General features: G+C 37.1%; 50 protein-coding genes and 1 riboswitch (1 of these 51 cut by a window edge). All 50 genes read right to left on the bottom strand.

What is annotated here, in order from left to right:
* Positions 1 to 64: 64 nt before the first annotated feature.
* A complete protein-coding gene (gene ymfI / locus VF726_RS11685; protein ID WP_429606808.1) occupies positions 65 to 778 on the bottom strand; it encodes an elongation factor P 5-aminopentanone reductase in 714 nt (237 codons plus the stop codon).
* Positions 779 to 881: 103 nt separating this feature from the next.
* Positions 882 to 2,168 (bottom strand): EF-P 5-aminopentanol modification-associated protein YfmH, encoded by a 1,287-nt coding sequence (gene yfmH, locus VF726_RS11680; RefSeq protein WP_087958632.1) that lies wholly within the window; start codon positions 2,166 to 2,168, stop codon positions 882 to 884.
* Complete coding sequence (gene yfmF, locus VF726_RS11675; RefSeq protein WP_440168141.1) at positions 2,169 to 3,443, bottom strand: EF-P 5-aminopentanol modification-associated protein YfmF; 1,275 nt, start codon at positions 3,441 to 3,443, stop codon at positions 2,169 to 2,171.
* A 198-nt stretch (positions 3,444 to 3,641) separates the two neighbouring features.
* Complete coding sequence (locus tag VF726_RS11670) at positions 3,642 to 4,601, bottom strand: ABC transporter permease (RefSeq protein WP_166702048.1); 960 nt, start codon at positions 4,599 to 4,601, stop codon at positions 3,642 to 3,644.
* Positions 4,602 to 5,660 carry an ABC transporter permease gene (locus VF726_RS11665; RefSeq protein ID WP_087958630.1) on the bottom strand — a complete coding sequence of 353 codons (1,059 nt, stop codon included), beginning with the start codon at positions 5,658 to 5,660 and terminating at the stop codon, positions 4,602 to 4,604.
* Positions 5,653 to 7,185, bottom strand: a complete 1,533-nt coding sequence (locus VF726_RS11660; protein ID WP_048530466.1) for an ABC transporter ATP-binding protein — start codon at positions 7,183 to 7,185, stop codon at positions 5,653 to 5,655. The genes VF726_RS11665 and VF726_RS11660 overlap by 8 nt, the downstream gene beginning before the upstream one ends.
* Positions 7,186 to 7,293: 108 nt before the next feature.
* Positions 7,294 to 8,361 carry a BMP family lipoprotein gene (locus VF726_RS11655; protein WP_440168138.1) on the bottom strand — a complete coding sequence of 356 codons (1,068 nt, stop codon included), beginning with the start codon at positions 8,359 to 8,361 and terminating at the stop codon, positions 7,294 to 7,296.
* 90 nt (positions 8,362 to 8,451) lie between these two features.
* A complete protein-coding gene (locus tag VF726_RS11650; RefSeq protein WP_000114176.1) occupies positions 8,452 to 9,177 on the bottom strand; it encodes a GntR family transcriptional regulator in 726 nt (241 codons plus the stop codon).
* Positions 9,178 to 9,410: 233 nt separating this feature from the next.
* Positions 9,411 to 9,512: riboswitch (purine riboswitch) on the bottom strand.
* Between the two features lie 203 nt (positions 9,513 to 9,715).
* Positions 9,716 to 12,097: a DNA translocase FtsK gene (locus VF726_RS11645; RefSeq protein WP_440168135.1), complete on the bottom strand. Its 2,382-nt coding sequence runs from the start codon at positions 12,095 to 12,097 to the stop codon at positions 9,716 to 9,718.
* Positions 12,098 to 12,307: 210 nt separating this feature from the next.
* The gene (locus VF726_RS11640) at positions 12,308 to 12,511 is read right to left on the bottom strand and encodes a YlzJ-like family protein (protein ID WP_087958626.1); all 204 of its coding nucleotides are present in this window, start codon (positions 12,509 to 12,511) and stop codon (positions 12,308 to 12,310) included.
* Positions 12,508 to 13,257 carry a translocation-enhancing protein TepA gene (gene tepA / locus VF726_RS11635; protein ID WP_440168132.1) on the bottom strand — a complete coding sequence of 250 codons (750 nt, stop codon included), beginning with the start codon at positions 13,255 to 13,257 and terminating at the stop codon, positions 12,508 to 12,510. Before tepA ends, VF726_RS11640 begins: the two co-directional genes overlap by 4 nt.
* 104 nt (positions 13,258 to 13,361) lie before the next feature.
* Positions 13,362 to 15,032, bottom strand: a complete 1,671-nt coding sequence (locus tag VF726_RS11630; RefSeq protein WP_440168130.1) for a ribonuclease J — start codon at positions 15,030 to 15,032, stop codon at positions 13,362 to 13,364.
* 761 nt (positions 15,033 to 15,793) lie between these two features.
* Positions 15,794 to 16,672, bottom strand: coding sequence for a 4-hydroxy-tetrahydrodipicolinate synthase (dapA, locus tag VF726_RS11625; RefSeq protein ID WP_440168128.1), 879 nt, complete (start codon positions 16,670 to 16,672; stop codon positions 15,794 to 15,796).
* A gap of 11 nt (positions 16,673 to 16,683) precedes the next feature.
* Complete coding sequence (dapG, locus tag VF726_RS11620) at positions 16,684 to 17,916, bottom strand: aspartate kinase (protein WP_440168126.1); 1,233 nt, start codon at positions 17,914 to 17,916, stop codon at positions 16,684 to 16,686.
* 23 nt (positions 17,917 to 17,939) lie between these two features.
* Entirely contained in the window at positions 17,940 to 18,986 is a 1,047-nt protein-coding gene (gene asd / locus VF726_RS11615; RefSeq protein WP_061678191.1) for an aspartate-semialdehyde dehydrogenase, read from the bottom strand.
* Between the two features lie 150 nt (positions 18,987 to 19,136).
* Complete coding sequence (dpaB, locus tag VF726_RS11610) at positions 19,137 to 19,736, bottom strand: dipicolinate synthase subunit B (protein WP_440168123.1); 600 nt, start codon at positions 19,734 to 19,736, stop codon at positions 19,137 to 19,139.
* Complete coding sequence (dpaA, locus tag VF726_RS11605; RefSeq protein ID WP_048530477.1) at positions 19,733 to 20,635, bottom strand: dipicolinic acid synthetase subunit A; 903 nt, start codon at positions 20,633 to 20,635, stop codon at positions 19,733 to 19,735. The genes dpaB and dpaA overlap by 4 nt, the downstream gene beginning before the upstream one ends.
* A 226-nt stretch (positions 20,636 to 20,861) precedes the next feature.
* Positions 20,862 to 21,113, bottom strand: a complete 252-nt coding sequence (locus VF726_RS11600) for a YlmC/YmxH family sporulation protein (protein ID WP_166702039.1) — start codon at positions 21,111 to 21,113, stop codon at positions 20,862 to 20,864.
* Between the two features lie 130 nt (positions 21,114 to 21,243).
* A complete protein-coding gene (locus VF726_RS11595) occupies positions 21,244 to 22,485 on the bottom strand; it encodes a M16 family metallopeptidase (protein ID WP_000592989.1) in 1,242 nt (413 codons plus the stop codon).
* A gap of 86 nt (positions 22,486 to 22,571) precedes the next feature.
* Positions 22,572 to 23,471 carry a polysaccharide deacetylase family protein gene (locus tag VF726_RS11590; RefSeq protein WP_440168120.1) on the bottom strand — a complete coding sequence of 300 codons (900 nt, stop codon included), beginning with the start codon at positions 23,469 to 23,471 and terminating at the stop codon, positions 22,572 to 22,574.
* A gap of 150 nt (positions 23,472 to 23,621) precedes the next feature.
* Positions 23,622 to 25,760, bottom strand: coding sequence for a polyribonucleotide nucleotidyltransferase (gene pnp, locus VF726_RS11585; RefSeq protein ID WP_048530482.1), 2,139 nt, complete (start codon positions 25,758 to 25,760; stop codon positions 23,622 to 23,624).
* A 160-nt stretch (positions 25,761 to 25,920) separates the two neighbouring features.
* A complete protein-coding gene (gene rpsO / locus VF726_RS11580; RefSeq protein ID WP_001229392.1) occupies positions 25,921 to 26,190 on the bottom strand; it encodes a 30S ribosomal protein S15 in 270 nt (89 codons plus the stop codon).
* Between the two features lie 100 nt (positions 26,191 to 26,290).
* The gene (gene ribF, locus VF726_RS11575; RefSeq protein WP_440168116.1) at positions 26,291 to 27,262 is read right to left on the bottom strand and encodes a bifunctional riboflavin kinase/FAD synthetase; all 972 of its coding nucleotides are present in this window, start codon (positions 27,260 to 27,262) and stop codon (positions 26,291 to 26,293) included.
* 43 nt (positions 27,263 to 27,305) lie between these two features.
* Complete coding sequence (gene truB, locus VF726_RS11570) at positions 27,306 to 28,229, bottom strand: tRNA pseudouridine(55) synthase TruB (protein ID WP_166702035.1); 924 nt, start codon at positions 28,227 to 28,229, stop codon at positions 27,306 to 27,308.
* 86 nt (positions 28,230 to 28,315) lie between these two features.
* Positions 28,316 to 28,672, bottom strand: coding sequence for a 30S ribosome-binding factor RbfA (gene rbfA, locus VF726_RS11565; protein WP_000776445.1), 357 nt, complete (start codon positions 28,670 to 28,672; stop codon positions 28,316 to 28,318).
* A gap of 15 nt (positions 28,673 to 28,687) precedes the next feature.
* On the bottom strand, positions 28,688 to 28,969 hold the full coding sequence (locus tag VF726_RS11560; RefSeq protein ID WP_071758788.1) for a DUF503 domain-containing protein: 282 nt from the start codon (positions 28,967 to 28,969) through the stop codon (positions 28,688 to 28,690).
* Positions 28,966 to 31,026 carry a translation initiation factor IF-2 gene (gene infB, locus VF726_RS11555; RefSeq protein ID WP_048530488.1) on the bottom strand — a complete coding sequence of 687 codons (2,061 nt, stop codon included), beginning with the start codon at positions 31,024 to 31,026 and terminating at the stop codon, positions 28,966 to 28,968. Before infB ends, VF726_RS11560 begins: the two co-directional genes overlap by 4 nt.
* A 4-nt stretch (positions 31,027 to 31,030) precedes the next feature.
* Positions 31,031 to 31,342, bottom strand: a complete 312-nt coding sequence (locus VF726_RS11550) for a YlxQ family RNA-binding protein (RefSeq protein ID WP_001286518.1) — start codon at positions 31,340 to 31,342, stop codon at positions 31,031 to 31,033.
* Positions 31,343 to 31,615 carry an RNase P modulator RnpM gene (rnpM, locus tag VF726_RS11545; protein ID WP_000071128.1) on the bottom strand — a complete coding sequence of 91 codons (273 nt, stop codon included), beginning with the start codon at positions 31,613 to 31,615 and terminating at the stop codon, positions 31,343 to 31,345.
* A gap of 11 nt (positions 31,616 to 31,626) precedes the next feature.
* Entirely contained in the window at positions 31,627 to 32,733 is a 1,107-nt protein-coding gene (gene nusA / locus VF726_RS11540; RefSeq protein ID WP_000102596.1) for a transcription termination factor NusA, read from the bottom strand.
* A gap of 17 nt (positions 32,734 to 32,750) precedes the next feature.
* Positions 32,751 to 33,221 carry a ribosome maturation factor RimP gene (rimP, locus tag VF726_RS11535; protein WP_000359097.1) on the bottom strand — a complete coding sequence of 157 codons (471 nt, stop codon included), beginning with the start codon at positions 33,219 to 33,221 and terminating at the stop codon, positions 32,751 to 32,753.
* A 332-nt stretch (positions 33,222 to 33,553) separates the two neighbouring features.
* On the bottom strand, positions 33,554 to 37,855 hold the full coding sequence (locus VF726_RS11530; RefSeq protein WP_440168111.1) for a PolC-type DNA polymerase III: 4,302 nt from the start codon (positions 37,853 to 37,855) through the stop codon (positions 33,554 to 33,556).
* 124 nt (positions 37,856 to 37,979) lie between these two features.
* Positions 37,980 to 39,680: a proline--tRNA ligase gene (locus VF726_RS11525; protein WP_440168109.1), complete on the bottom strand. Its 1,701-nt coding sequence runs from the start codon at positions 39,678 to 39,680 to the stop codon at positions 37,980 to 37,982.
* A 109-nt stretch (positions 39,681 to 39,789) separates the two neighbouring features.
* A complete protein-coding gene (rseP, locus tag VF726_RS11520; protein ID WP_440168107.1) occupies positions 39,790 to 41,046 on the bottom strand; it encodes an RIP metalloprotease RseP in 1,257 nt (418 codons plus the stop codon).
* A 16-nt stretch (positions 41,047 to 41,062) separates the two neighbouring features.
* Complete coding sequence (dxr, locus tag VF726_RS11515; protein ID WP_016086609.1) at positions 41,063 to 42,205, bottom strand: 1-deoxy-D-xylulose-5-phosphate reductoisomerase; 1,143 nt, start codon at positions 42,203 to 42,205, stop codon at positions 41,063 to 41,065.
* A 23-nt stretch (positions 42,206 to 42,228) separates the two neighbouring features.
* A complete protein-coding gene (gene cdsA, locus VF726_RS11510; RefSeq protein ID WP_000813596.1) occupies positions 42,229 to 43,020 on the bottom strand; it encodes a phosphatidate cytidylyltransferase in 792 nt (263 codons plus the stop codon).
* 17 nt (positions 43,021 to 43,037) lie between these two features.
* A complete protein-coding gene (gene uppS / locus VF726_RS11505; protein ID WP_440168104.1) occupies positions 43,038 to 43,814 on the bottom strand; it encodes an isoprenyl transferase in 777 nt (258 codons plus the stop codon).
* A gap of 85 nt (positions 43,815 to 43,899) precedes the next feature.
* Positions 43,900 to 44,457: a ribosome recycling factor gene (gene frr / locus VF726_RS11500; protein WP_000531501.1), complete on the bottom strand. Its 558-nt coding sequence runs from the start codon at positions 44,455 to 44,457 to the stop codon at positions 43,900 to 43,902.
* A 2-nt stretch (positions 44,458 to 44,459) separates the two neighbouring features.
* Positions 44,460 to 45,182, bottom strand: a complete 723-nt coding sequence (gene pyrH / locus VF726_RS11495) for a UMP kinase (protein WP_000042663.1) — start codon at positions 45,180 to 45,182, stop codon at positions 44,460 to 44,462.
* A gap of 66 nt (positions 45,183 to 45,248) precedes the next feature.
* Positions 45,249 to 46,136 (bottom strand): translation elongation factor Ts, encoded by an 888-nt coding sequence (gene tsf / locus VF726_RS11490; RefSeq protein WP_002194822.1) that lies wholly within the window; start codon positions 46,134 to 46,136, stop codon positions 45,249 to 45,251.
* Positions 46,137 to 46,239: 103 nt separating this feature from the next.
* Positions 46,240 to 46,941 carry a 30S ribosomal protein S2 gene (gene rpsB, locus VF726_RS11485; protein ID WP_000111485.1) on the bottom strand — a complete coding sequence of 234 codons (702 nt, stop codon included), beginning with the start codon at positions 46,939 to 46,941 and terminating at the stop codon, positions 46,240 to 46,242.
* Positions 46,942 to 47,292: 351 nt separating this feature from the next.
* Positions 47,293 to 48,072: a GTP-sensing pleiotropic transcriptional regulator CodY gene (codY, locus tag VF726_RS11480; RefSeq protein ID WP_000421288.1), complete on the bottom strand. Its 780-nt coding sequence runs from the start codon at positions 48,070 to 48,072 to the stop codon at positions 47,293 to 47,295.
* Positions 48,073 to 48,149: 77 nt separating this feature from the next.
* Positions 48,150 to 49,541, bottom strand: a complete 1,392-nt coding sequence (gene hslU, locus VF726_RS11475) for an ATP-dependent protease ATPase subunit HslU (protein WP_061678204.1) — start codon at positions 49,539 to 49,541, stop codon at positions 48,150 to 48,152.
* Between the two features lie 22 nt (positions 49,542 to 49,563).
* Entirely contained in the window at positions 49,564 to 50,106 is a 543-nt protein-coding gene (gene hslV, locus VF726_RS11470) for an ATP-dependent protease proteolytic subunit HslV (RefSeq protein ID WP_000526271.1), read from the bottom strand.
* A 42-nt stretch (positions 50,107 to 50,148) separates the two neighbouring features.
* Entirely contained in the window at positions 50,149 to 51,048 is a 900-nt protein-coding gene (gene xerC / locus VF726_RS11465) for a tyrosine recombinase XerC (protein WP_029439591.1), read from the bottom strand.
* Between the two features lie 65 nt (positions 51,049 to 51,113).
* The gene (gene trmFO, locus VF726_RS11460) at positions 51,114 to 52,418 is read right to left on the bottom strand and encodes an FADH(2)-oxidizing methylenetetrahydrofolate--tRNA-(uracil(54)-C(5))-methyltransferase TrmFO (RefSeq protein ID WP_062923086.1); all 1,305 of its coding nucleotides are present in this window, start codon (positions 52,416 to 52,418) and stop codon (positions 51,114 to 51,116) included.
* A 50-nt stretch (positions 52,419 to 52,468) separates the two neighbouring features.
* On the bottom strand, positions 52,469 to 54,547 hold the full coding sequence (gene topA / locus VF726_RS11455) for a type I DNA topoisomerase (RefSeq protein ID WP_440168097.1): 2,079 nt from the start codon (positions 54,545 to 54,547) through the stop codon (positions 52,469 to 52,471).
* Between the two features lie 144 nt (positions 54,548 to 54,691).
* On the bottom strand, positions 54,692 to 55,561 hold the full coding sequence (dprA, locus tag VF726_RS11450; RefSeq protein WP_440168095.1) for a DNA-processing protein DprA: 870 nt from the start codon (positions 55,559 to 55,561) through the stop codon (positions 54,692 to 54,694).
* Between the two features lie 87 nt (positions 55,562 to 55,648).
* On the bottom strand, positions 55,649 to 56,551 hold the full coding sequence (gene sucD / locus VF726_RS11445; RefSeq protein ID WP_000115178.1) for a succinate--CoA ligase subunit alpha: 903 nt from the start codon (positions 56,549 to 56,551) through the stop codon (positions 55,649 to 55,651).
* Between the two features lie 19 nt (positions 56,552 to 56,570).
* Positions 56,571 to 57,671: the 3' portion of an ADP-forming succinate--CoA ligase subunit beta gene (gene sucC / locus VF726_RS11440; protein WP_016086604.1), read on the bottom strand. Its footprint extends 60 nt past the window's final position; the window shows 1,101 of its 1,161 coding nt (coding positions 61-1,161); its start codon lies beyond the right edge, outside the window; it ends in the stop codon at positions 56,571 to 56,573.

Raw genomic sequence — 57,671 nt, 5'->3', positions numbered from 1 at the left:
TCACTACTTAGTAATAGAATCATGCTTAATTTGTACAGTTTTTCATTTTTTATGTAAGAAATTTTTAGCAATGCCAACCGCCATTTACTCCGATAATTTGTCCCGTTATGTAAGATGCACCTGGTGATGCGAGAAATGATACTGTTTTCGCTACTTCTTCCGGTAATCCTAATCGCCCTAACGGAATCTCTTCAGCAATTTCATTCTTATCCTCTTCTGAAAATACGTTTAACATTTCCGTTTCAATTGCACCTGGCGCCACCGCATTCACTCTTACTCCACTTAATGAAACTTCTTTCGCTAAAGCTTTCACATATGAATTTTGTGCACCTTTTACCATTGAGTAAAGCACTTCACATGATGCGCCAATTTGTCCCCATATAGAAGAAACAAGTACAATATTACCGCTTCTCCGCTGAATCATAGATGGCAATGCCATTGATAATAATTTATAGATACTCTTCACTTGAAGTTCTACCATAGAATTCAATTCGTCGTTCGTTACATCTGTTACGAGTCCAAATATACTCTTCCCAGCTGCATATACGATAACATCAAGAGGCTGTTCAATTTGTTTCCACAATTGCTCTGCTCCATCAGCAGAAGCTAAATTAGCGTGAACAGGAATCACTTCACCCCATTCTTTCTGCAACTCATTTACTTTCTCTTCACCGTTATTATAATGAACATATACTGTATATCCATCTTGAATTAATTGTTTTGAAATAGCAGAGCCAATCCCTCCGCTCCCTCCAGTTACTAATGCATACTTTTTCATAAATTCCCTCTCTTATCTCTACAAACTCATTTTCATACAACTAAATAATACCCTCATCTTATCATTTCTCTATGATAAGATGAGGGTATTTTTATAAAACCTTTTATTTCTTCGGTAAAACCTGACAAACGCTCATTCTTTCTTCTGATAATAATGTTTTCGCTACTTCTTGTAAATCTTGAACAGTTAACCCTTCTAATACCGTTAATGCTTCAAACAGACTCGATTCATTAAATGCATATCGTGTAAACTGATTTGCAATATATTCCGGTGAATTCAATGAGCGTAAAAAGCCACCTATTTTCTTTTTCTTTACTCGTTCTAATGCCGCCTCATCTAATTGATCATAATTTGTATTTAATAATATACCTTTCAAGCGCTCTTCTAGCTCATCAGGTTGCTTCGTATCGCCGCCTACCATTGCAAAACCGAAGTTATTCTCTTCTGTATAATCATACGAGAACGAATCATCAATTAATCCTTCATTATATAAAGATTCGTAATGAACGGAGCTTTTTCCAAATAAATAATCTAAAAGTAACGTAAGCGCAATTTCTTGTTTTAAAAGAGCTTTTCCTTTTTCTTTTAAATTTGTCGCTTTAATACCCACTAAACATTTCGGTGTTTGTACAGGCATTGAAATAATTTTCTTTTTTTCATTTACCGCATCTGGTTCTTCTTCAAATGAACGTACAATTTCCGGCTGATTTTTATAGTCTTTTTTCGCTTGATTTTCACGCACTAAATCCATTGTTTTCTCTGGATCAATTGCGCCCACAACAAATAGTAACATATTGCTCGGATGATAAAACGTTTCATAACACTCGTATAATAGGTCTTTCGTAATTTTACTAATAGACTCGATTGTCCCTGCAATATCAATTTTAATTGGATGTTTTACAAATAAGCTATCAATTAACCCAAAGTATAAGCGCCAATCCGGATTATCTTGGTACATTTGAATTTCTTGCCCGATAATCCCTTTCTCTTTCTCAACTGTTTTTTCAGAGAAGTACGGTTCTTGTACGAAGTTTAACAATGTATTTAAATTTTGTTCTACATTTGATGTACATGAAAAAAGGTAAGCTGTTCTTGTGAAAGATGTGAAAGCATTTGCCGATGCTCCTTGTTTACTAAACAATTGGAAAGCATCGTGATCTTCTTTTTCAAATAATTTATGCTCAAGAAAATGAGCAATGCCATCTGGCACACGAATCATTTCTTCTTTACCTAGTGGTACGAATGTATTATCCATAGAACCATATTTTGTCGTAAACGTTGCAAATGTTTTATTAAAACCTTGCTTCGGTAAAATATATACATCTAATCCATTAGGAAGTTTTTCATAATAGAGTGTCTCTTTTAATTGCTCATAAACAATTTTCTCCATTTATTCTCCCTCCGTTCCTTGTAAAAAGTAAATTGTATCTAGTTCAATGTTTTTAGCAACTTTCACAATTTCTTCTTTCGTCACACTTTCAATACCTGTAAGCCATTCTTCAACCGGACGCGTACGGTCTGAAATAATGCCATGATACAGCATTTCTACAAATCCACGCGGTGTATCAATCGCCTCTAATATTTGATTTTGAATAACACTTTTCGTTTGGTGCATCTCTTCTTCAGAAAAATCACCATTTTGCATCGCTAGCATTTGTTCTTTAATAATCTCAACAGCTTTTTCATAATTTTTCGCTTCGATCCCTGACATGACAAACAATAAGCCTTTATGACTTTCAAAGCGGGATGCTGCATAGTACGCTAAACTATTTTTTTCACGAACGTTAACGAATAACTTCGAATGAGAAAATCCTCCAAACAATCCATTGAACAATTGCAATGCAAAATAATCTTCGTCTTTATACGTAATAAACGTACGATAGCCGATGTGTAATTTACTTTGTTTTAATTCTTGTTTTTCAACAACTTCTTTTTCTTCATTATTTCTCTTATGAAGAAGCACATTTCTTTCCCTTGCAGGACGTGCTGAAATAGAAAAATACTTACTTACAAGGTCAACTGCGTTTTCTGAAATATCACCAATAATGTATAGATCCATTTCATCTTCCGCTAATACTTTTTGATAATATTGATACAAACTTTCATTTGTAATAGAAGAAACACTCTCTTTTTTCCCATTTGCACTTAAACGATACGGTTCTACTTTGCACATTTCTTCAATTAAACGCTCGTTTGCATAGCGCATTTTATCATCATACGTAGCTTCAATTCGTTGTAAGAGCGCTCTCTTTTCACTTTCTACGATGGAAGGTAGAAAACCATTTCCCTCTGTTGCTGGATGTAAAACGATATCCGATAACATAGAAAGCGCTTTTTCAAATAACGGTGGTGCATCATGTAAATATACTTCATTTGCAATGTCTACATAAATAGAGATAACATGGTCTTCTCCTTTTTTACTTACATCTACTGCTAAAGAAGATCCGTATAATTCTTCTAAATATTGACGAAGACGAATTACAGAAGGAAGCTTTTCTGTCGCACTTTGCAATACGTATGGCAATAAGGCACGCTCTGTCACCGTCTCCTCATTTAAAGGTGCCTTAAAACGAAATACAAAAGTATTTGTTTTATATTTATCAGTTGGAATAATATGTACTCGCAAACCACCTAACTCATGTAACTGTTGTTCCATTAGTTTCATTTATAGCCCTCCTTTACGTATGTAGGAATATTCCTCTTCAATATACAGTTTTTAGAAATAAAAAATCAACTTTTCTTCCTCACTATACTTACATTAAACTCTTTCTAAAAACTTTCATATGTAAGGAACATAGTAAAATTCCGTATTAAATATAGTCTATGTAAAAAAGCCCGCACTAATGTGCGAGCTTTTTTATACTTATCGTTTTCCTTTTTCATAAGGAGTTCCTAATGCTTTCGGAGCTTCAGAACGACCTACAAAACCAACAAGCGCTAATATTGTAAATACATACGGTAATATCGTTAAGAATACACTTGGAATTTCCTTTAGTACCGGAATTGTACCACCAGTTATTCCTAATGATTGAGCAAATCCGAAGAACAGAGCCGCTCCAAGAGCACCGAGTGGATTCCATTTACCAAAAATCATAGCTGCTAGTGCTAAGAAACCTTGTCCCGTAATTGTAGCACCTGAGAAGTTACCAGAAATCGACATAGCGAAGACCGCTCCACCTACTCCTGCAAACATTCCAGATATAGCTACTGCAATATAACGCATTTTATATACATTAATACCCATCGTATCTGCTGCCATTGGATGTTCACCCACCGCACGAAGACGAAGACCGAACGGTGTTTTAAAAATAACATACCAAACGACAAACGCTAAAATAATAGCAATATATGATGTTAACGGTACATTTGAGAAAAAGATTTTTCCAATTACCGGAATATCCGAAAGACCCGGAACATCGATTTTTTCAATGCGGTATTGAATGAAATCCGTTTGTCCTTTGCCAAAGATTTTCTTAATCGCAAATACTGTTAAACCAAGAGCTAAAAAGTTAATTGCTACCCCGCTCACCACTTGATCTGCACGAAATGTAATAGATGCTACTGCGTGAAGAAGTGCAAATAAGCCACTACCAATCGCTGCGAATAATAGTGCGATCCAAGGTGTCATCGATCCCCACGTATCACCCATTAATAACGTTGTAACAATACCGATAAATGCACCGAATAACATTAAACCTTCTAACGCTATATTTACAACTCCAGAACGTTCACTGAATACTCCACCTAACGCCGTAAAAATAAGTGGCGCTGCCGTATATAACGTACCCGTCACAAGAATGGCTAAAATATCTAAAAAGCTCATTTATTTTCCCTCCTTGCTCATGCGTGTAAGTGCCCAGCGTAAAACATAACTGCACGCAACAAAGAAAATAATACATGCAATAATAACGTTAATTAACTCAGAAGGTACATCTGCTTCAAAATTCATTTGTGGAGCTGCACTTTTTAAACCACCGAACAGTAAAGCTGCTAATAATATACCAAATGGATTATTTCCTCCTAGAAGCGCTACCGCGATCCCATCAAATCCGATACCAGTAAACGACGACATCGCCGTCATACTTTGGAATGTCCCTAATCCTTCCATAGCTCCACCAATTCCGGCAAAAGCACCTGCAATTGTCATTGATAATACAACATTACGCGATACTTTCATCCCTGCATATTGAGAAGCATTTTGGTTAAAACCAACCGATTTTAATTCATATCCTAACGTTGTTCTATCTAATAAGAACCACATTACAATTGCAACGATAATAGCTACAACAATTCCCCAATGTAAACGAGATCCATCTGTCAATGAAGATAACCAGTCAGAAGCTAACGAAGCACTTGCTTGTACATCATAAGATTTCTCATTACCTTCATGAATAAAACGCTTAATAAGATCATACGTAACATAAAGTGCAATGTAGTTCATCATAATTGTAACAATTACTTCATTTACTTTAAGCTTCCCTTTTAAATATCCAGGTATAAAACCCCATAAACCGCCGGCGATTGCTGCCACTAAAATAGATAACGGAATATGCAAAATTGCTGGTAACGACACTGCATATCCAAACCAAACAGCAGCAAGCCACCCAACTAATAACTGTCCTTCCACCCCAATATTGAAAAGACCTGTACGAAATGCAAATGCTACTGAAAGGCCAGCTAGTACAAGCGGAATCATTGTACGCAACGTCTCACCGATAGCTTGTGGATTACCAACCATCCCTTCCCAAAGTGCGGCATATCCAACAATTGGATCATATCCACTAACTAACATTACAATGGCACCAACAAGTAAACCGAAAACTACGGATAACACAGGTACTAAAATATTAATTGTTCGTTCTGTTAAAAATTTTTTAGTCATTTGTGTTCACCTTCTCTTTCCCTGTCCCGCCGGCCATCAATAACCCAAGCTGTTGTTCATTCGTTTCTTTCGCATCAACAATTGCCACGATTTTCCCTTCATATATAACAGCAACTCGATCACTTACATTTAAAATTTCATCCAGCTCTAAAGATAAAAGTAATACTGCCTTACCGTTATCTCTCTGCTCGATTAATTTTTTATGAATAAATTCAATCGCACCTACATCTAAACCACGTGTTGGCTGCGCTGCAATTAATAAGTCTGGATTACGATCTACTTCACGTGCGATAATTGCCTTTTGTTGGTTTCCACCAGATAGAGCACGAGCTAACGTGTGTTCCCCAGGTGTACGTACATCAAACTGTTCAATAAGCGCTTTTGCTTTTTCTGTAATCTTACTAAAATTTAAAATCCCTTTCTTTGAAAATGGATTTTTATAGTATGTTTGTAAAACAATATTGTCCCGAACAGAAAAATCGAGAACAAGTCCGTGTTTATGACGGTCTTCAGGAATATGACCAATCCCCTCTTCTGTTATTCTTCGAACTGGCCAATTCGTTATTTCTTTTCCTTTAATTGCAATAGAACCTGACTCAACTTTTCGTAAACCAGTAATCGCCTCTATTAATTCACTTTGACCATTTCCATCAATTCCTGCAATCCCAACGATTTCTCCTGCACGAACAGTTAAGTCAAGGCCTTTTACAGCAGGTAACTTGCGCGTATCATGAACAATTAGGTTTGCAATAGATAGTACTTCTTCCATTGGTTTAGCTTCTATTTTTTCTGTTTTAAAATTCACTTGACGTCCGACCATTAACTCTGCAAGTTTATGCTCATCCGTTTCCGCTACATCAACAGTACCAATCCCCTTACCTTTACGAATAATTGTACAACGATCGCAAACTTCCATAATTTCTTTTAACTTATGTGTAATAAGAATGATAGATTTCCCCTCTTGCACAAGCTTTTTCATAATTTGAATCAACTCATGAATTTCTTGAGGAGTTAACACCGCTGTTGGCTCATCAAATATTAAAATCTCAGCACCACGATAAAGAGTCTTTAATATTTCAACCCTTTGCTGCATCCCAACAGAAATATCTTCAATTTTCGCATGGGGATCAACAGCTAAACCGTACTGTTCAGACAATTGCTTAATTTCTTTTGCGGCTTCTTCCACAGCAATTTTCCCGTTTTTCTTTGGTTCATTTCCGAGAATAATATTCTCTGTAACTGTAAAATTATGAACAAGCATAAAATGCTGATGGACCATCCCAATACCAAGGTCATTTGCTATATTCGGATTCGTAATTTTAACAGGGTTTCCTTTAATTTTAATTTCTCCCTGTTCTGGTTGATACAAACCGAACAGCACATTCATCAGCGTTGATTTCCCTGCACCATTTTCTCCAAGTAAAGCATGTATTTCTCCCTGTTTTACTTGCAGCGTAATATCATCATTCGCTACAATGCCTGGGAATACTTTTGTAATATTGTTCATCTCAATTACGTATTCCATTTTGTTCCTCCTTTTAGCAGGGAACACTCCCTAATTACACTCTATTAAAAGTATTTTTATATATGCAAAGGTTAGTTCTACGAACTAACCTTTGCTATTTCTCTATTATTATTTCTTTAGAGAAGCTTCATATGTTTTATATTCTTCGTCAGTTGCAGGTACTTTAATTTCACCGTCAGTGATTTTCTTCTCAAACTCTTCTACTTTTGTTAAGATTTCTGGATTTACTTTTTTCACATTGTCAGTCGTTTTCGCAATACCAACACCGTCATCTTTTAATCCGAACTCTTCTACTTTACCACCTTTTAATTTACCATCTTTCGCTTCTTGTGCTACTTTTGCTACTGCAATATCAACACGTTTTACCATTGAAGTTAAAGTTACGTTTTCAGGCATACCTTCTTGATTTTGGTCACGGTCAACACCGATTACCCAAACATTTTCACCTTTTTTCTTGCGGTTTTTCGCTTCTGTGAATACACCGTTACCAGTTGCACCTGAAGCATGGTAAATTACGTCAACACCTTGACCGTACATTGCTGATGCTAATACAGATCCTTTTTCTGGCTTATCAAATGCATCAGCATATTGTGATACGATTTCGATATTTGGATTTACTGCTTTTGCACCAGCTTTGAAACCTGATTCAAACTTTGTAATTAATGGGCTTTTCACACCACCAACAAAACCAACCTTATTTGATTTTGTCGTCATCGCTGCTACAGCTCCAACTAAGAATGAACCTTCATGGTCTTTAAATGTAATACTCGTTACGTTCGGCTTTTCCACAACAGTATCTACAATCGCAAATTGCTCTTTCGGATATTGTTCAGCTACCTTTGCAATTGATTTTTCCATCAAGTATCCAATACCAAATGTTGTGTTATAATGATCTTTTGCAAATTTCGTTAAATTCGGGATATAATCCGCATCTTTACTTGATTGAAGATAACGATATCCTTCATTTTTCTTTAAGTCATTATCTTTACCGAACTTCGTTAAACCTTCCCAAGCCGATTGGTTAAATGATTTGTCATCAACGCCCCCAACATCTGTAACCATACCAACTTTAAACTCTTTTTTGTCGCTACTCGCTTTATCCGAGTTACCACATGCACCTAAAACCGCACTTGCTGCTAATGTTAATGATAATAAAAGACCTGTTTTTTTCTTCATACTAGAAACCCCTCCTGAAATGAATTGTCTATTTTTTTATACGCTGCTGTCCCTAACTTCTTGCTGTCACCTCCCTAAAATGGAACTCACCTACATACGTTTTCTTAATACGTGGAAGCTAAACTTATCAGCTCTAAAGTAATTGATAGAATATAAGATTGGCTCATCATTTTGATCATAGTGCATTTGTTTTAATACTAGCAGTGCTGTTTCTGGTTCACATTCTAAAATCGGTGAAATTTTTGGATGATAGCCAATTGGCTCAATATGAGCAACCGCATATGTTATGCGCTTATGCGTGTTATTATGTATCACCGTTAACAATGATTCTTCATTGTATCCCGATAAATCCGGCAATATTTCTTTTGCAAGTTTATCGATACAATATACAACAGGCTCCCCATCTGCTGTACGCACACGCTCGATCATCACTGCATTAAAACCATCTTCACTATTAAACTTCTCTTTTTCCTCTTCTGTTAAACTTGTTGTAGATGATGATAGAAAGATAGTTCCTGGTGTTTTCCCCACACTAGAAATCATATCTGTAATACTAGAAAGTTGTTCAATCCCCGAAGAAAATAACGGCTTAGCATTTACAAATGTTCCTACACCATGTCTACGAATGACAACATTTTCTTCTTCTAAAATACGCAGTGCTTCCCTTAAAGTCGCTCTACTTACGCCAAGTTCTTTCGCTAAATCAAACTCTGATGGTAACTTTTGTCTTTCTTTGTAAGCTCCATCTTTAATTTTTTCTTTGATGTGATCAATCACCCGTAAATATAGGTGACGACTATCGGATTTTACTGACATAAGACTCCCCCGCATTTCAATTATTCGACCTCTGATGTAAGACTTCTTTTCTCTTTTTTCAACTTACAACATAATAAAAATTACTAAACAGTAAAAATAAGCACAATTGTCGAATAAATATTAATAATTTTTTAAGATGAAATTTTCACTCTTTACTGCATAAAAAAAACTTTGCACCATAAACATTCCTCATTTCGAGAAAAAGTTCGGCACAAAGATCTCTTACATCCTTTGTTACACACTTTTCCCCTCATAGTCCAGCAATTCATGGTTGCCAGGTAGAAACTTATGGACCTTATCTCCAAGATTATATGAGGCAGTGATTCTTTTCGAAGTAATCTTACCACTTGCTCCCATACGTGTCAACAAAATTTAACATTTTTCTACATTAAATATCGAACGTTCACAAAAAACCACACCAAAGTATTCGTATTCTAAAGAACCACTTTAAATGTAAGCCCTTTCTTTACCTCTGAACATAGTATATAACAAAACCAGCATATAAAAAAGCCTAATTGTAAAAACAATTAGGCTTTTTTTATGAACTTTTTTCTTGTACATCATTAATGAGCACTTCTCGTGGTTTACTACCTTCATACGGACCTACTACACCATTCATTTCCATTGCATCAATTAAACGAGCAGCTCTCGTATAACCAACTCTAAACCTACGTTGCAACATAGAAACAGATGCTGTTTGCATTTCCACTACGAGCTGAACTGCTTCATCATATAATTCATCTTCTACTTCCTGCTTCGTATCAGGAACATCTTGCGGAATCATATCTTCTTGATATTGCGCTTTTTGCTGACCAATAACATATTCTACAACTCTCTCAACTTCATCATCTGATAAAAACGCACCTTGTACACGTACAGGCTTCGATGCACCAATTGGTATAAACAGCATATCTCCACGACCTAGTAATTTCTCTGCACCACCGCCGTCAAGAATTGTACGAGAATCTGTTTGAGAAGATACAGCGAATGCAATACGTGATGGAATATTCGCTTTAATAACTCCCGTAATAACATCAACTGATGGACGCTGTGTTGCGATAATTAAATGAATACCAGCTGCACGAGCCATTTGCGCTAGACGCATAATCGCATCCTCTACATCTGATGAGGCGACCATCATTAAGTCTGCTAACTCGTCCACAATTACGACAATATAAGGTAATTCCGGTTGTTTCGCTTCTGATTGACTATTATGCTCTTTTATATAATCATTATATCCTTCAATATTTCGCGTGCCACTATGAGCAAACAACTCATAACGACGTTCCATTTCACTCACAACTTTTTTCAATGCTTGTGATGCCTTTTTCGGATCAGTTACAACTGGTGTTAATAGATGAGGCACACCATTATATACATTTAACTCTACCATTTTCGGATCGATCATCATTAATTTTACTTCATGTGGTTTTGCACGCATTAAAATACTAACAATAATACCGTTAATACATACACTTTTTCCGCTACCTGTCGCACCGGCCACTAGTAAATGGGGCATTTTATTTAAACGGGCTAATACAGCTTCACCTGTAATATCTCGCCCAAGACCAATTAATAACTTCTCTTCAGGGTGATTATTAGCTTTAGAATCAAGAACTTCTCTAAGCGTTACCATAGACACTTCTGAGTTTGGAACTTCAATTCCAACAGCAGATTTCCCGGGAATAGGTGCTTCAATACGAATGTCTTTCGCAGCTAAAGCAAGTGCTAAATCATCACTTAAACTAACGATTTTGCTTACCTTTACTCCCATATCAGGATACACTTCATATTTTGTAACTGCAGGACCTCTATGTACTTTTGTTACTTTCGCTTTCACTCCAAAGCTTTGGAAAGTACGTTCTAATTTACGAGCATTCTCATAAATTTCCGCATTTTCATTTGTAACTTGCTTATTCTTTGGAAATTTCAATATATCAAGTGCGGGAAGCTTGTAATCTTTATTTTCTACATTTGAAAATTGCATAGGAGGCGCTTGTGTTTCTCCTTCTAGCGATTCAACGATTTTTTCTCCACGCTTTTTCTTCGGCTCTTCAATTGGCGGAGCCTCTTCGATAAACGGTGGAGTGATTAACTCTTCTTCCTCTACTTCAATTCGTTTATCCTCATCTTCATTTACTGGATAATTTTCAGTGAAATTTGAAATAATCGGAGGATCAATTGAGATTTCTTCCATCGGCTCAACAATTTCTTCTTGTTCTACAGCACGTTTGCTTCTTGTGCTTCTTGTTGTTTTTTTCTTTTCTGTTTGTTCAGCTGTTCTTTTCGCTCTCCAATCTTTATAGTCCCCTTGCATCACTTGAAATTGACTTCTAAGGATTCTACCAACCGGAGCTAACACTTCTCCAATATGCTTATTTGTTATACAAAGTATACCGAGAATAACTAAAATAATACCAATAATATAAGCTCCTACTTCGTCAAATAAGAAATAACAAGTCGCGAACATAAGCGCACCAAACATGCCTCCACCTAAATGAACACTATCTGGCCCTTTTTTCATTTCAAGAAAGAAATTATCTTTCGTACTCACAATAACAGAAGTATTTTGCACTGCTCCATCTTTCGTAAGAAGGTTAAATAATGTAATATGACTAAACATTAATATCGCCAATACTATTAAATAAAAACCGATTAACCGTTTATTTAAAAGGTTCGGCCATCCACGTTTTATAACGAATGAAACGGATAAAGCTATTACACCTAACACACCAATTATGTACCACTCACCAAAGAAGAAGCGAAAAAATAACACAAACGATTTTCCTACAACACCTAGCTGTAAAATCGTAATGATTGAAAGTGCAAAAAGAGTTAAACCGACGATTTCATAATACAAAGTTGGCTTTATCGTACGTCTTGCCTTTGCCTTCGTCCCTCTTTGCTTTTGTTTTGCCATTTCTTCACCTCGTGTTCTACATATACGTAAAGCCTCCTAAAAACTCTACTTATATGTCTGTTTTCTCTATTTTTTCAGGTCTCTATATCTTCTATTTTTACACTTCTTGTAAAATGTTAAATAAACAGAAGAAAGCAGCCCTCTCATGGCTGCTCAACCGTCTTGTTTTTTATATTATACCATAGCTTCTAAACAAAATCCTTCTTTTTACTAAAAGGTTATTTTCTGACCAGGCTCAAACTCTAAGTAGTGAAACGGATCCGTACTTAATACACGTACAATCGAATAATACCCATGTTCTTCTTCTGAAACCATTAATTCAACACCATTTATATTTACGATTTTTTGACTTTCACATTGTGAATAATCGGGTGGATACACTAGTTGCTCTGGCATAATTGTATATAAAATCATTGTAACATTGTCCCTTCTGTACTATCATCTCCGCGAGCATCTATTAATTCATTTAGTTTTCGAATTGCATTTCCGATACCACCGACATCATCTATAAGACCATACTTCACTGCATCTCCACCAATTACATTCGTACCAATATCCCGAGTTAAATTTCCTTTCGCAAACATAAGCTCTTTAAAACGATCTTCCGTTACTTTCGAATGCTTCGTCACAAATCGAATGACTCTTTCTTGCATTTTATCTAAATACTCAAATGTTTGCGGCACACCTATAACAAGCCCTGTTAGGCGAATAGGATGGATTGTCATCGTCGCAGTTTCCGCAATAAATGAATAATCCGTAGAAACAGCAATTGGCACACCAATAGAATGTCCTCCGCCCAGAACAAGTGATACAGTCGGCTTTGAAAGTGAAGCGACCATTTCAGAAATTGCTAGCCCGGCTTCAACGTCACCTCCGACCGTGTTTAATATTAAAAGTAAACCTTCTATTTTCGGATTTTGTTCAATCGCAACAATTTGCGGAATGATATGCTCATATTTTGTTGTTTTATTTTGCGGCGGCAATTGGACATGACCTTCCACCTGTCCAATAATTGTTAAACAATGAATACGTGATTCATTCATTTGTGGTACATTCGTTTGTCCAAGCTGTTGAATTTTTTCCACTATAGAAGCTTCTTTTCCTGTTTCTTTCGGCTCAGCCTCTTTCTCTTCATTTGTATAATAATCACGTTCTGTCATATCGCATCCCCTTTCACTCGTATATCACTATTATTTCTTAAGTTATAAATTTCATTCGATAGAGTTTAAAAAGAAAAAAAGATCACCTGTAAAGGTGACCTTTTTTAAACTTCCATAATAATCGGTAAAATCATAGGTTTTCTCTTTGTCTCTTCGTACAAGAACTGTCCTAATAATTCACGAATATTTTGTTTTAGCATAGACCATTCAATTGAATATTCTTTAATTGATTGCTCAACAATCATACGTACAATCTCTGTAGAGCGGTCCATTAGCGCTTCTGATTCACGTACATACACAAAACCACGTGAAATGATTTCTGGACCAGAAACAATTTTCTTTTCATCCTTACCAAGTGTTACAACAACTACTAATATTCCATCTTGAGATAACATTTTTCTATCGCGAAGAACGATATTACCAACGTCTCCTACACCTAATCCATCAATTAATACATTGCCAGCTTGCACTTTACCAACTAAGTTCGCTTCATCGTCACCAAAACCAATTACATCGCCTTTTTCTACGATAAAGATATTTTCTCTTGCAATACCTACATCTTCAGCTAAGTATGCATGTGCTTTTTGCATACGGAACTCACCATGTACGGGTACAAAATATTTCGGTTTCATTAAATTTAACATTAATTTTAATTCTTCTTGGCTACCGTGACCTGAAACATGAACTTTTCTTTCACCGTAATAAACAACTTCAGCTCCCGCTCTAAATAACAAGTCGATAATTTTTGATACAGATATTTCATTACCCGGAATTGGAGAAGCCGCAATAATAACCGTATCACCTTTACGAATTGAAATTTGTTTATGAGCTTGCTTCGCCATTCTAGAAAGGGCCGCCATCGGTTCACCTTGGCTACCTGTCGTTAAAATAGCTACCTTTTTCTCTGGGAAATTGTCTACTTCTTGTAGTGAAATAACCATACCTTCTGGAACATCTAAATAACCAAGGCGTCTTGCTATATCTACTACTTTCACCATACTACGTCCCACAACCGCTACTTTTCGTCCTGTTTCAGCAGCTGCATCAAATACTTGTTGAATACGATGTACATTCGATGCAAATGAAGCAACGATAATACGTCCTTCTGCGTCGTAGAACACTTTAGAAATTTCTACACCAACTTCTTTTTCAGAACCTGTATAGCCTGGACGCTCAGCATTTGTACTATCAGATAATAAGCATAGTACGCCTTCATTTCCGATTTGAGCCATTTTTCCAAGGTCTGCTCCACTATTTCCAATTGGAGTTTGATCGAATTTAAAGTCTCCTGTATATACAATCGCACCTTTTGATGTATGGAAACAAACACCAACAGAATCTGGAATACTATGTGTCGTTCCAAAGAATGACACCGTTGTAGTATTAAACTCTACTGTTGAATTTGAATCGATTGTTTTTAAGTCTACACGGCCTAACATACCCGCTTCGCCAAGTTTTTCTTGTATAAGTCCTACTGTTAATTTCGTTGCATACACTGGAATAGATAATTTACGAAGTACGTAAACAATACCACCAATATGATCTTCATGACCGTGAGTAATAAATAAACCTTTTACTCGCTCTTGGTTTTCCACTAAATATGTAATATCAGGAATAACGATATCAATTCCAAACATTTCATCTCCCGGGAACATTAACCCTGCATCTACAATAAAGATTTCAGAATCAATTTCAACACAGTACATGTTTTTCCCGATTTCACCTACTCCACCAAGAGCAAATACTTTAACAGACTCATTCTCTTTTCTCTTCATGTTGTTGCCTGGTTTAAAAATCTTTCAAACACTGATTTCACTAAAATTGCAGAGACACCAGGGGAAACTCTACAACCACCATATATTCACCGTCCAAGACGAATGTCCTTACCGTTATGCGATATCATGTCCTTGTTTATTTTTTAAACCAGGTTTCACCTCTCTTTCATTATATAAATCAAATATCTTATTCGATATGATATGAAAATGTAATCAAATTATAATTTTTACCAATTTTGCTAAGCATACCCGTACTAAGCTACTTAGCCATATTATACCTGATACAAGAAATAGAACACAAGTTAAATCGTGCGAAAGAATAGGTAAAAGAACGGAATTATAACAAAAGTATCGAACGTATTTCCTTTATATTCACTTCGATTTTACACTCCATATTATTTTGAAGAAATAGCCATAAATACGCTAAATTTATTTCATAATATGGATTTTCAAGACTTATTTTTCTAGAATTGAACAAAAACACTTACAAAATGGAGTTTTTTTATGAATCACGTCACAATTGAGGGGAAATTCTCTAAAAAACAGAAGCGGTAGTTTATTACTTTTATACTACTGTTTATTCTATAATCACTATAATTTTTTGATTCATTTCAAGGGGTACGATTATTTTCTTATATATGTTGTAATTCATAATGAAAAAACGGTTAATGACCCTATAAGAAGAAATATAAATGAGAAAAGAGAAGAAAAGATTTTCATACAATAAAGAATGACCTAGTGCTACACTAGGTCATTCTTTATTAACGAGGGATAGATTGCATAACAGATTGTAACGTTGCTCTTTCTTCTTCTGTTAATGGAAGAAGTGGTAAACGTACAGAACCTACATCTAATCCAACCATTTGTAACGCTGTTTTTACTGGTGTTGGGCTTGGCGCCATAAATAATGAATCCGTTACTCTTACAAGTAATTGATGTAATTTTTGCGCCTTCTTAAATTCACCAGCTTGGAATGCTGCAATCATTTCTTGCATCTCATTTCCGATAACATGAGATGCTACAGAAACGATACCTTTCGCTCCAATTGCCATAGCTGGTAACGTTAAACCGTCATCACCGCTGTATACTGCAAAGTCGTCCGCTGTTTTTTCAATGATTTCTGTCATTGTTAACACATCGCCGCCTGCATCTTTAATCGCAACAATGTTTTCTATTTCTGATAAACGAACAACTGTATCAACGGAGATTTGTACAATAGATCGTCCTGGAACGTTATATAGCATAACCGGAAGTGGCGTGCTTTCAGCAATTGCTTTAAAGTGCTGATACATTCCTTCTTGACTCGGTTTGTTATAATACGGTGCTACTAGCATTACTGCGTCCACACCAACTTCTGTTGCCTTTTTAGTTAAGTCAATAGAAGCATGCGTATTATTGCTACCTGTTCCAGCGATTACGGGCACCCTTTTATCGACAACAGATACGACATGGCGATATAACGCTACTTTTTCTTCTGAAGTTAATGTAGGAGATTCTCCTGTCGTTCCTCCTACCACGATTGCTGTTGTACCGTTATCTATTAAATAATTTACCAATTTCGTTGTCTTTGCAAAATCGATATTTCCGTTTTTATCAAACGGAGTTACCATCGCGGTTGCAATTGTCCCAAAATCTATCATGGTCTCACTCCTTATTGTTCCAGTTGCTTTTCTTTTGAAAGCTCAAACGCACTATGTAATGCATTTACAGCCTCCACTAAATCAGTTTCTTTTACAAGAACCCAAATTGTCGTATGGCTATCTGCCGATTGCAGAATTTGAATACCTTTTTCAGCTAAAGCTGTAACGATTTTTGCAGTAACCCCAGGGTATCCTGCCATTCCTGCTCCAACAATAGATACTTTCGCACAATGTTCTGTCACAATTGGCTCGTATCCAAGGTTTTGTAATAATTCAACTGCACGACTTGATACATTGTCACTCACTGTATAAGCTACCCCAGTAGGTGAAATGTTAATTAAATCGACACTGATTCCTTCATTCGCCATTTCTTTAAACACATGCTGCTGCAAATCATATGCTGTTTCTTTTGCAAGCACTTTAATTTGCGTCACATTTGATACATGTGCGATACCTGTAACAGGACGTTCTTCTACATCACGACCTTTTGTAGCACCGTCAGATGCCGAAATAAGCGTACCTTCACTATCAGAATACGTAGAACGTACACGAAGAGGTACTTTCGCATGCATCGCAATTTCAACTGCACGTGGATGAACGACTTTTGCACCTTGGTAAGCCATGTTACAAATTTCGTTATACGTTACAGTTTGAAGGTGACGTGCATCTTTTACAATGCGAGGATCCGCAGTCATAACACCTTCTACATCTGTGAAGATATCGATAAATTCAGCATGAAGCGCAACACCTAACGCTGAAGCTGAAGTATCGCTACCTCCGCGTCCAAGTGTTGTCGTATCACCTTTTTTTGTTTGTCCTTGAAATCCTGTAACGACGATTACATCAACATTTTCTAGCTCTTCTTGTATACGATCGCAATTCATTTCAATAATCTTCGCATTTGTAAAATCATCATTTGTTACAAAACCAGCTTGTGCACCATTTAATGCCGCTGCTTTTATACCGCTCTCATTTAACATGTTAGAGAAAACGATTGCTGAGATTAATTCTCCGCATGATAATAATAAATCTTGCTCACGATTAGAAATATGAGATTCCTCTTGATTTACAAGACTTAGCAACGTATCTGTTGCATATGGTTCACCTTTACGGCCCATAGCAGATACGACAGTAACTACTTTATAACCCGCATCTAGCGATTTTTTTATATGATGAAGCGCATGCTTACGTCCATTTTCATCACGTACAGATGTGCCACCAAACTTTTGAACAATAATTTTCATATTTTGCACCTTCTCTTAGCCGTTTACACTAATTGTAATTTTACTAAGCGCTCTGCAATTTGAACAGAATTCCATGCAGCGCCTTTTAATAAGTTATCAGATACGACCCAAAGATGGAATCCTTTATCGTTATTTAAATCTTTACGGATTCTTCCAACGAATACTTCGTTTTTACCTACTGCAGTAGCTGGCATTGGATATAACTGCTCTTCTGGGTTATCTTGCAGAACGATACCTTCCGCATTTGCAAGTAAGTTTTTGAACTCTTCTACTGTTACGCCTTCTTTTTCTACTTCGATGTAAACAGACTCAGAGTGACCTGATACAACTGGTAAACGTACACATGTTGCCGCTACTTCTAATTCAGGCATATGCATAATTTTTTTCGTTTCATTAATCATTTTCATTTCTTCAAATGTAAATCCATTATCTTGGAACTTATCAATCTGTGGAATCGCGTTGAAAGCAATTTGGAAATGTTTCTTATCGCCTGATACAGGTAAAACATTTGCCTTCACTTCTTCGCCATTTAAGATTGCTTGTGATTGTTCATGAAGTTCTTCAATCGCTGCCGCACCAGCACCTGATACAGCTTGATATGTGGAAACGATTACTCGTTTTAAACCATATTGCTGACGAACTGGCTCAAGAGCTACTACCATTTGAATTGTAGAACAGTTTGGATTTGCAATAATACCATTATGTTCTTTTAAGTCGTTTTCATTTACTTCAGGTACAACAAGTGGCACGTTTTCTGTCATACGGAATGCACTTGTATTATCAACAACAATCGCACCGCGCTTTGCTGCTTCTGGCGCTAATTGTTTTGATACAGATCCACCAGCACTAAATAGTGCGATATCTACTCCTTCAAAACTTTCAGGAGTTGCCTCTTGAACTGTAAATTCTTCGCCTTTAAATACAAGTTTCTTACCTGCAGATCGTTTAGATGAAAGTAACGTTAATTTCCCGATTGGAAATTCTCGTTTCTCTAAAGTATTTAACATTTGTTCACCAACTGCGCCGGTTGCTCCAACTACAGCGACATGAAAAGTTTTTTGCTTTTCCATCACTATGCCCCTTTCTAGATACCAATCCTTCTATAACTTAGAATCAGAAGGAGTATACAATACCCCTTCTAATCTTAATAACGTTAATTTTATCATATTCTACAGTAAGAATGATGGTTTCATCAAAAATTGTCCGTTTTTTTTCGTTTTTTAATTCATATATCTGAATTTTTCTACGACAACCGGTTGCAATTGCTTCCCTTGTAGCGCTTCTAATACTGTATCTTCAAGCAGCTCCATGCGAGCTACCATTGAGTTCGGTTTTTTCTCTGGTGCATCTTGACCGAATGGGACGAAGTAGATGTTTTTTGTTGCCATTAGGCGCATTAAGTTAACCCCGTTAAGCCCTAAAGCATCATTCGTCGAAACAGCCAATACGACAGGCTTGCCATTTCTTAGCGTCGCTTTCGCTGCCATTAATACCGGGGAGTCTGTCATTGCATTTGCAAATTTACTCATAGAATTCCCTGTTAGTGGTGCAATTACCATACAATCTAGTGGGATTTTAGGACCTAGTGGTTCTGCACCAACAATTGAATTAATTGCTTTAAAGCCTGTTACTTCTTCAATCTTTTTAATCCAATCTGCTCCTTCTCCAAATCTCGTATTTGTTGATTGAACAGTGTAAGAAACAACGGGGCGTACTTCTGCTCCCTCAGCAATTAACTTTTCTAAATGAGGCATTACTTCTTCGTACGTACAATGTGAGCCAGTAAAACCAAACCCTATTCTTTTCCCCTTTAAATTCATTCCCCATTCTCCTTTCTTGCGATTACGTCTTCTGCCAGTAACTGAGAAAGAACATTCGCTAAAATTTGTCCTGCTGTTTTTGGAGCAACAATACCTGGTAGTCCAGGTGCTAATAACGCTTTGACTCCTCTTTTTTCCGCATATCTAAAGTCGGTACCACCTGGTTTAGAAGCTAAATCAATTACTAACGTATGAGCCGGCATTTTTGAAATGACATTCGCTGTCACAACGAGATGCGGAATTGTATTAATGACAATATCGATATCCCCTACTTCTTTCTCAATGTTCTGCATATGAAAAGGAGTAAACATCATTTCTGTAATACGCGCAATATGTTCCGATCGTCTTGCTCCAACTTTGACATGGGCTCCTAATGATTGAAATGCTCTGGCAACACTCATCCCTGTTCTACCAAATCCTAAAACCATTACATTAGAACCATGAATCGTATAGTCGGTATGTTGAATTACCATCATTAATGTACCTTCTACAGTTGGAATAGAATTGTAAATTGCCACATCATCACGATCAAATAATTTAATAAGTTTACGGTTTGTAGTAGATACGAGATTTTCCAAGTAAGGCGTACCAATACCTGAATATATAGTAAAATGTTCTGGTGTCTTTTCAATTTGTTCTTTCGTTATAGAAACTTTTTCGTTTGAAAAAATAGTATCTACTTCTCCCTTGGCATTTGTACCTGCAACTGGCAAAATAATTGCATCTACAGAAGTGAAATCTAAATTTTGTATACTTTCTTTTGCTGCCCCTGTGAAGCCATGATCTAACTGATCAAACCCTATCAATGAAAGTTTCGCATCCAATTCAACTAGCTTGCGAATTACTTCTAGCTGTCTTGCATCTCCTCCTATGACAGCAATATGCATCTCAGTCAACATTCCCTAATTCACCTTCTTTTTCTGTCATTTATAAGAAAAGTGCCTACTTTTTCTTTTTCCTCCACATCATATGTAATGTACGAGTTTTAGGTGATTGAAAAACAAAAAGCACGTATGATTTATTCAGCTCTTTGTATGCAGTAATAACCCAAAGTCAAATCTCAATTAAAATAAACTAATACTCAAAAGGGAATGAACAAAAAAAGATGACCAAAATGGCCATCTTTCACTTCGAATTTGAACGATCCGTAATATCACAAAGGATCATATCATGCCCCACTTTTTTAATTTGGCTCCATGTGACCCTTATTTCTTGTGGCTCCTTTTTAAAACCTCCCCATTTCCCAGCAGGTATGATAAGAGCCTGTATTTGGCCATCCTTCTCATCAATTTCTAAATCCACATAACCTAGAACCCCCATCTTTTCTGCTCTTTCTAAATTTACAATCTCTTTTCCACTTAATTCACTTAATCGCATATACTCTCCCCCTACCGAATTTATGAATGTAAGTTTTCTATAATTAGTACCTATTCTGTATATCCAAAAAAAATAACCGTATCTCACTTAAAAGAGATACGGTTATTTTTACATACTTCATATAAAGTAATTATAGTTTTATTCCTTTTGGAAGTTTTCCATCTGGACTAATTAATGCTGCTGAGAATTCATCTGTAAACATGTTACGAATTAACCCATCTACATTTTCTTTTGTTACAGTGTTTACACTTTCGATAATCTCATCAAGTGAACGATGCTTACGAAGTAGCAATTCATTTTTACCATTACGACTCATACGACTATTCGTACTTTCTAAACTTAACATTAAGTTTCCTTTTAATTGCTCTTTACTATTAATAAGCTCTTTTTCTGTAATACCTGTATTTTTCAATGTTTCTAATGTTTCTTGCATTGTTTCATACAGTGTATCTAATTGTTGGCTACCTGTTCCACCGTACAGTGTTAACATACCTGTATCTTCATAAGAAGAATGGTAAGAAAATACTGAGTAAGCTAACCCGCGTTGCTCACGTACTTCTTGGAATAAACGGCTACTCATACTACCGCCTAAAACATTATTTAATACGATTAAGTTATAAATATCTTCGTGTCCCATTTGTAAGCCTTTATATCCTAAACATAAATGAGCTTGTTCTGTTTCTTTTTTACGTGCTACCTTATTAAAATGGAAAATTGGGCTATGTACTTGTTCACGGTTTGTTGTTCCTTCATAACTACCGAAATATTGCTCTACCGTTTGTAAGAAGGCTTCATCAATATTTCCTGCAACTGAAACAACTACATTTTCAGGTGTGTAATGATCCTTAATATATTGGCGTAGCGTATCACCTGTAAACGTATCAAGTGTTTCTTCTGTTCCTAAAATAGGATATCCAAGCGGATGCGTTTCATATGTTGCTTTCGTTAACATATCATGCACAATATCATCTGGAGCATCTTCGTACATTTTAATTTCTTCACATACGACATTCTTCTCTTTTTTCAATTCTTCTTCATCAAATGTTGAATTAAAGAACATGTCTGCTAATACATCTAAAGCATATTTAGCATGCTCATCTAGCACTTTTGCATAGTAACAAGTGTATTCTTTTGAAGTAAAAGCATTCACTTGCCCACCAATGCTATCAAATGATTCTGCAATTTCGCGTGCACTACGTGTTTCTGTCCCCTTAAAGAACATATGTTCTAAAAAGTGAGAAATCCCGTTATTTTTTTCATTTTCATTTCTTGATCCCGCATGGATCCAAATACCAATCGCAACCGATCTTACAGTTGGTATATTCTCCATAACTATTCTTACACCATTTTTACAAGTATATTTTTTAATCAAAAACTTTCCTCCTACTGCCAGTTTCTCTAAATAAGTGCTATTATTTAATGATAACAAGTTTAAGGATGAATGTCATGCAAATGTATTTAATCCACACGTTTTTCATCCAGTAATTCTGTTATATTCCCTACTTTATATCCTAGTTCCTTCAATTTTGTAATCATTGTATCTAGTGCTTCTGCCGTTGACGAAGTAGGGTGCATCAATACGATAGCACCTGGGTGTACTTTTCTCATTACTCTCTGCAATAGTACATCTGGCTCAGGTCGCTTCCAATCGATTGTATCGACAGTCCACATAATCGTTCCCATTTGAAAATCATCAGCGATTTTCACGACTTCATCCCGAAAACTTCCACTCGGCGGGGCAAACCATCTCACCTTTTGATTCGTAGCAGCTTCAATCATTCGATTTGTTTTTTGTAACTGCTCTCGTATTTCATCTGACGATAGCGTTTTCATATTAGGGTGCGTATAAGAATGATTTCCGACTTCTTGATTTGCATCGACAATCATTTTTGCAAATCGTAAATTTTCTTTCACCCAACGTCCTTCTAAAAAGAAAGTCGCCTTCACATCATGCTTTTTCAATATTTCTAATATACGAGGCAAATACTCGTTTCCCCATGCCACATTTATTGTTAATCCCACCATCTTTTTATTCGGATGCCCCCTATAAATTGGAGCGGGTGATAAATCTTCTAAGTGGACACTCGGTGATACTTCCTTGAATTCAAGATGTTTTTGATCAAATTCCTTTAGCTTCTTCATATTGTTATAGGATGCTTCAATATCAAGTTGTCTTCCATTATATCCTGGTGTTGCTTTCCATATCTTATCAATCATCGCATTTTGAGGTGCAATCTCATATTGTTTTGCATGCTTTTGAATTTCTTCATATAAGTTATCCTGTGCAAAAACGGAATAAGAGCCTACACTGACATATAATAAGAATATACATATGTATGCCAATATACGAGCTTTCATATAAACCCTCCCATTAACTATATAAAAACCATTTTTCTTCTTATCTTTGTTAATTTGAGCGTTATAATGAAAACTATACCTATGCTGACATAAAAATATATATAAATCATATTTTTACATAACAAAAAAGCCAGTTAAACTGGCTTTTGCTTATTGCTGCTCTTGTTTGTTTTCTTCTTTAGCAGCTTCTTTTTCTTGCTCTTCTTTTAGCAATACTTTTCTAGATAGATTCACACGACCTTGCTTGTCAATCTCGATAACTTTAACCGTAATTACGTCACCGATTTTTACAACGTCTTCTACTTTACCTACACGCTCAAGTGCAAGTTCAGAAATGTGAACTAATCCATCTTTACCGCTGAATAATTCAACGAAAGCACCAAATTTCTCAACACGTTTCACTTTTCCTTCGTAGATTTCACCTACTTGTACTTCGCGAACGATATCTTCGATAATTTTCTTAGCTTTGTCATTCATTTCTTGATTTATTGAAGAAATGAATACTGTACCATCTTGCTCGATGTCAATTTTAACGCCAGTTTCTTCAATAATTTTATTGATTTGTTTACCGCTCGGTCCGATAACGTCACGGATTTTATCTGGGTTAATTGTCATTGTAATAATTTTTGGAGCGTAAGCTGATAATTCAGTACGTGGCTCTGCAATAACAGATAACATATGATTTAGAATGTGCACACGACCAACTTTCGCTTGTTGTAATGCCTCTTCTAAAATTTCACGAGATAGACCATCGATTTTAATGTCCATTTGTAGTGCAGTTACACCTTGTGCTGTACCTGCTACTTTAAAGTCCATATCACCTAAATGATCTTCCATACCTTGAATATCAGATAAAATTGTGTAATGCTCACCAGTTTTAACTAGACCCATTGCAATACCTGCAACTGGAGCTTTAAGTGGGACACCAGCATCCATCATCGCTAAAGTACTACCACAAATACTTGCTTGTGAAGTAGAACCATTTGATTCTAAAACTTCAGATACAAGACGTACCGTGTATGGGAAATCTTTTTCAGATGGAATTACAGGCTCAAGAGCACGTTCTCCTAGTGCACCGTGACCGATTTCACGACGACCTGGTCCACGCATTGGTCTAGTTTCACCAACACTAAATGATGGGAAATTGTAATGGTGCATAAAGCGTTTTGATTCCTCTACACCAAGACCATCTAAAATTTGCACATCGCCTAATGCACCTAATGTACAAATACTTAATGCTTGTGTTTGTCCACGTGTGAATAAACCAGAACCGTGTGTACGAGATAAAATGCCAACCTCTGATGCTAATGGACGGATTTCGTCACCTTTACGGCCATCTGGGCGGATTTTTTCAACTGTAATAAGACGACGTACTTCTTCTTTTACAATTTTATATAAAATCTCATTTACTTGTCCTAATGTATCAGCGTCAGCTTCCTCAGCTTCGTAATGCTCAATTACACGCTTTTTCACTTCGTTAATTGCATCTTCACGTGCATGTTTCTCATGTACTTGAATTGCAGAGTGCATATCCTTCTCAGCCATTTCACGTACAGCTTGGTTAAGATCAGCGTCAACTTCATAAAGTTTCACTTCTGATTTTTCTTTACCTACAGCTTGTACAATCTCTTCTTGGAATGCAATTAGACGTTTAATTTCGTCATGACCAAACATAATTGCTTCTAACATCGTTTCCTCAGGCACTTGATCTGCTCCTGCTTCAACCATGTTAATTGCATCTTTCGTACCAGCTACAACAAGGTGAATATCACTTTGTTCTTGCTGTTCTACTGTTGGGTTGATAACGAATTCGCCGTTAATACGACCAACTGTTGCACCCGCGATTGGACCTTCAAATGGAATATCTGAAATCGATAACGCTAATGAAGAACCAAGCATAGCTGCCATCTCAGAAGAACAATCTTGATCAACACTCATTACGATGCTGACAACTTGTACTTCGTTACGGAAACCATCTGCGAAAAGTGGACGAATTGGACGGTCGATTAAACGACTTGCTAAAATTGCTTTTTCACTTGGACGACCTTCACGTTTAATGAAACCGCCAGGAATTTTTCCGACTGCATATAAACGCTCTTCATAGTTTACTGTAAGTGGGAAGAAATCTACATTTTTTGCTTCTTTTGATGCAGTTGCTGTAGATAGAACCGCTGTATCGCCATATCTTACTAATACTGCTCCGTTCGCTTGCTTTGCAAGCTGACCTGTTTCAACTGTTAGCTGGCGACCAGCTAAATCTATCGAGAAGACTTGCTTTTCTTGACTCATTTAAGTACCCCTCTCAATTTAAAGTATTCAATTCTTCTATGTAAATGGATAGTATATCACAATATTCTACCTCTAGTATTACCGAAAATTCAGTAAGATATAAAGAGTAGAAGATATATTTTTACCTAACAAAAAAGCGGGAATATTCCCGCTTCTTTGACTATCGACGTAAGCCAAGCTTTGTGATTAATTCACGGTAACGTGTGATATCGCTATTACGAAGGTAAGTTAGTAAGTTACGACGTTTACCAACCATCTTTAATAGACCACGACGTGAATGATGATCTTTCTTGTGAGTACGTAAGTGCTCGTTTAGAGTGTTAATTTGCTCCGTTAGGACAGCAATTTGAACCTCTGGAGAACCAGTATCAGTCTCATGAGTTCTAAATTGTGCAATGATTTCATTTTTACGCTCTTGTGTTAAAGCCATCCTATTTCACCTCCTATTAATTAAACCCCCGATTACCTAGCAAGCGTCGGTGAGTCGCAATGCCAAGCAATGGTTGTCATAAAGTACATAACATAGAATACTACTTTTCATTTGAAAAAGCAAGTATATTCTTTTCGTTTGCAAAATATTCTTGTGCTGTTTTCTTATCTTTTGCAATTTGTTCAACTAACTCATCGATGCCATTGAATTTCTTCTCTTCTCTTATACGCATATGCCACTCTACTGTAACATTTTGATCATATATATCTTTGTTAAATTCAAATAAGTGCACTTCAATAGAAAGTTGACGCTCATCTTCTTTAAAGGTTGGTTTATATCCAATATTACATACACCATCGTACCATTCATCGTGAACTTTTAATCTCACTGCATAAACACCTACAGGTGGCAATAGATACTCATCACTTAAACCTACATTTGCTGTCGGGAAACCAATTTGACGTCCACGTTTATCACCGTGTACAACCGTTCCCCCTACTGTATATGCTCTACCTAAAATAGATGGAATTTGTTCCATTTCGCCATTTCGAATTAACTTTCGTAATGCTGTAGAACTTACTTTCTCTTCTTGAAATTCAACTTTTTCAATCACAGTCTGTGTAAACTCCCCTCTTGCATGAAATGGTAAAGTCTCCATCTTTCCTTTTCCTAAACGTCCATATGAATAATCAAACCCTGCTACTACATGCTTTACATTTAAACCAATAATATAATCATCAACAAATTGTTGTGGTAATAAACCTGCAAATGATTCATCAAATTTAACAACATATAATATATCGATTCCTAAGTCCCCGACTATTTTTTCTTTATCACACATCGGTGTAATATACTCGGCATGCGCTTCTTTTTTACCTAAAACAACAGATGGATGTGGATAAAATGTCATCACTGCACTTTTATATCCTCGTTCATCCGCTATTTGTTTCGCAGTTCGAATCACACATTGATGTCCTAAATGAATGCCATCAAAAAATCCTAATGCCATTACAGTAGGTGGTAATTCTAATTTATTTTGTTCATGTGGATGAGTTAAATGAATAAGTTTCACGCTTGAATTCACCTTTTTCTGTAATAATCCTTCCAATAATTCATTATAGCTTTAGTTCTTGATTATTCACAAGTACTTTCATCGGCTTTAGCATACCAGGATGTTTTGGATGGTGCTCATAAATTGCAAGGCAGCGATTATTTTTATCAAATACTGTTATAAATGGCGCCGTTATTTGCAATTCATTTTTTAAGAACATACCATTCTTTATTTTTTCTGCCTGCTTTTCATCTACAACCATTTTCGGGAACTTACTTAATGCTTCATCAATTGAAATGAAGATAGACTCTACTGTTCCATTTTGCACGTTTTCTTCAATTTCTTCAAATGATATGCAATCTTCTAATAAAAATTCACCAGAAGCCGTTCTTACAAGGTGAGACATATGTGATGGAAAACCAAGTTTTTCACCGATCATTACTGCTAATGTTCTTACATATGTTCCTTTACTACACGTTACACGGAAACGGAATGAAATATTTTCACCTTCAAACACTTCACGGTCATCTAGTAATACAAATTCATGAATTGTAATTGTACGCACTGGACGTTCAACCTCTTGTCCGGCTCTTGCGTATTCATATAATTTTTTTCCGTTAACTTTTACAGCCGAAAACATCGGAGGCATTTGCTCAATCGTACCTGTTAATGCCGCAAGAACCTCTTCCACTTCCTTACGAGTAATAACACGATCTACATGTTTCGTTTCCACAACTTCACCAGAAGCATCTTCAGTTGTTGTTGAAAACCCTAATGTTACTTCACCTTCATATGTTTTCGTTTCACTTGTTAAAAATTGTGCAATCTTTGTTGCTCGTCCAACACAAATAGGTAATACTCCTGTTACATCTGGATCTAATGTTCCTGTATGACCAATTCGTTTCTCACGCAATATCTTTCTTAATTTAAATACACAATCGTGTGATGTCATGCCTTTTGGCTTATGTAATAATACTACACCTTCCATATATGTTCACCTCATCATAATTCTTTCATAGTAATTATCCAAAATTTATTTTGCATTGAAAAAATGGATAGACAAATGTCTATCCATTATTCTTCACGTTTACCGTCTTTATTAATTTGATGTAAAAGTGTATCAATTCGATGACCATATCCGATAGACTCATCAAACTCAAAGGAAATTTCTGGCGTTTTACGAAGACGAATACGTTGGCCAATTTCTGAACGAATGAAGCCTTTTGCCTTCGCTAAACCTTTTAATGTACTTTCTTTCTGTTCTTCATCACCTAAAACAGAAATATACACTGTAGCAATTTGTAAATCTCCACTCACTTGTACATCTGTTACAGTAACAAATCCGACACGTGGATCTTTAATTTTACGACTGATGATGTCGCCTAATTCTTTTTTCATTTGCTCGCCTACACGGTTTGCACGTAATTTCATAACTCTTCACCTCATTCAATACCATTCCAGTTGTGTTATCGTACGTTCAATTTCAGGAAATGAATCGATGTACTCAAGTACACGATTCATTTCTTTTTCACAAATAACACGACTGGAGGATACAGAAACAATTGCAATTTCTGTACGTTGCCATACATCTTGATGCCCTACTTCCGAAACAGCTACGTTATAACGCTGCTTCACACGAGTTAGCACCCGTTGCAAAATTGCACGCTTCTCTTTTAAAGAATGCACATCGTAAATCATACACTCGAATGAGAGTGAAGCGATAATCATCGCTTCACTTCTTCCATAATGTACGCTTCAATGATGTCCCCTTCTTTAAGATCATTATATCGCTCAATTGTAATACCACACTCATAGTTTTGTGCAACTTCTTTTACGTCGTCTTTGAAACGTTTTAACGTATCAAGTTGTCCTTCGAAGATTACTACGCCATCACGGATAATACGCACGCCACTATCACGTGTAATTTTACCGTCTGTTACGTAACAACCTGCGATTGTTCCAACTTTTGTTACTTTAAACGTTTGACGTACTTCTGCTTGACCGATTACTTTTTCTTCGAATTCTGGATCCAGCATACCTTGCATTGCTGATTCGATTTCTTCGATTACTTTATAAATAATACGGTGTAAACGAACATCAACGTTCTCTAATTCAGCTGTACGCTTCGCATTCACATCTGGGCGTACGTTAAATCCAATTACAATTGCATTAGATGCAGAAGCTAAAATGATATCAGATTCTGTGATCGCACCTACGCCTGTATGGATAATTTTAACTTTAACACCTTCAACATCAATTTTACGAAGTGATGCTGCCATTGCTTCTACAGAACCTTGTACGTCTGCTTTCACAATTAAGTTAATTTCTTTTACATCGCCCTCTTGGATTTGTTGGAATAAATCTTCAAGGCTTAATTTAGATTTCTCACCACGTTGAGCAAGTAACGCTTCTTGTGCACGTGATTCACCGATTTGACGAGCTTTCTTCTCATCAGCGAATGCCATGAAACGATCTCCCGCTTGTGGTACTTCGTTTAAACCTGTAATTTCAACAGGAGTTGATGGACCAGCAACTTTTACACGACGACCAATATCACTTACCATTGCACGAACACGTCCGAATGAAGTACCAACAACGATTGGATCTCCAACTCGAAGTGTACCGTTTTGAACAAGTAATGTCGCGATAGTTCCTTTACCTTTATCAAGCTGTGCTTCAATTACAGTACCAGTTGCATAGCGGTTTGGATTTGCTTTATATTCTTCTACTTCACTTACAAGAAGAATCATTTCTAGTAAGTTGTCAATACCTTCGCCTTGAATCGCAGAGATTGGTACGAAGATAGTATCTCCACCCCATGCTTCCGGAACTAATTCATATTCTGTTAGTTCTTGCATTACTCGATCAGGATTCGCAGCTGGTTTATCCATTTTATTCACAGCAACAATAATTGGTACTCCTGCTGCTTTCGCATGGCTAATTGCTTCAACTGTTTGTGGCATAACACCGTCATCAGCTGCAACAACAAGGATTGTAATATCTGTTACTTGCGCACCACGAGCACGCATCGTTGTAAATGCCGCGTGACCAGGTGTATCTAAGAATGTAATCTTCTTGTCATTTACTTCAACTTGGTATGCACCAATATGTTGAGTAATTCCACCTGCTTCGCCAGCAGTTACTTTTGAATTACGGATAGAGTCAAGTAAAGTTGTTTTACCATGGTCAACGTGTCCCATGATTGTAACTACAGCTGGACGCTCTTTTAAGTTCTCTTCATCATCTTGCTCATCGATGAATGTTTCAAACTCAGTCTCACTCACAACTACTTCTTCTTCTACTTCAATACCATAATCAGTAGCAATTAATTCAATTGTATCTTTATCTAAGTCTTGGTTAATTGTTGCCATAATTCCAAGCATAAAGAGTTTCTTAATAATTTCAGAAGGCTCTTTGCTTAATTTTTTAGCAAGCTCACCTACTGTAAGACTTCCAGAGAAAGTAATTTTATCTGGTGTTTCTACAGTTTGTGTTTGTTGTCTTCCAGCAAAGTTATCTTGACGTTTGTCTTCGTTTCCTTTGCCTTTTTTCTTTTTCTTATTGCTGTTCTTTTTACTACGAACAACTTTTTCTTCTACTTCAAACTCATCTGCAACAGAAGGTTTTTCAGCTTGATACTCATTATCTAATTTGTTTACTACTTCATCGTCTAACATTGTCATATGATTCGAAACCTCGATATTCATTTCTTTTAGTTTTGTCATAAGATCTTTACTTGAGATATTATGTTGTTTTGCATATTCATGCACTCGAATTTTACTCATACCTTCACCCCCGGTAATTTGTATCGAGCATGCTACGCAGCTTTTTCGCAAAGCCTTCATCTAACACAGCTACAACGACTCGCTCATCTCTCCCAATCGCATGCCCTAATTGTTGTCGATTTTCGACCTTTCTCATTGGTACGTTGTAATACGTCGTTTTATCCGTAATACGCTTTGCAGTATTTGCTGACGCATCCTCAGATAGCAAAACAAGTTTTGCCTTGCCACTTCGTACTTCTTTTAAAACGAGTTCTTCACCCGAAATAATTTTTCGAGCCCGGTTTGCTAGTCCTAAAAACGATTTCCAATCGGACACTTATTTCGACTCCTTCTCAACAAGCTCAAGAAGCTCTTCATAAAGAGAACTGTCGATTTTCGCTTTTAGATGATGTTCCAAGACATTTTTCTTTTGAGCTTGAAGAATGCTTTCTTTATCTTTTGATAAATAAGCACCTCGTCCTGATTTCTTTCCAGTTAAATCAATAGACACTTCTCCCTCTTTGGAACGAACAATGCGAACGAGCTCTCGTTTTGATTTCATTTCTTGCGTTGCAACACATTTTCGTAACGGAACTTTTCGATTGCTCATACTCATCACCTCTATTCGATTTCGTCTTCAACTGAATCGAATCCGAATGCGATTACGCTATCTTCTTCTGTTACAATACCAAGTTGTTTCGCATCAGACTCACTCTTAATATCAATTTTCCAACCTGTTAATTTAGCTGCTAAACGTGCATTTTGTCCACGTTTACCGATAGCTAATGACAGTTGGTGGTCTGGAACAACAACAGTTGTTGCTTTTTCCTCTTCATCTACAAGTACTTTAACAACTTGTGATGGGCTTAAAGCATTGGCAACATATTCTACTGGATCATTTGACCAGCGAACGATGTCAATCTTTTCGCCTTTTAGTTCGTCTACAATGCGTTGTACACGTTGTCCTTTCGGTCCTACACAAGAACCTACTGGATCAACATCAATGTTCTCTGCATGTACAGAGATTTTAGAACGATCGCCTGCTTCACGTGCTACAGAACGAATTTCAACAGTTCCATCATAAATTTCAGGAACTTCCATTTCGAATAAACGTTTTAAAAGACCAGGATGTGTACGTGATACGTAAATTTGTGGTCCTTTTGTTGTTTTTTCTACTTTCGTAATGAATACGCGAATACGATCATGTGGTTTGTACTGTTCGTTCGGCATTTGCTCACTTACAGGTAATAAAGCTTCTACTTTCCCTAAGCTTACATAGATGAAACGAGCATCTTGACGTTGTACGATACCAACCATGATATCTTCTTCACGATCACTAAACTCAGAATAAATAACACCACGCTCTGCTTCACGCACTCGTTGTGTTACAACTTGTTTTGCAGTTTGTGCTGCAATACGACCGAAATCTTTTGGTGTTACTTCAATTTCTAGTACGTCACCATCTTGATAGTTCGGATTAATTTGTCTTGCTTCTTCAACAGAAATTTCAAGACGTGGATCAAACACATTATCAACAACGTCTTTACGTGCTAAAACTTGGATTGTTCCCACTTCTGGGTTAAAGCTCACACGAACGTTTTGTGCTTGGTTAAAATTGCGTTTATAAGCAGAGATTAACGCTGCTTCAATCGCATCAATAATAATATCTTTGCTAATTCCTTTTTCTGACTCTAATACGAGCAAGGCATCTAACAACTCAGTGCTCATGAAGATCCCCCTTCTAACTAAAACGTAACAGCAAGTCGCGCATTTGCAACTTTATCCATTGGAATTTGGATTTCTTTTTTACGTGTTTTAATTGTTAATAATAGTGTAATTGTAGTACCATCGTAGGAAAGCATTTTGCCTTCAAACATCTTTTCGCCATCAATCGGCTCATATGTTTTAATTGCCACTTGTTTTCCTACCGCTTGCTGGAAGTCTTTCTCTTTCTTTAATGGGCGTTCTGCTCCAGGAGATGACACATCCAAAAAGTAAAGATGAGGAATTGGATCCTCTTTATCTAAAGCTTCGCTTAAACGTTCACTCACCGCACCGCATTCTTCAATGTCGACTCCCTTTTCAGAATCGATGAATACGCGTAAGAACCAGTCTTGTCCTTCTTTCACATACTCTACATCTACAAGTTCAAGATTTAACTCTTCAACGATTGGCTGCGCAAATGCTTCTACAACTTCTGTGACTTTCTTATCCATAAACAGCCTCCTTCCTGCCGCCATGTACCATTTACAAGAAAAGACTCCGTCCATAGAACGGTCTATCTTATTCTTTCTCGTTAGCTAACAAAAGCCCCTGCCGTTAAGCAGGGAATATCTGTCTTAGTATTACCAAATTTAAGAAGTAAAACTTGTAACAAAATATGTATATACGACAGAAATTTCTTACCTCTCCACATCAATAAAATGTAGATAGTAACACGAAAGAGTGGGTTTCCCCACTCTTTTTTTCACACAATATACATGACATGGTTATCTCGGTTAATAGTATACCATAGCAAATATTGATTTGCAAAGACTTTTCCTACCTATTAGAACAGTGATAACTGGTTTTGATCAGGTAGATCTCCTAAGCAACCTTGACTATCTAAATACTCAATAATTGTTTTTGAAACCTTACTGCGCTGCTGCAGGTCTTCTTTTGATAAGAAATCTCCATTTTTGCGTGCTTCTACAATACTTAAAGCTGCGTTTGTACCAAGACCAGGCACTGCATTAAATGGAGGAATTAAAGTATCCCCATCAATAATAAAGTCTGTCGCATGTGAGCGATATAAATCAACTTTTTGGAATGAGTATCCACGCTCACACATTTCAAGTGTCATTTCTAGTACCGTTAATAAACTCTTCTCTTTCGGCGCTGCATCCAAACCTTTTTGCGCAATTTCATCAATTCTTGCACGTATAGATGCTGAACCTTTCGCCATTGCCTCTACGTCAAAGTCATCTGCACGAACCGTAAAGTATGCCGCATAGAATAGAAGCGCGAAATGTACTTTAAAGTATGCGATACGCACAGCCATAAGTACGTACGCAGCCGCATGGGCCTTAGGGAACATGTACTTAATCTTCTTACATGAATCAATATACCAACCAGGTACATTATTACTTTTCATGTCCTCTTCCCATTCTTCAGGTACACCTTTACCTTTACGAACCGACTCCATGATTTTGAAGGCTAATGATGGATCTAAACCTTGATAGATTAAATATACCATGATGTCATCACGACAACCGATAACTTCACTCAGCGTACATGTACCGTTATAAATTAACTCATTTGCATTACCAAGCCATACATCCGTACCATGCGATAGTCCAGAAATTTGGACTAACTCTGAGAAGGTCGTCGGTTTCGTCTCTTCTAACATCTGCCTTACGAATTTCGTACCAAACTCTGGTATACCAAGCGTACCTGTTTTACAGTTAATTTGTTCTTCCGTTACCCCTAATGTCTCTGGACCCGAGAAAATTTTCATTACTTCTGGATCGTCCGTTGGGATTGTTTTCGGATCAATACCACTTAAATCTTGTAACATACGAATAACAGTCGGATCATCGTGTCCTAGTATATCAAGTTTCAATAAATTATCATGAATTGAGTGGAAATCAAAGTGTGTCGTTCGCCACTCAGCCCCTATTGAATCTGCCGGAAACTGTATTGGCGAGAAATCAAAGATGTCCATATAATCTGGCACAACGATAATACCACCTGGATGCTGTCCGGTTGTACGTTTTACACCGGTACATCCTGCTACTAAACGGTCAATCTCTGCATTTCGAATCGTTAAGTTATGATCATTTGCATAACCTTTTACATATCCATAAGCAGTTTTTTCCGCAACTGTACCAATCGTTCCTGCACGATATACGTAATCCTCACCGAACAGTACTTTCGTATAGTTATGGGCACGTGGTTGGTATTCCCCGGAAAAGTTCAAATCGATATCGGGTACTTTATCTCCTTTAAATCCAAGGAACGTTTCAAACGGAATATCATGCCCATCTTTTACGTATGGAACATTACATGTAGGGCAATCTTTATCTGGTAAGTCAAAACCAGAACCTACAGAGCCATCATTAAAGAATTCTGATTGCTTACACTTTGGACATACATAGTGTGGTGGTAATGGGTTTACTTCTGTAATTTCCATCATCGTTGCTACGAATGATGAACCTACCGATCCACGCGAACCTACTAAATATCCGTCTACTAATGATTTTTTTACTAGTTTATGTGAAATTAAATAAATTACGGCGAATCCATGCCCAATAATACTTTTTAATTCTTTTTCTAAACGTGCTTCTACAATTTCAGGTAACTCTTCACCATAAATGCTACGCGCCATTTCATAGCTCATATCACGCGTTTCATCATCTGCACCTTCAATTTTCGGAGTATATAAATCATCCTTTACTGGATGAACATCGCCAATTAACGATGCAACCTTTTGTGTATTCGTTACGACAATTTCTTTCGCTACGTCTTCACCTAAGAATGAGAAACACTCTAACATTTCATCCGTTGTACGGAAATGTACAGGTGGTAATGAATGTCGGTTTAACGGATTGGCTCCGCCCTGCGAACTAACTAAAATTTTACGATACATTGCATCTTCTGGATCTAAGTAATGCACGTTTCCGGTAGCGACAACGGGTTTATCTAACGTCTCACCTAGTTTAACTAAGTTAGAAATAATTGTTTTTAATTGCCCTTCATCTCGAACGAGTTCACGCTCTACTAAATGACGTAACACATCTGGCGGCATGACTTCAATGTAATCATAGAACTGCGCAATTTCTTCTACCTCTTCAGGTGCTTTTTGCATCATTGCCTCAAACACTTCACCTTTATCACAAGCCGTTCCTACTAAAATTCCTTCACGGTATTTTTTTAATAGCGACCTCGGTACTCGTGGTACACGGTAAAAGTAATTTAAGTGAGAGTATGAAACAAGTTTATATAAATTTTTCAACCCAACATCTGATGTAGCAAGTAATGTCATATGACTTGGGCGTCCACGCTTATACGCGTCCCCTTGCCCCATACTATCATTTAATTGATCGTGATATTCAAATCCTTTTTCAATCACATCTTTTAACATTTTCACAAGTAAATATCCCGTTGCCTCTGTATCATAAATCGCACGGTGATGTTGCGTTAATTCAATATCAAGCTTTTTACACATCGTATTTAATCGATGGTTTTTCATTTCTGGGAATAAGAATCGTGCAAGTTCTAACGTATCTATTACTGGATTTGTCGTTTTTTCTAAACCAGCTTTTTTAAACCCTACGTTAATAAAGCCCATATCGAAGCTTGCGTTATGAGCAACAAGTGTATGGTCGCCCATCCATTCCTCAAACTTTTTAAACACCTCGTCCACTTCTGGTGCATCAGTTAACATATCATCTGTAATACCTGTTAATTCAATGATCGTTGCCGATAATGGTTGATGCGGATTTGCAAAAGATTCAAAGCGGTCAATAATTTCGCCGCCTTTTACTTTTACAGCAGCTAACTCAATAACTGTATCGTATACAGCTGATAACCCTGTCGTCTCAACGTCGAAAACAACATACGTTTCCTCTGCAAGTAAACGATGCGCTTCGTTATACGCTATTGGTACACCATCATTAACTAAATTCGCTTCTACACCATATATAACTTTAACTCCAGCCTTTTTCCCCGCAGAATATGCTTCCGGGAACGACTGAGCCACAGCATGGTCTGTAACCGCAATCGCCTCATGCCCCCATTTACCTGCTTGGGCCACAAGTCTAGATACAGGAGTAACAGCATCCATTTGACTCATCGGTGTATGAAGGTGCAGCTCTACTCGTTTTTCACCTTCTGGCGCTTTATCTTTACGCGATGGTCCTGTTATTTCATTAATATCATTTGCAATCATTACTAAATCTCGAACGAATGTATCATTTTGAACAGAACCACGAGCCTTCACCCACATTCCTTTTTTCAAGGATTGTAGCATTGGAATATCTTCTTTATCACGTGAGAACATTTTGATCATAATCGAATCTGTATAGTCCGTTATTTTTAAAGTTAATAACGTACGTCCACTACGAAGTTCTTTCGTTTCCACATGGAAGACATATCCTTGCACCGTTTTTCTTCTTTCTTCATCTTGAATTTCTCGCATCGGTGTAATCTCTTCATCCGGCTTAATAAGATACCCAAGTGTGATCGGCCCTTCATGCACAACGCTGCTTTCTTCAGCTTGCTTCTTCGCCATTTCTTCCATAGCTTGTATAACACGCTCGCGGTCTTCTTGCTGCGTTTGCTCACGAAACTTTTGCATTTCTTCTGTATTTTGCTGTATATGTGTGTCTAACTGGAAACGTGGGAATCCAAAAGCCTCGTATTGATCCCCTATTGGTTTCGCAACGTTTTTCTTTAAAGCAGTAGATTCTAGCTCATTATTCACATTTATAAGTAACTTCACTCCATTCACCTGTGGAAGCTGCTTCTTTAAATAAGCAAACATAGGTGAAAATGTAATTCGTTCCATACAAAGTGGCCAATATGTCCTCACTTCTTCTTCAGTAAATTGTTTATTCTCTGTTTCTAATGCAAATGTTGTTCTTGCAATATGAGAAAATGATTGCTTAAGCTTTGTTTCTAGCAATTCATATAATTCTGTAGGCAAAATACGTGGCACTTGTAAATTAAAATGCCAACTTTTATTTGCTTTATCAATAACGAGCCTTTCAATACCACCGCCTTGTAAATATTGATTTATTAAGTCGTCTGGTATTTGCAACTGCTGGAGCAAAATTTGAAATCGCTCTTGTTGTTCATTTGTTAAAGACATAAGCACTCTCCTTCCATTTGCTATTATAAATTGAAACGTACTACAAAGAAAGATTTCTCCCTTCTTCTTTTACAAAATACGTTTACAAAGAAAGAGAAGGTACCTCATTACGAGGTACCTCTTCTTATTTTAAAATATTAGCAATATATGTTTGAAGTTCTTCTACTTTCACTTCTTCAGACTCACCTGTAGCGCGTACTTTTACTTCTACAATACCTTCGTCTGCTTTTTTACCAACTGTCACGCGAACCGGAAGGCCGAATAAATCTGCATCAGCAAATTTAACACCTGCACGTTCTGCACGATCATCTAGTAATACTTCATATCCTTGCTCTTGTAATGAGTTATAGATGTTTTCACCCATTTCACGTTGTGCATCAGATTTCATATTTACTGGAATTACATGCACATGGAACGGTGCAACAGCTTTTGGCCAAACTAAACCGTTCTCATCATTAAACTGCTCTGCAATTGCTGCCACTGTACGAGACACACCAATGCCGTAACACCCCATAATAAGTGGTTGTGTTTTTCCGTTTTCATCTAGGAATGTTGCGTTCATTGCTTCACTATAACGAGTTCCTAATTTGAATACATGACCAACTTCAATTCCACGCGCGAAAAGAATTGTTCCGTTTCCGTCTGGAGATTGGTCTCCTTCTTGAATGAAACGTAAATCTGTATATTGACTTACTTTAAAGTCACGTTCTGGATTTACATTTACATAATGGAATCCTTCTTCATTCGCTCCTGAACATCCATTAACAATTGATGCTACAGCATGATCAGCGATAATTTCGATATCATCTGTTACACCAATCGGTCCTAATGAACCAACTTCACAATTTAATAGTTCTTTTACTTCTACATGAGAAGCAAGCTCAACAACTGAAGCACCGTATACATTTTTCACTTTTACATCGTTTACTTCATGATCACCACGAACAAGTACAACTACTAATTTCTCATCTACTTTAAATACCATAGACTTAATGCACTTGTCAGCTTCAATGTTTAAGAATGCAGATACTTCTTCAATTGCTTTTTGGTCTGGTGTTGCTACTTTTTCAAGTGCTTTTTCTGCTTCGTCACTCTTCGTATACGCAGCTACAACAGGAGCCATTTCGATGTTTGCTGCATAATCAGATGTATCAGAGTATGCAATTGTATCTTCACCAACATCAGATAATACCATAAATTCATGTGTATCTTTTCCGCCCATTGCACCAGAATCAGCAATAACCGCACGGAAATTCAAACCACAACGAGTAAAAATGTTAGAGTACGCTTTGTATAAGCGATCGTACACTTCATCTAAGCTCTCTTGTGTAGCATGGAAAGAGTATGCATCTTTCATTAGAAACTCTCTTCCGCGTAATAAACCGAAACGAGGTCTTTGTTCGTCACGGAATTTTGTTTGAATTTGGTATAATGTTAATGGTAATTTTTTATATGATTTCACTTCATCACGTACAAGATCCGTAATTACTTCCTCGTGTGTCGCTCCTAATGCGAATTCACGAGCGTTACGATCTTTCATACGCATTAATTCAGATCCGTAAGAATACCAACGGCCTGATTCTTGCCATAATTCTGCAGCTTGCATCGCTGGCATTAATAATTCTACAGCACCTGCGCGCTCCATTTCTTCTCGAACGATACGTTCTACTTTGTGTAGTACTTTTAAACCAAATGGTAGAAAACTATAAATACCAGAAGCATTTTGACGCATAAACCCTGCACGAAGTAATAACTGATGACTCTTAATCTCCGCATCAGCTGGAACTTCACGTAATGTAGGACTGAATACCATACTTTGTTTCATCTATTCGCACCTCTTCATTTTACTCTTACACGCAGTAAAACCCCTCACCTCGAGTTAGGTGAGGGATTTTATTCTACGAGCTCTATTTCATTATAAGTTTCACTTTATTTTACAAGAAAAACTTACGAATGTCATTCCAAGTTACAACTAACATAAGTAACATTAATAATGCAAAACCAATAAAGTGAACCATTCCTTCTTTTTGACGGTCAATTGGTTTCCCTCGTAATGCCTCAATTAAGAAGAAGAACAAACGTCCGCCGTCTAAAGCTGGAACTGGTAGTAAATTAAATAAACCAAGGTTAATACTTAATACTGCTGCTAAACTTAATACACGGGTAAATCCATAATCTACAACTTGATCTGTTAGATTATAAATTCCTACTGGACCTGACAACTCATTGATAGAGAATTGACCAGTTACTAATTTCACAAGAGACTCAAAAATTAGTTTCGTCCATTGGTATGTTTGTTCAAAACCTGATTTAATAGAACCCATTACCGTTTTTTCTACTGGAGAGTAAACACCAATTCTACCAACTTCTTCTTTACCTTCTTTATCAAGCGTTGGCGTTACCTTCACATTAAACTGTTCACTATCACGCTTTACTTGTAGCGTAATTTCCTTATTCGGGTTTTCACGTACAATAGTAACAACATCTTTCCATGTACTTGTGTTTTTCCCATCAATTGCTTGAATTGTATCATTTTCTTTTAATCCAGCTTGCTCTGCTGCACTATTCTCCATTACTTTTCCGACCATCGGCTTGTCAACAGGTACACCTTGTACAAATCCAAGAATCACAAAAATAACAAATGCTAAAATGAAGTTCATCGCAGGACCTGCAAAGATTGTTAAGGCACGTTGACCTAATTTTTTAGAGCCAAACTGCCTATTATACGGAGCAATTTGAATTTCTTCACCAGCAGTAATAATACGAGCCTTTTCATTCACTCGGAATGTTTGAAGGTCTTCCTCGTACTCTTCGTAGCCCGAAATTGTTAAATTATGTTCTAAATCAGCTTGTTCCACTTCAATAACGCGAACATTTGGATACTTTTCATATCCATCAAAAACTAATTTGGCAACTTCGTCTTTTTCATTTAATACAAGACCAACCTTTTTCCCAGGCTTTAACTCAACTGTATCTGCATCCTCGCCAGCCATTCTTACATAGCCACCAAGGGGCAGTAATCGAATCGTATACACCGTTTCATTCTTTTCAAATGAGAATATTTTCGGACCAAAACCAATCGCAAACTCACGGCATAAAATACCTGCTCTTTTTGCGAAATATAGATGCCCTAGCTCATGGAAAAATACGAGTGCACCGAAAATTAATATAAAGGCAATCGCTGTATTCAATTCCATACCACCTTTGCTAAATTTGTTCCATCACAAACCGTCTTGTGGCTGCATCAATTTCCAGAATTTCCTCTAAGCTCGGACGTGCAATGACATTGTGATGGTTCATTGCTTTTTCAATGAGGTCTTCCACTGTTAAGAAACCAATTCTCTTTTGTAAAAAAGCTTCAACAGCTACTTCATTCGCTGCATTCATTACAGCTGGCATACTTCCGCCTGCTTTTCCAGCTTCATATGCAAAGCGCAAGCAACGGAAACGTTCTTGGTTCATTTTCTCAAAATGCAATGTACCCATTTCCCATAAATTTAACTGCTTTGTGTCTGAAAGAGGTAATCGATCAGGATATGTAAGTGCGTATTGAATTGGTACTCGCATATCAGGTGAGCCAAGCTGCGCCATCACACTACGATCTTCAAATTCAACCATAGAATGAATAATACTTTCTTTATGTAAAACAACATCGATTTGCTCATAAGGGATACCAAAAAGCCAATGTGCTTCAATTACTTCTAGCCCCTTATTCATCATTGTAGCAGAATCAATTGTAATTTTCGAACCCATTGACCAGTTTGGATGTCGAAGCGCATCTTCTACGGTCACATGATGCAATTCATCTCTCGTTTTATCACGGAAACTTCCTCCTGAAGCCGTAATAATTAGTCGAGAAATTCTTTTTTCATTTTCACCATTCAAGCATTGAAAAATAGCTGAATGTTCACTGTCTACTGGAAGTAACGAAACATTATGTTTTCGTGCTGCTTCCATTACAAGATGCCCTGCAGTTACTAACGTTTCTTTGTTTGCAATTCCAATTGTTTTTTTCGCCTCAATTGCACGAAGTGTTGGTAACAACCCTACGCTACCTACAACAGCATTTACTACAATCTCCGCATCTGGATGTAATGCTACTTCTAAAAGCCCTTCACTACCATATACAATTTTTGTATTACCAGAAACAGCTTGTAGTTTTAAAACATCTTCCTCTCTTTGCACAGAGACAATTTGCGGAGAAAATTCTTGAATTACCTTTACTGCGTAGTCAATATTTTTCCCTACAGAAAAAGCAACGAGACGGAATTGGTCTGGGTGCGAGCGTAATACATCTAACGTTTGTGTACCAATTGATCCGCTTGCACCTAATAAACTAATGTTTTTCATGACTCCAACCCCTCGTTCATTCATTAATTGTATTGTAATAAGAAGTAGAGAATTGGTAAAACGAATAACCAACTATCTGTTCGATCTAATATACCACCATGTCCAGGTAAAATTGTACCTGAATCTTTTACGCCATAATGACGTTTAAATGCAGATTGTACTAAATCACCAATTTGTCCAAAAATAGAAATGATAATTGTCAACACAATTAAAATCCCTACATTAGCCTCAACTGGGAAGAACATATTGTAAACAAGTGCCACAACAATCCCACAAACGATACCGCCTAACGAACCTTCAATCGTTTTATTCGGACTAATTTCTGGCCATAATTTTCTTTTTCCTAATGCTTTTCCTACGAAATATGCGCCTGAATCCGTAGCCCATATAACAAATAATGCGCAAAACACATATTTAATTCCTAAAATTCTCGTTTCATTCAAATATAGGAATCCCATTGCAACATATGTTGTTGCCATTAGTAAAAAGGAAGCATGGTCAAAAGTAAATGTATTCTTAGAAAGGACTGTATATGATAAAAGTAATAAAACTATCACAAATGTGATTTCTAATTTACCTAATCCAATCCAAGTAAACAGTTCTGATGCACTACTTGGAATTAAAATAACCCATAATAATACTGCAGCTAAAACTGTTGGTACTGAAATAAGCGTAAGCTTATTCATACGAATTAATTCATATAAACCTATAGAAGCAAGTGCATACACTAAAACCGTAAAAGGCACGCCACCGTAAATTACGATGGGAATGAATAGCGCGGCAGCAACCACTCCAGTAATAATTCTCTGTTTCACTACCAAACCCTCTCTTTCTACACGCCTCCGAATCTGCGCCCTCTATGTTGAAAGTCTGTAATCGCATTTAGCAAATGTTCCTCGGTAAAATCTGGCCAATACACATCTGTAAACCAAAATTCCGAATACGCAATTTGCCATAACATGAAATTACTAATACGTAGCTCTCCGCTCGTACGGATTAACAACTCTGGGTCAGGTAAAGAACTCGTCATTAAGTAGGAAGAAAGCATTTCTTCACTTACATCTTCAACACGAATTTTCCCTTCCTCACTATCTTTCACCATATGTTGCACAGCAGAAACGATTTCATCTCGACTTCCATAGTTTAACGCGAAATTAAGAATTAATCCCGTATTCTCTTTCGTATCTTCCACGGCCTTCTCCATCGCTCTGCGTGTATGCGTAGGAAGACGATCTTGTTGTCCTATTACTCGGACTTGTACGTTCTCTTCAATCAATTCTGGTAAAAAAGTACCTAAAAATTCTTCTGGAAGCCTCATTAAGTAGTCAACTTCCTTTTTCGGTCTTTTCCAGTTCTCAGTTGAAAAAGCATAAAGAGTTAATACTTTCACATTAAGTTTGCTTGCAAATTTTGTGATTTTCTTTACAACTTGCATGCCTTCATGATGTCCCGCAATACGAGGCATCGCTCTCCTCTTTGCCCATCTTCCATTACCATCCATAATAATGGCAATATGTTCTGGGATATATCCTTTTTTCACTTCTTCAACGAGATGATCAAACGATGCGACCTTTTTACTTTTAAAAAAAGGAAAGTTTTTAAACATCATTCATACCCTCCAGCAAGCAGACGTATGCCTAAAAGTGTAAAAAGACCCCCTTAAGAAGAGGGTCATATTTGCGAAAGTATCGCTATTACACTTCCATGATTTCTTTTTCTTTGTTTTTTGCGATTTCGTCAACTTTTGCAATATATTTATCTGTTTCTTTTTGGATATCTTCAGTATATCCTCTTAAATCATCTTCTGTAATCTCGCCAGCTTTTTCAAGCTTCTTAAGATCATCGTTACCGTCACGACGTACGTTACGAACAGCAACCTTTGCTTCTTCAGCATATTTTTTCACAACTTTAACAAGATCACGACGACGCTCTTCAGTTAATGCAGGGAATGCAATACGAATTACCGTTCCGTCATTAGAAGGGTTTAAGCCTAAATCTGCTTTTAAAATTGCTTTTTCGATATCACCGATAGAAGTTTTATCATAAGGTTGAATTACAAGTAAACGTGCTTCTGGAACTGTAATGTTCGCTAATTGCACAACTGGTGTTGGTGCACCATAGTAATCAACTTGTACTTTATCTAATACTGACGCATTTGCACGGCCAGCACGAACTGTTGCTAATTCACGAGAATAAGCAGCAACTGCTTTTTCCATTTTTTCATTTGAAGACTTCAATACTTGTTGTCCCATATTTATTTCCCCCTTACAACTGTTCCGATATTTTCGCCTAAAACGGCACGTTTAATATTACCTTTTTCCATAACTGAGAATACAATTAATGGAATATCATTATCCATACATAGAGAAGAAGCTGTAGAATCCATTACACCTAAACCTTCTTTTAATACATCTAAGTAAGTAAGCGTTTCGTATTTCGTAGCTGTTGGATCAATAGATGGGTCCGCATTGTATACGCCATCTACATTATTTTTCGCCATTAAAATTACGTCTGCTTCAATTTCTGCCGCACGTAATGCTGCTGTTGTATCTGTAGAGAAGTATGGATTACCTGTACCTGCTGCAAAGATTACAACACGTTTCTTCTCTAAGTGACGAACTGCTTTACGACGAATGTAAGGCTCTGCCACTTGACGCATTTCAATTGAAGTTTGTACGCGAGTTTGAATTCCAATGTTCTCTAAGCTATCTTGAAGAGCTAATGAATTCATAACTGTCGCTAACATGCCCATGTAATCTGCTCCTGCACGATCCATGCCCATCTCACTTCCAATTTTTCCACGCCAAATGTTACCGCCACCAACAACAACAGCAACCTCTACATCAAGTTCTGCAATTTCTTTCACTTGTTCCGCAACTGATTTAATAACAGCTGGGTTAATTCCAAATCCTTGCTCGCCAGCTAAAGCTTCTCCACTCAGCTTTAAAACGACACGATTATATTTCGGTTTACTCATAATGAACCTCCAATTGCTTACATCTTTATTTTAAAAAAGGGAACACAATGTGTTCCCTAATCTGTATTAGTTACTACCTTTTACTTGGTTCATTACTTCTTCAGCAAAGTTGTCTTCGCGTTTTTCGATACCTTCACCAACAGCGTAGCGAACGAATCCTTTTAATGTTCCGCCTTTAGACTCAACGAACTGACGAACTTTCATATCAGGGTTTTTAACGAATGCTTGGTCAAGTAAGCAAATTTCTTCGAAGAATTTGCCAAGACGGCCTTCAACCATTTTTGCAACGATTTTTTCAGGCTTGCCTTCGTTTAACGCTTGTTGTGTTAATACTTGACGCTCATGCTCAACTTCTTCAGCTGTTACAGCATCGCGGTCGATGTATTTAGGGTTAACTGCTGCAATGTGCATTGCTACATCTTTAGCAGCTGCTTCATCAGTAGAACCTTCAAGAACTGTTAGAACACCAATGCGTCCACCCATGTGTAGGTAAGCACCGAATGCATCTGCATCAGTTTTTGTTACGATTTCGAAACGACGAAGTGTAAGTTTTTCACCAATTTTAGCGATTGCTTCGTTGATGTGCTCTTCTACTTTTTTACCGTTTTCCATTGTTTGAGCCATAGCTTCTTCAACGTTAGCTGGTTTGTTAGCTAATAAGTGAGCAGCTAATTCTTTAATTAATGTTTGGAAACCTTCGTTTTTCGCAACGAAATCAGTTTCAGAGTTTAATTCTAAGATTAAACCGTCGTTACCGTTTGTTTCGATGAAAGTTAAACCTTCAGCAGCGATGCGGTCTGCTTTTTTAGCAGCTTTCGCGATACCTTTTTCACGTAAGAAGTCAATTGCCTTCTCCATGTCACCATTAGTTTCTGTTAAAGCTTTTTTGCAGTCCATCATACCTGCGCCAGTTTTTTCACGTAATTCTTTTACCATTTGTGCAGTGATTGCCATAGTTTTCATCCTCCTAAAATATGTATTTATACCTTTAATAAAGGTGTTTATACCTTAAAAAAGGTGATAAAAGGCCGAACCCCTTATCACCTTTCCAACTTTGTTACGCAGTAACAGTTTCTTCACCTTGTTTTGCTTCAAGGATCGCGTCTGCCATTTTAGATGTAAGAAGTTTTACAGCACGAATTGCATCATCGTTTGCTGGGATAACGTGATCGATTTCGTCTGGATCACAGTTTGTATCAACGATACCGATGATTGGAATGTGTAATTTGCGTGCTTCAGCAACTGCAATACGCTCTTTACGAGGGTCTACTACGAATAATGCACTTGGAAGACCTTTCATATCTTTAATACCGCCTAAGAATTTCTCAAGACGCTCTAACTCTTTTTTAAGTTGAACAACTTCTTTCTTAGGAAGTACTTCGAAAGTACCATCTTCTTGCATTCTTTCGATGTCTTTAAGACGCTTGATACGCTTTTGGATTGTTTGGAAGTTTGTTAAAGTTCCACCTAACCAACGTTGGTTAACGAAGTACATACCAGCACGAGTTGCTTCTTCTTTAATAGCTTCTTGTGCTTGTTTTTTAGTACCTACGAATAAGATGTCTCCGCCTTCAGCAGCGATGTCGCGCATCGTTCTGTAAGCTTCCTCAACTTTTTTCACAGTTTTTTGTAAGTCGATGATGTAGATACCGTTACGCTCTGTGAAAATGTAACGCTTCATTTTTGGGTTCCAACGACGAGTTTGATGTCCGAAATGAACACCAGCTTCAAGCAATTGCTTCATAGAAATTACTGACATAATATAGTTCCTCCTAAATGGTTTTTGATATCCTCCGTTTACTTCATCTCTAAGCGAAACTACAAACGTAGCACCAACACTTAAATCAGTAAACGTGTGTACTTTGTACTGACACCACTGCTTACTATATCATACTGAAATATTACAAGCAAGCCGAAAATGCGAACAATGTAAAACTTTCTTTGTTCACACTCGAATTCTAGTATTACCAACCTGTATTTCTTTTAAGCAAAAAAGCAAAATTCAATTTATAGATTTTCCAAGAAACACGATTATGACGCTATTTACAAACAACATCAATCTTTTATACACAAAAAAACTCTCCTCAAAAAATGAGGAGAGTTTTATAAATTAGTTTGTTTTTAATTTAGCAAGTTCATGTAAGAATTTGTCGTTTAATACTTTAATGTATGTTCCTTTCATACCTAAAGAACGCGACTCAATTACACCAGCACTCTCTAATTTACGAAGTGCATTTACGATTACAGAACGAGTGATTCCTACGCGGTCAGCGATTTTACTTGCAACAAGTAAACCTTCTGTTCCATTTAACTCTTCGAAGATGTGCTCGATTGCTTCTAACTCACTGTAAGATAATGAGCTGATCGCCATTTGAACAACGGCTTTACTACGTGCTTCTTCTTCGATTTCTTCTGCTTTTTCACGTAAAATTTCCATACCTACAACAGTTGAGCTGTACTCAGCAAGAATTAAATCATCGTCTAAGAACTCTTGACCAAGACGAGCTAACACTAGTGTACCTAGACGCTCACCGCCACCAACGATTGGTACGATTGTAGTTAAACCTTGACCGAATAATTCTTTGTTTTCTACTGGGAATGCTGTGTAAGCACTGTTTACATCTAAGTTTGAAGATGTTTCTGTAATGTTGAATAAGCTTTGTGTATACTCTTCTGGGAATTGACGCTCTGCAAGCATTTGTTTCATACGCTCATTCTCAATTTGTTGGTGAATTGCATAACCTAGTAATTTACCACGACGGCTTACTACGAATACGTTCGCTTCGATTACTTCACACATTGTGTCAGACATTTCTCTAAAGTTTACAGGCTTTCCTGCTGCGCTCTGTAATAACGCATTTAATTTTCTTGTTTTTGCTAATAATTCCATTTCAAAAGTTCCTCCTACATGTTACTCACATATTTTTTCATCACTTGGAAACTAGGGCGAGTCACCTGATGACACTATTACAAAATAAACTGGCTCACATCTTTATTTTTAGCAATCGTTGCTAATTTCTCCTCAACGTATTGAGGCGTTATCGTTATTTTCTCTAACGTAATTTCAGATGCTTCAAACGATAAATCTTCAAGGAGCTTCTCCATAATCGTATGAAGTCTTCTTGCTCCAATGTTATCTGTATCCTGATTAACTTGATAAGCAATCTCAGCAATCTTACGAATAGCTTCGTCTGAAAATTCAATTTCTATACCTTCAGTCGCTAATAAAGCCATATATTGTTTAATTAACGCATTGTCAGGCTCGATTAATATTTTAACAAAATCATCAGTCGATAATTTTGTTAATTCTACTCGAATCGGAAATCTCCCTTGTAATTCCGGAATTAAATCCGACGGTTTAGACATATGAAACGCTCCAGCTGCAACGAATAAAATATAATCCGTTTTTACTGATCCGTATTTTGTCGCAACATTCGATCCTTCTACAATCGGCAGAATGTCACGTTGCACACCTTCACGTGATACATCTACGCTATTCGACTGCTTACCAGCAATTTTGTCAATTTCATCGATAAAAATAATCCCGAGCTGTTCAGCACGATAAACAGCCTCTTGTGTAACTTCATCCATATCAATTAAGCGCTGTGCTTCCTCATTTGTCAAGAGTTTTCTTGCTTCTTTTACAGAAAGTTTACGTTTTTTTGTTTTTTTCGGCATAAAACTTCCTAATGCATCTTGGAAATTCATTCCCATTTGCTCCATGCCAGTTCCTTGCAACATATCGAACATAGAAGACTGTTGCTCAGTCACTTCAATCGATACAATTTCATCTTCAAGAAGTCCTGCAGCAAGCTTTCTTTCCACATCTTGACGTTTCTTTTCGATTTCTACATCTTCTTGTGCATCAGATGTTTGATTCGAATTTTGAGCACCACCAAATAACATTTCTAATGGGTTTTTAAATCCAGATTGTTTCTCTGGACTTGGCACTAAAATTTCAACAAGACGTTGATTCGCTTGTTCCTCTGCTTTATCTTGCACTTTAACTACCATTTCTTCTTTCACGATGCGAACCGACGTTTCCACAAGGTCACGTACCATCGATTCTACATCTCTACCTACATATCCAACTTCTGTAAATTTCGTAGCTTCAACCTTAATAAAAGGTGCTCCAACGAGTTTCGCCATTCGTCGTGCTACCTCTGTTTTACCAACACCTGTCGGTCCAATCATTAAAATATTTTTAGGCGCAATTTCATCACGTAGATTTTCAGCTAATTTACTTCGGCGGTATCGATTTCTTAAAGCTACAGCAACCGCTTTCTTTGCATCTTTTTGACCGATAATGTATTGATCTAATTTTTCCACAATTTGACGCGGAGTAAAATGTAAATGCATATAAAATGCCTCCCTTACGATTCTACAATTCTTCCACAATTATATTGTGGTTTGTATAAACACAAATATCGCCAGCAATGTCTAAACTCGCTTTCGCAATTTGCTTCGCTGTTAAATGTTCACTTGCATATTGCTTTAAAGCACGACCTGCAGAAAGCGCATAATTTCCACCAGATCCAATTGCTAAAATACCATCATCCGGTTCAATCACTTCTCCTGTGCCTGAAACAAGGAGCATCGTTGTTTTATCCATGACAATGAGCATCGCTTCTAGCTGACGTAACATTTTGTCGCCACGCCATTGTTTTGCCATCTCAACTGCAGCACGCTGTAAGTTCCCATTGTACTCTTCTAACTTCCCTTCAAACATTTCAAAAAGAGTAAATGCGTCAGCAACCGAACCCGCAAAACCAGCTAAAACTTTCCCTTGGAAAAGTTTACGAACTTTACGAGCTGTATGTTTCATTACAACAGCATTTCCCATTGTCACTTGGCCATCTCCAGCCATTGCACATTCTCCATTATGATGAACTGCAAATATCGTTGTAGCGTGGAAATTTCCCATAGAAAAAACTCCTTTATATGTTTTTATAGCTTTAAAAGCAATTTATGCCCGTGGGTGATGCTTCATGTAGACAGAACGCAATCTTTCTTTAGAGACATGCGTATAAATTTGTGTCGTCGACAAATTCTCATGACCGAGTAACTCCTGTACAGTACGTAAATCTGCCCCTTCATCTAACATATGTGTAGCAAATGTATGTCTTAACATATGGGGACTTATCCGCATTGTCAGTGAAGCCTTCTTAATGAGTTCGTTTAATACATAGCGTACTCCTCGACTTGTTAGCGGCGTTCCTTTCGCATTTAAAAATACCATATGAGAGTGTTCTTCAGTTTTGTGAGCTAACTGTTTTCTCCCGTTCTCTATATAAGTAATTAAAGCATCTTGTGCGTAGCTTCCGAACGGAATATACCTTTGTTTTTTTCCTTTCCCCATAACTAAAATTGTTCCCACCGCAAAGTCAATATCGGTAAGTTGTAAATTGACACATTCACTCACACGGATCCCAGTCGCATACATCAACTCTAATAAAGCTTGATTCCTTTGACCTAGCGGTGTTTCCGTGTCAGAAACTTCAAATAATTCCTCTAATTCTTCAGCATATAAAAACTTTGGGATTGACAATTCTTTTTTGGGGAGTGACGCAAGTGCAAACGGATTATCTTTCCGATAACCTTCACGCATCAAAAAACGATATAAACTTCGTAAGCTTGATACTTTTCTTGCGACAGATTTACGGGCTAACTTTTCATCGTGCAACGTAGTTAAGTACAAACGAACATCCGCGTATGTAATATCTAAAAAAGAGGATATGCCTTCTCGCTCCATAAATTGCACAAAATGTTCTAAATCATTTTGATAACTTGCAATTGTATATTTTGAATAATTTCTTTCAATTTGTAAATATCCAACGAATAATTGTAACAATTTCTTCACATTCACACAATTCACCTCAATAAAGGCTACTAAATCGTATCACAACTTAGTAGCCTTTGCAAGAAATTTAACTAAATATTTACAAAATTTTGAATCGTTTCTAAAGCGCGTGTTGCATAGGCTTCATTACGTTCTGCTTTTTTCTTAATTTTCTTCTCTAGTGGTGCAAACAATCCGAAGTTTGCATTCATTGGTTGGAAGTTTTTCGCGTTTGTCGCAGTAATATAATTCGCCATACTTCCCATTGCAGTTACAGGCGGTAATACAACCGGCTCTTCGCCTTTTACAAGTCGAGCAGCGTTAATACCTGCTAGCAATCCTGAAGCCGCCGATTCAACATATCCCTCTACTCCAGTCATTTGACCAGCGAAGAATAAATCATCACGTTGTTTATATTGGTATGTTGGACGAAGTAAGTTAGGTGAATTAATAAACGTATTACGATGCATTACACCATAACGTACAATCTCTGCGTTTTCCAGTCCTGGAATCAACTGTAACACTTCTTTTTGTGGTCCCCACTTTAAATGCGTTTGGAAACCTACAATATTGTATAACGTTCCCGCTGCATCGTCTTGACGTAACTGAACAACAGCATATGGTGTTTTCCCTGTTTTCGGATCTTCTAACCCAACAGGCTTCATTGGTCCAAATACTAATGTTTGTCTTCCTCTACTTGCCATAACCTCTACCGGCATACAACCTTCAAAGAAAATTTCTTTTTCAAATTCTTTTAAAGGTACTGTTTCAGCAGCGATTAAAGCCTCATAAAAACGGTCAAATTCCTCTTCCGTCATTGGGCAGTTTAAATATGCCGCTTCACCTTTATCGTAACGAGACTTTAAATACACTTTATTCATATCAATGCTGTCTTTCTCAACAATCGGTGCTGCAGCATCATAGAAATAAAAATAGTCTTCACCTGTTAATTCTTTTAATTGTGCAGAAAGATCAGGAGACGTAAGTGGACCTGTCGCGATAATAGTAGGACCTTCTGGAATTTCAGTGATTTCTTCATTCATCACAGTTACGTTCGGATGGTTTTTCACATATTCCGTTACTTTTGCCGCAAATTCATGACGATCTACAGCTAAAGCTCCTCCTGCTGGTACAGAGCACTCATCAGCTGCACGAATAATAACAGAATCCATTAAGCGCATTTCTTCTTTAATAACACCAACAGCATTTGTTAATGTATTTGCGCGAAGCGAGTTACTACATACTAGTTCTGCAAATTTATCTGTGTGATGAGCTGGTGTTTGTCTTACCGGTCTCATTTCGTATAATCTTACTTGGACACCACGTTTTGCAATTTGGTAAGCTGCTTCACTTCCTGCAAGACCTGCGCCAATGACGTTTACTACTTGTGTTGTCATATATTTATCACCTTTCCTTTTCTTCCCGAAAAAAATGTGAGCAGTTACGCTCACATTTGTTGTTCTTCTTCATAATCACACGAAATACATTGTACTTGCACGCCTTTTTTCAACTTCTTCTCTACTAGCATACCTTCGCACTTCGGGCATTTACGGCCAATCGGCTTATCCCAAGATACAAAGTCACACTCTGGATACGTACCGCAACCATAGAAAAGACGTTTCTTTTTATTACTACGACGTTCAATAATTTGACCTTTATCACATTTCGGACAAGTAACACCGATTTCTTTCACAATCGGTTTTGTATTACGACAATCTGGGAAATTCGAGCAAGCCATAAATTTCCCGTATTTACCCATTTTAAAGACCATTGGGTGTTCACATAATTCACAGTCTTCCCCAGCTGGTTCATCTTTAATTTCCACTTCACGCATTTCTTTTTCCGCTTTTTCTAAGCGCGGTTCAAAGCCTACGTAGAAATCATCAACAATTTTTACCCAATTCGCATTTCCTTCTTCTACTTCATCGAGGCTTTGCTCCATGTTAGCAGTAAATTCAATGTTAATAATTTCTGGGAAAAACTCTAAAATAAGTTCAATTACTATTTCACCAAGTTCAGTTGGAACAAAGCGTTTATTATCCAAACCTACGTATCCACGTTTTTGAATCGTTTCAAGTGTCGGTACGTAAGTCGACGGTCTTCCAATTCCAAGCTCTTCAAGTGTTCTTACTAAACGAGCCTCTGTATAGCGCGGTGGCGGTTGTGTAAAGTGTTGCTTCGGTTCTAAATCCTTCGAAAATACTGTTTCCCCTACTTCTAAAGGTGGTAACATCTTATCCTTTTCTTCAGCACCGTCATCTTTTGACTCTACATACACTTTCATAAATCCTGGGAACTTTACAACCGATCCACTTGCACGGAACTGAACATTGTTATTAATGAGTCTCGCTGTCACAGTATCCATTATAGCAGACGCCATTTGACTTGCAACAAATCGCTCCCAAATCAATTTATACAATCGAAGTTGATCACGACTTAAGAAACTCTTTAGTTCCTCTGGCTTTCTCATTACCGAAGTAGGACGAATTGCCTCATGCGCATCTTGCGCGTTCGACTTTTTCGTTTCTTTCTTCTTTTCTGTTCCTATGTATTCCGTACCAAACGCCTCTGTAATGAAAGTACGCGCCTCTGTTTGAGCTGTTTCTGAGATACGTGTTGAATCAGTTCTCATATACGTAATAAGACCGACAGTTCCTTGTTTTCCAAGATCAATTCCTTCATACAATTGCTGCGCAAGCATCATTGTTTTCTTTGCTCGCATGTTTAACTTACGCGCTGCCTCTTGTTGCAAGGAAGATGTTGTAAACGGTAATGCAGGATTACGTCTTCGCTCTTTGCGCGCTACATTTTCAACTGAGAACGCATTATCTTTCATCTGTTCAATTATTTCATTCACTTGCGTTTCATTCGTTAATTGAACTTTTTCACCATCTACACCGTAAAAGCTTGCTTCAAATGTGTCTTTCCCTTTCACAAATTCTGTCTTAATTGTCCAGAATTCTTCAGGCTCAAAACTTTGAATTTCTCTTTCACGTTCGATAATTAAACGAACTGCTACAGATTGTACGCGACCTGCACTTAATCCTTTTTTTACTTTCTTCCATAATAAAGGACTAATATTGTAACCAACAAGACGATCTAGTATACGTCTTGCTTGTTGTGCATCTACTAAATCCATATTAATTGCACGAGGATGTTTAAATGATTCTTTGATTGCATCTTTTGTAATCTCATTAAACACAACTCGGCAATCTGATTCCACGTCCACATTTAACGTATTCGCTAAATGCCAAGCAATTGCTTCTCCTTCGCGGTCTGGATCGGCCGCGAGATAGACTTTCTTTGCTTTTTTAGCCGCTGATTTTAAATCTTTTAAGACGGGACCTTTACCACGAATGGTAATATACTTCGGGGTGAAGTTGTTCTTTACTTCTATCCCCATTTGGCTTTTAGGTAAATCGCGAACGTGTCCCATAGACGCGACAACTTTGTATTTTTTCCCTAAATATTTCTCAATGGTCTTCGCCTTAGAAGGCGACTCCACGATTACGAGGTAATCTGACATGCTAGTGCCTCCTTAAGAGGTGGATTCAAGTCTTCATTAATCTTATTGATTTCTCTTGTTTTTGTCAATCAAGAATGAATATACCATACAGTGCCTATCTACCATTTGTCAATAATTGTTTAATAAAAACATAAAAATATAAGGTTAATTTAAAATCTCTTCTAGTATATCTTCTGCATTTCTTACTAGTTTCGCTCCTTGTTGAATTAGATGATTTGTTCCTGATGCACTATCTATAAATATAGGTCCAGGAAGTGCAAATACCTCTCTATTTTGCTCTAAAGCAAGGTCCGCAGTAATCAGTGTTCCGCTTCTTGATTTCGCTTCTACAACTAAAACTCCTTTACTTATACCACTAATAATCCGATTCCTTTTTGGAAAATACCATTTTTTCGGTGCATAGTGCGGAGGATACTCTGTTAATAACAATATATATTCATTCCATGCTTCATATAAATATCGATTCTCTTTTGGATATATATACGATAATCCGTGTCCTAGTATCGCAATAGTCGGGCAATGCCGTCTTACTGTAATTTCATGAGACATCGTATCTATTCCTCTTGCAAAACCACTTACAATAAGCCATCCCCTTTCTAATAATGGGTGTAAAATAAATTTTAAACTCTCATGTCCATATAAAGTCGGTTCTCTCGTTCCCACAACCGCTAATTTATTCGATTTATTAAGAAAACTCTTCTCTCCTTTTCCATATATTACAAAGGGGGGATCTTGTATTTCACGTAATAATTGGGGATAATCTTCATCCCATATAGTCATGTAAAAGATTCGATTTTTCTCTAAATAAGATATATATTGCGGGAGATTTGAACTTTGAAGAAATTTTACTAATTCTGAAGATTTTTCCGAGGATATTCCGGTGTAGTATTCCATTTGTTTTGCATTAAAAGTGTATATTCCCTTCAATTCTGGATCGACGTATAATAGCTTCTCAATCGCTTTCCAATGATCCGCTAATAAGTAGTGAAGATGCAATAATCGTTCTCTTTTCATTACAATTCTCCTTACCCATAATTTTTATTATGTAAACAAAAAGTTTGTAAAAAGACACCTTCAAACAAGAAGGTGTCTTTCAAAAGATTAGTAGTTTTTACAAGTCTCAAATAGACCTTTTTCTTTTAAGACAGAGATTAGCGTTTCACCCATAACTGCTGGAGTTTCCGCTACTTTAATACCACAAGCTTCCATCGTTTTAATCTTTTCTGCAGCAGTTCCTTTACCGCCAGAAATGATTGCACCAGCATGGCCCATACGTTTGCCAGCAGGCGCTGTTTGGCCGCCAATGAAGCCTACAACAGGTTTTGTCATATTAGCTTTCACCCATTCAGCTGCCTCTTCTTCCGCTGTACCACCGATTTCACCAATCATAATTACAGCATGTGTTTCTTCATCTTCGTTAAATGCTTTTAACGCATCAATAAAGTCTGTACCGTTAACAGGGTCTCCGCCGATACCTACAGCCGTAGATTGACCAATACCTTCTTGTGTTAACTGGTGTACAGCCTCATACGTTAATGTACCAGAGCGAGATACGATACCTACATGACCTTTTTTATGAATGTATCCTGGCATAATACCGATTTTACATTCATCAGGCGTGATAACACCTGGGCAGTTTGGTCCAAGTAAACGTGTATGTTTACCAGCCATATATCTCTTTACGTTTACCATATCTAATACAGGAATCCCTTCAGTAATACACACTACTAAATCAATTTCTGCATCAACTGCTTCCATAATTGCATCAGCCGCAAAAGCGGGTGGAACGTATACAACTGAAGCGTTTGCGCCTGTTGCTTTCACTGCATCTTCTACAGTATCAAATACGGGTACACCTTCAATATCAGTGCCACCTTTACCTGGCGTTACACCACCGACAATTTTCGTACCGTATTCAATCATTTGTTTTGTGTGGAATAACCCTTGAGAACCTGTAATACCTTGAACAATAACTTTTGTATCTTTATTAACTAATACGCTCATTTTTCTCCCCCGCTTTCTATTAGCCCACTAGTGAAACAATTTTTTGTGCACCGTCTGCCATAGATTCTGCTGCAACAATATTTAAACCAGACTCATTTAAAATTTTCTTACCTAACTCTACGTTTGTACCTTCAAGACGTACAACTAAAGGTAATTCAAGACCTACTTGTTTCGTCGCTTCAATAACACCTTCTGCGATAACATCACACTTCATAATGCCACCAAAAATGTTAACGAAGATACCTTTTACATTTTTGTCAGAAAGGATAATTTTGAATGCTTCTGTAACTTTTTCAGCTGTTGCACCGCCACCAACATCTAAGAAGTTAGCTGGATCGCCATGATAATGTTTAATGATATCCATTGTAGCCATTGCTAAACCTGCACCATTAACCATACAACCGATATTTCCATCTAAAGGAATGTAGTTTAAGTCATATTTAGAAGCTTCAATCTCTTTTGCATCTTCTTCATCAAGATCGCGAAGTTCTAAAATATCTTTATGGCGATATAAAGCATTAGAATCAAAGTTTAATTTCGCATCTAATGCCATAACTTTACCGTCACCTGTTGTTACAAGTGGATTAATCTCTGCGATAGAGCAATCTTTTTCGATAAATGCACGGTATAAGCCCATCATAAACTTCACAGCTTGTCCTACAAGTTCTTTTGGAATATTGATGTTAAATGCGATTCGGCGTGCTTGGAAGCCTTGTAAGCCTACTGCTGGATCAATATATTCTTTAAAGATTTTTTCAGGTGTTTGCTCTGCTACTTCTTCAATTTCTGTTCCGCCTTCTTCAGACGCCATTAAAACAACTTGAGAAGTTGCACGGTCTAAAACAAGACCTACATAATATTCTTTTTTAATATCGCAACCTTCTTCGATAAGTAAGCGTTTTACTTCCTTACCTTCAGGACCTGTTTGATGTGTCACAAGTGTAGTTCCTAAAATGCTCTCTGCATATGTACGAACTTCATCTAAATTTTTTGCAACTTTTACTCCGCCAGCTTTGCCGCGTCCACCAGCGTGAATTTGTGCTTTTACTACACATACATCCGTTCCTAATTCTTTTGCTGCTTCTACAGCTTCTTCTACTGTAAATGCAACCTTCCCGTT

Source organism: Bacillus sp. Brlt_9 (assembly GCF_051948935.1).
In the GTDB taxonomy this organism is placed as follows: Bacteria; Bacillota; Bacilli; order Bacillales; family Bacillaceae_G; genus Bacillus_A.
Note: the sequence above shows the minus strand (reverse complement) of the source record. Positions and strands in the feature narration are given on the sequence as shown.

What these genes read in the sequence shown, in the direction of transcription:
- ymfI (WP_429606808.1), bottom strand. Translation starts at nt 778, where the DNA reads ATGAAAAAGTATGCATTAGTAACTGGAGGGAGCGGAGGGATTGGCTCT.
- yfmH (WP_087958632.1), bottom strand. Translation starts at nt 2,168, where the DNA reads ATGGAGAAAATTGTTTATGAGCAATTAAAAGAGACACTCTATTATGAA.
- yfmF (WP_440168141.1), bottom strand. Translation starts at nt 3,443, where the DNA reads ATGAAACTAATGGAACAACAGTTACATGAGTTAGGTGGTTTGCGAGTA.
- VF726_RS11670 (WP_166702048.1), bottom strand. Translation starts at nt 4,601, where the DNA reads ATGAGCTTTTTAGATATTTTAGCCATTCTTGTGACGGGTACGTTATAT.
- VF726_RS11665 (WP_087958630.1), bottom strand. Translation starts at nt 5,660, where the DNA reads ATGACTAAAAAATTTTTAACAGAACGAACAATTAATATTTTAGTACCT.
- VF726_RS11660 (WP_048530466.1), bottom strand. Translation starts at nt 7,185, where the DNA reads ATGGAATACGTAATTGAGATGAACAATATTACAAAAGTATTCCCAGGC.
- VF726_RS11655 (WP_440168138.1), bottom strand. Translation starts at nt 8,361, where the DNA reads ATGAAGAAAAAAACAGGTCTTTTATTATCATTAACATTAGCAGCAAGT.
- VF726_RS11650 (WP_000114176.1), bottom strand. Translation starts at nt 9,177, where the DNA reads ATGTCAGTAAAATCCGATAGTCGTCACCTATATTTACGGGTGATTGAT.
- VF726_RS11645 (WP_440168135.1), bottom strand. Translation starts at nt 12,097, where the DNA reads ATGGCAAAACAAAAGCAAAGAGGGACGAAGGCAAAGGCAAGACGTACG.
- VF726_RS11640 (WP_087958626.1), bottom strand. Translation starts at nt 12,511, where the DNA reads ATGATTTTATATACAATTATGCCAGAGCAACTAGTGTATCCACCCGAT.
- tepA (WP_440168132.1), bottom strand. Translation starts at nt 13,257, where the DNA reads ATGACAGAACGTGATTATTATACAAATGAAGAGAAAGAGGCTGAGCCG.
- VF726_RS11630 (WP_440168130.1), bottom strand. Translation starts at nt 15,032, where the DNA reads ATGAAGAGAAAAGAGAATGAGTCTGTTAAAGTATTTGCTCTTGGTGGA.
- dapA (WP_440168128.1), bottom strand. Translation starts at nt 16,672, where the DNA reads ATGATAGATTTTGGGACAATTGCAACCGCGATGGTAACTCCGTTTGAT.
- dapG (WP_440168126.1), bottom strand. Translation starts at nt 17,916, where the DNA reads ATGAAAATTATTGTTCAAAAGTTTGGTGGCACATCTGTACGTGATGAA.
- asd (WP_061678191.1), bottom strand. Translation starts at nt 18,986, where the DNA reads ATGGAAAAGCAAAAAACTTTTCATGTCGCTGTAGTTGGAGCAACCGGC.
- dpaB (WP_440168123.1), bottom strand. Translation starts at nt 19,736, where the DNA reads ATGAATTTAAAGGGGAAAAGAATAGGGTTTGGTTTTACTGGCTCACAT.
- dpaA (WP_048530477.1), bottom strand. Translation starts at nt 20,635, where the DNA reads ATGTTGACTGAGATGCATATTGCTGTCATAGGAGGAGATGCAAGACAG.
- VF726_RS11600 (WP_166702039.1), bottom strand. Translation starts at nt 21,113, where the DNA reads ATGCGATTAAGTGAATTAAGTGGAAAAGAGATTGTAAATTTAGAAAGA.
- VF726_RS11590 (WP_440168120.1), bottom strand. Translation starts at nt 23,471, where the DNA reads ATGAAAGCTCGTATATTGGCATACATATGTATATTCTTATTATATGTC.
- pnp (WP_048530482.1), bottom strand. Translation starts at nt 25,760, where the DNA reads ATGAGTCAAGAAAAGCAAGTCTTCTCGATAGATTTAGCTGGTCGCCAG.
- rpsO (WP_001229392.1), bottom strand. Translation starts at nt 26,190, where the DNA reads ATGGCTTTAACACAAGAGCGTAAAAATGAAATCATTGCACAATTTAGA.
- truB (WP_166702035.1), bottom strand. Translation starts at nt 28,229, where the DNA reads ATGGAAGGTGTAGTATTATTACATAAGCCAAAAGGCATGACATCACAC.
- rbfA (WP_000776445.1), bottom strand. Translation starts at nt 28,672, where the DNA reads ATGAAATTACGTGCAAACCGTGTAGGCGAGCAAATGAAAAAAGAATTA.
- VF726_RS11560 (WP_071758788.1), bottom strand. Translation starts at nt 28,969, where the DNA reads ATGATTATCGCTTCACTCTCATTCGAGTGTATGATTTACGATGTGCAT.
- infB (WP_048530488.1), bottom strand. Translation starts at nt 31,026, where the DNA reads ATGAGTAAAATTCGAGTGCATGAATATGCAAAACAACATAATATCTCA.
- rnpM (WP_000071128.1), bottom strand. Translation starts at nt 31,615, where the DNA reads ATGAGCAATCGAAAAGTTCCGTTACGAAAATGTGTTGCAACGCAAGAA.
- nusA (WP_000102596.1), bottom strand. Translation starts at nt 32,733, where the DNA reads ATGAGCACTGAGTTGTTAGATGCCTTGCTCGTATTAGAGTCAGAAAAA.
- rimP (WP_000359097.1), bottom strand. Translation starts at nt 33,221, where the DNA reads ATGGATAAGAAAGTCACAGAAGTTGTAGAAGCATTTGCGCAGCCAATC.
- VF726_RS11530 (WP_440168111.1), bottom strand. Translation starts at nt 37,855, where the DNA reads ATGTCTTTAACAAATGAACAACAAGAGCGATTTCAAATTTTGCTCCAG.
- VF726_RS11525 (WP_440168109.1), bottom strand. Translation starts at nt 39,680, where the DNA reads ATGAAACAAAGTATGGTATTCAGTCCTACATTACGTGAAGTTCCAGCT.
- dxr (WP_016086609.1), bottom strand. Translation starts at nt 42,205, where the DNA reads ATGAAAAACATTAGTTTATTAGGTGCAAGCGGATCAATTGGTACACAA.
- uppS (WP_440168104.1), bottom strand. Translation starts at nt 43,814, where the DNA reads ATGATGTTTAAAAACTTTCCTTTTTTTAAAAGTAAAAAGGTCGCATCG.
- frr (WP_000531501.1), bottom strand. Translation starts at nt 44,457, where the DNA reads ATGGGACAACAAGTATTGAAGTCTTCAAATGAAAAAATGGAAAAAGCA.
- pyrH (WP_000042663.1), bottom strand. Translation starts at nt 45,182, where the DNA reads ATGAGTAAACCGAAATATAATCGTGTCGTTTTAAAGCTGAGTGGAGAA.
- tsf (WP_002194822.1), bottom strand. Translation starts at nt 46,136, where the DNA reads ATGGCAATCACTGCACAAATGGTAAAAGAATTACGTGAAAAAACTGGC.
- rpsB (WP_000111485.1), bottom strand. Translation starts at nt 46,941, where the DNA reads ATGTCAGTAATTTCTATGAAGCAATTGCTTGAAGCTGGTGTTCATTTC.
- codY (WP_000421288.1), bottom strand. Translation starts at nt 48,072, where the DNA reads ATGGAATTATTAGCAAAAACAAGAAAATTAAATGCGTTATTACAGAGC.
- hslU (WP_061678204.1), bottom strand. Translation starts at nt 49,541, where the DNA reads ATGCATTTACATTTTACTCCGCGTCAAATTGTGGAAAAATTAGATCAA.
- hslV (WP_000526271.1), bottom strand. Translation starts at nt 50,106, where the DNA reads ATGGGAAATTTCCACGCTACAACGATATTTGCAGTTCATCATAATGGA.
- trmFO (WP_062923086.1), bottom strand. Translation starts at nt 52,418, where the DNA reads ATGACAACACAAGTAGTAAACGTCATTGGCGCAGGTCTTGCAGGAAGT.
- topA (WP_440168097.1), bottom strand. Translation starts at nt 54,547, where the DNA reads ATGTCAGATTACCTCGTAATCGTGGAGTCGCCTTCTAAGGCGAAGACC.
- dprA (WP_440168095.1), bottom strand. Translation starts at nt 55,561, where the DNA reads ATGAAAAGAGAACGATTATTGCATCTTCACTACTTATTAGCGGATCAT.
- sucD (WP_000115178.1), bottom strand. Translation starts at nt 56,551, where the DNA reads ATGAGCGTATTAGTTAATAAAGATACAAAAGTTATTGTTCAAGGTATT.